Source organism: Streptomyces sp. R35 (assembly GCF_041053035.1).
In the GTDB taxonomy this organism is placed as follows: Bacteria; Actinomycetota; Actinomycetes; order Streptomycetales; family Streptomycetaceae; genus Streptomyces; species Streptomyces lutosisoli.
In genome coordinates this window covers 10,903,581-10,957,719 of sequence record NZ_CP163440.1, presented here as the reverse complement: position 1 = coordinate 10,957,719, position 54,139 = coordinate 10,903,581, and the positions used below count along the sequence as shown (strand labels likewise).

The window sequence follows — 54,139 nt, the reverse complement described above, 5'->3', positions numbered from 1 at the left end:
GGCCCGCGTCGAGCACCTCTACGCCATCGCCGACGGCGAGGTCATACCCGAGGGAGGCGAACCCGAAGTCATCTTCTGCATGGACGAGTTCGGCCCGCTCAAGCTCCAGTCCCACCCCGGGCGGCAGTGGGCCGAGCGCGGCGGCCGACACAAGGACCCCGACCGGGAACCCCGGCCCCGCCGACGGGTCACTTACACCCGCCCGCACGGGGTCCGGCACCTGTTCGCCGCCTACGACCTGGGCAAGGACAAGCTCTACGGCCATATCAAGCCGAGGAAGAACCGGACGAGGTTTCTGGGGTTCTGCCGCTACCTGCGCAGCCTCTACCTGCTCGAGATCCGTATTGCGATCGTGCTCCTGACCTTCGACCAGATCCGGCCCGCCTTGTAGGCGGAGGTGGCCCGCTTGGCGACGATGCCTTCGATGCCGTGCTTGTTTGCGCATTGACATCCTCCCCCTCTTAAAAGAGGGGGATTCCAACCCAGGGGGGTTGAGGTTCACGGGCGCTCGACCGCTGTGTGGGCGGTGTCGTCCCTCCGGCACCGGCTGAGCGCCGGGGGCGGGGAATGCCGCCCTGTCCTGCCGCGACGTTGGTTGATGCGTTGGTGTCCGCGTTGCAGGTGAAGCCACAGGAGGAGCAACAGAATTCGGCTTGGCTCTTGCGCGATTTCTTGTCGATCCATCCGCAGGCGCTGCATCGCAGGCTGGTGTAGGGAGCGGGGACGTCTTCGACACGACCGGGGGCTTTGTGCTCGGTGCGCTGCCGGAGCAGGCCCCAGCCTTGGGCGAGAATGGCCCGGTTCAGTCCGGCTTTCTGCCGCACGTTCTTGCCGGGCTGCTCGACGGTGCCCTTCGCCGAGCGGGTCATGTTCTTGATGTTGAGCTTCTCGAATCGCACCAGGTCGTAGGTGCGGGCGAGCATCGTGCTGGTCTTCTCGCACCAGTCCTTGCGTCGGTCCGATTCCCGGGCCTTGAGCCGTGCAGTCCTGGCGTACTCGGCCGTCTTCTGCACGCTGCCCTTGGGCGCGCGTGCGGCGCGCCGCTGGTGCTTGCGGACCTGTGCCCGTTCCCTGACCGTGAGCTGCGGGCAGTTCAGCTTCCGGCCGTCCGACAGCGCGGCCGTGATCGTCACGCCCCGGTCGATGCCGATGACTTCGCCCGTGCCGGGGGCGCCGAGTGGTTCGGGGATGACCGCGAAGGCGATGTGCCATTGGCCGTTGCGCCAGGTGACGCGGAACGTCTTCGCCTTCGGCAGATCACCTCGGGTGGGTCGAAAGCGGACCCAGCCGCAGCCGGGCACCTTCACCTGCGCCCACCGCCTGTTGAGCTTCTGCACCACCACCGAGCGGCCCATAACCTGCCTGCCGGTCTTCGCGTTGAGCTTCGGCGAGCCGTTCGGCTCAAACTCCGGCACGCGGTCGGTGCCGATGACCCGGAAGCCCTCGTGCACATGCTTCTTGCGCCACGTCGGCTCACCGAACCCGGACGTGAACCGGGCGTTCTTGGCCTGGGCGAAGTCCTTGAGTGCCTGCTGCTGAACATCCGCGCTCCCGGCACCCAGCCATTCGTTGTCGCGCCGGGCCTCGGTGAGCTGGCGGCACTGTTCCGCGAAACCCGGGGCGGCCTTGCGGCCCTTGGACCAGTGCGAGTGCTGCTCGACGGCCAGGTTCCACACGTACCGGGCGTGCGCGCAGTGGCCGAGCATGACGCTCTCCTGCGCGGGCGTCGGGTACAGACGGAATCTGGACATGGCCCCACTCTAGGGCCAGACTTGATGCATGATCAAGCTGAATCTTCGACTTCCGGATGACCTGTACGCCACGGCCAAGGTGCTTGCTTCCACAGACGATCGCTCCCTCAACTCATGGCTGGTGTCGCTCGTGCGACGTGCGGTTGAGGAAAGCGAACGCCGTTCCGCCCCGGGGGCGTAACGGCTGTCCCTGCCCTGCTCCGCAGGGGCTCGCATTCACCCCCGGCCTGAAGGCCGGGGCACCCTGCGAGGAGACAGGGTGGGTGTGTCCCGCACTGGTCGCGTCTCATTGAGTTGGATCAGCGCGGGATCCAATGTCCGCTGAGGCGGGCGTTCGTGTCGCTCTGCAGGGCTGCTGGAGGCCGCCCCCCTTGGGTGACGTGTCGAACCGGCGTGCTGTCACCTGCAGTTGCAGCTGGATGCGCTGCCTGGCCTTTCCCGGCGGACGCTGACACGCGAATACGGGCACGCGCCAAGGTGGCCCGGCCGGGGTCCGGGCCACCGTGGACCGATGGGATCAGGCGAGCTGCGGGGCGGGCGTCGCCGGAGCGGCCGCGACCTTGCGGGTCTCGCGCATCATCAGCAGGCCGTTGACCACCATCAGCGTCGCGGTCAGGCCGTGGACGCCGAGCGCGGTGGCCACGGAGCCGTGGTGGGCCAGCACGGTGGTCATGTCGCCGTACGCGGCGAGGGCCTCCACCAGCAGCACCCAGCCCAGCGCCCGGCGGTGGCCCGTCACCAGCAGGATGCCCAGGACCAGGGCCAAGACGACGTCGCGGATTCCCTTGATGATCAGGAAGCCGCCGCCGTCGCCGGACGGCCAGCTCGGCAGGCCGAAGCCCGGCGCCGTCGTCTCCGGGCTCAGGATGAAGTCCGTCCCGAACCAGAGGATGAAGAGGATGAAGGCGGCGGCCAGGACGGTGTTGATCTTCTTCAGCGACATTGTTCTTCTCCTTGCGAGTCTTGGTGAGCTGGTGAGTCGTATGGGGCGGGGGCGGCCGATGACGTGCCAGATGTCGTGTACCGGCGCGGGGAGGGCGGACAGGAGCGTGGCGCGCTCGGACGGGTTCGCGTCCTCCAGGACGAGGCCGAAGAGGGTGAGCCGGGTGAGCTTGGGCGTGTTGGCCACCAGGTGGTCTCCCAGGGAGGCCCATTCCTTTTCGGTGATGTGCTCGGCTTCGGTGATGTGCTCGGCCGCGAGCGGAAGGAGGGTGGCCTCCTCGTCTTCGAGGTGTTCGAGCAGGACTGCCCGGTGATCGGCGAGGGTCGCCACGAGGGTGTCGCGCTCGTCGGCTCCGGCGGTGGCCGCCCGCGCCGGGACCGCGGCGTCCAGCGTGGCCTCAACGCGCTCGTGCCGGGTCTGCATACGCAGGACGATGTCCGCCTCCGGATCGACCGGGCAGGAGCGGCGGCGTTCAGGCCGCCGCGCACCCGCCCGGACCATGTGCTGGGCGACAAGGGCTACGGCACCCGTGCTGTCCGTTTGCACCTGCGTGCCTGCGGGATCGGGCACACCATTTCCGAGCGGGCCGATCAGGTGGCCAACCGGGCCCGGCGGGGCCGAGCGGGCGGGTGCCGACCGGCTTTTGACTGCGAGCGCTACAAGCAGCGCAACGTGGTCGAGCGGTGCCTTGACCGCCTCAAGCAGTGGCGCGGGACCGCGGCCAGGTTTGACAAGACCGCCCAGTCCTAGCGGGCGGCCGTGCGCCTGGCCTCGCTGTAGATCTGGATCCGCACAGATTGAAGACAGGCCCTAGTAGCCATGATCCGCTGGACCGCCATCGGCCTCACGACCCGGCGCCGCCCGGGTGAGGATTTCCATGAGATGTCCGTCGGGGTCGTGGAAGTAAGTGCCCCTGCAGCCTTTGGTGCGCTTGCTGTGATAGATCTGCCCGATCTCTTGGCATGCGGGATCGCCGTAGTGGGTGATTCCACCGTGCTGGATGCGGGCGAGGGCGGCGTCGAACTCCTGCTCGCTGACCATGAACGCGTAGTGGTGTGGCTCAAAGTCGTCCAGCTGGTCGTAGTCCAGGCTGACCTGGTTGGCCAGTGTGACCGGCGTGAAGTGCGCCACCGGCGGCTCGACACTCAGGCCGAGGATCTCGGCCAGGAACTGCGCCGAGGCTTGCGGGTCACGGGCGGGGACGATGGTGTGATTCAGTTCCACGGCCATAGGGACTCCTTTTCAGGGACGGGGCGACGTGACTGCCCGGGGGGGCAGGTCTGCTCCGGCTGCCCGCCCCCGGCTACAGCTGCCGTGTCATACGTCGATCTGCTCGAAGATGTGCGGGTACGACACGATGTCGTCGGGGAACTCGGCCGCCATGCGCTGGAACTCCGGGTTGCCGAACGCCGTGGCGAGAGCCTCGGTCGACTCCCAGACCGCGACGTTCATCAGAAGCTGGCTGTCCGCCGTTCCCTTGTGCATCTGCAGGGAGACGAATCCCGGCTGAGCCTTCATGAACTCGGCCTGCCTCCGAAAGAGGGCCAGGAACGATTCAGCCCTCTCCTTCGGAACGAAGAAGGTGTTGGCCAGGACGATGGGCCCGGTCTTCTCCTTGAACTGCGCGAACATCGGCGTGTGCGGGTCGAGACTCTGCAGCTTGGCCATTTTCGGTACTTCCTCTCCGCTATCGGTCAGTGGGTGGCTCAGGTGAGGGAGGCGACCAGCAGGGTGAAGGCGGCGATGATGACGGCGACGCGGACGTAGTGGAAGCGGTTCCAGCGGTTCATCTGCTGCTTCCAGTCGGCGGGCCGGTTCTCAGGGGTCCACGTCTTGTTCCGGTTGTTGATCGGGACGAGCAGCAGGATCGACATGACCACGCTGAGGAGCAGCAGCGCGCCGGCGGTGACGACGAGGCCGGTGCCGGGGTGGTGCCGTCCGGCGACGGCCCAGACCGCGACGAGGACGAGCGAGCCGATGTACCAGACCGGCATCACGGCGCCGAGCATCCGGCCCCCGTGGGCGTGGCCGAGTTGGCCGCTGTCCTCGGGGAGCGCGTTGAGGATCGGGTTCATGACGAAGGCGACGGAGAACTCCACCCCCACCATCACGCCGACGACCACGGTGGTGACGACCTCGAGTGCGTTGAGCATGACGACCCCTCTCGGTATCTAGCATCGCTAGGTGATGAGGCAACGCTAGTACTACTGCCGCTTGATTGTCTAGCGGTGCTAGAATCGAATCATGTCGGTACAGGAACGCAAGGAGCGCGAACGGGCGGGCCGCGAACGCCTCATCGTGGCGACGGCCCGCGAACTCGCCGAGCAGCAGGGCTGGGACGCGGTCACCACCCGCCGGCTCGCTGAGCGCATCGAATACAGCCAGCCCGTCCTCTACAGCCACTTCCGCGGCAAACGGGAGATCATCGGCGCCGTCGCCTTGGATGGCGCGGCCGAGCTGGCCGCGGCGGTGCGCGCCGCGACCGCCGCCGCGGACGGCCCGCGCGAGCGGGTGTACGCCCTCGCCCGCGCCTACCTCGACTTCGCCGCACGCAACCCGGCGGTCTACGACGCCATCTTCCAGCTCGACGGCGGCCTCCCGTACGCACAGGAGGACACCCCGGAACCTCTCAAGGACGCTTTCGCCGCGCTGCTGGAGAGCCTCGGCGAGGTCGCCGGGGACGGCGTCGACCCGGGGCTGTTCACCGAGGTGTTCTGGGCGTCCCTGCACGGGGTGGCGACCCTGACCCGGTCGGGACGGCTGCCGCCGGAGGACACCGAGCCGAGGGTAAAGGTGCTGGTGGACCGGCTCGCCGTGGTCTGACGCACCCGTCCCGGCGGGCACGCGGCCGAGCTCCTCGGGCCCCGCCGCCTGCGTGCGGCATCGTTTCCGGTCACTCGCGCCCACACGGCGCGGCCGCAGATCGCCGGGCCCCGTACCCCAGACGGGGCACCCGCCCCGGAAGCTGCGATGCTCATTGATCACGACCCGATACGCGCCCTAACGCCGCGTCATTCGCCGGTGCCCTCGTCCTCCTCGTCGAGGTGGACGGTGGCCGGGTCACGCAATGGGCGCAGGCCCTCGCGTGGCGGGCGGGCGTTCCTCGGTATCCCGCTGATCACCGGGTTCCTGACCCGCAGGCTGGGCGAGAAGGCCCGGGGCCGGACCTGGTACAAGACGGAATTGATCCCCCGTATCGGGCCGTTCGCCCTGTACGGGCTGCTGTTCACGATCGTCGTGCTGTTCGCCCTGCAGGGTGAGGCGATCACCTCTCAGCCACTCGACGTGGTGCGGATCGCACTGCCGCTGCTGGTGTACTTCGCCCTCATGTGGGCCGGGTCCATGGCCCTCGGCAAGGCCGTCGGCGTGGGCAATCCGCGGGCGACCACGCTGGCCTTCACGGCCGCGGGCAACAACTTCGAACTCGCCCATCGCGGTGGCAATCGCCACCTTCGACGTGACCTCCAGTACTCGGCCAGCACCGTGCGGGTCAGCGCGCTCGCATCCCCAGCGAAACCCAATTGATCTAGCCCGCACAGCACCGAGGAATGGCCAAGCAAATCCCGCAGGACCAGGAGCGGTTCGGTCGTCGTCAGGTAGTGCGACAGGGCCGCGTCGGCGTCGCTGCCGGCGGCGGACAGCCGCGCGGCCTGCTCGTAGAACCCGGCCACCAGCCGTTCCATCGTGGCCATCGCGAAGGTGAGCTGGCAGCAGTGCGGATGCACGTGCGGGAAGCGCGGCCCGAACCGTTCGCGGATCCGGCGCGCCGTCCGCTCGAACCCCGTGGACCAGGCGGTGAACGGACCCCCGTCGGACCGCACGGCCAGCAACATCGAACCGCCGTCGGGGGCCACCAGGCGGCGGCGCTCGGCCGGCCGCAGCGTATGCCACTGCACGCGCCGCCCGTTGACCTGGCCTCCGCGGCTGTCCATCTCGCTCACGAAGAGCGGGGCACCCCACCGCTTCGGAGGCCGCCACGCCGAGCCTTCGCAGGCCAGCATGCGTTCCATGGAGAGGTAGGAGTGCACGCGGGCAAGCGCACCGCACGAGGTCCAGGTGACACGAACCTGCTGCCCTTGGTGATCACCTCAGGCAGGGGGAACGCGATCGGCATCAGCCGTGGAGTCGAAGGCAGCGGCGGAATCTCGCAGACCAGCAGGTAGGAGAACTCCTGCAGCCGTGGGCCAGAAGACATCACGAGCTCACCCACCGCGCCGTTGCGCGCCAGATGGCGTCCGCGGTACCGGCCCGGCCCCTCGCCCTCGCTCCCATCTGGCCGCAGCCCCGCCAAGCCGTTGACGAACGTGGCCGCGAAGTCGTCTTCCAGGTACTTGATCGTCACGTGGGCCTTCGGAACCCGACGCCGGGCCTGATTGACCAGGACTTCACGGACGGTCTCGGCGTAGAGCATCACCGCCTGCTGATAGGTGAACGGCACCGCCGTGGCGTACTGCTCGGCCATCGCCCACCGGTAGAACATCCCCAGCACGCTCATGTGCTGGTTCCAGGTGACCGCCCCCAGCCGCTGCTTGGGGTCACCCGTGGCCCGGTCCACCGCGTACGTACTCAGCATCATATTGATCACGGGCTGACCGGTTCACTTCACCCACCGAGATCTGGCACGGCTGTGTAAACAGAGGCCGTCTGTGCCGGCCCGGCGGCACCGGTCGTTCCACGCGAGGTCGGGCCAGGCCGTTGTGACTACTGTTAGTGTCCCGGTTTGACCAACGCAGACATCGGCGGATCCCATACATGGGCGATGGATCTGTCGGGCTCCCAGCCGTAGCGTCGTAGCTCTTCTGCCTCGTCCAGCTGTCCGGCACCTGCCAGCCAGTGTGCCGCCCACCGCAGTGCCCCAGCGTCGCCTGCATCAGCGGCGCGCTCCACCCAGGTCAGGGCTTCGTCCAGCCGGTCAGCCTCCGCCAGCCGTTCGGCCGCCCACTCCAGGGCCTTAATGTCGCCGGCGTCCACGGCGCGCTCCACCCAGGTCAGGGCCTCGTCGAGCCGGTCGGAAGCCGCCAGCCGTTCGGCCGCCCACCGCAGGGCCTCGGTGCCGCCAGCCCGCTCGTACCAGGTCAGAGCCTCGTCCAACCGGTCAGCCTCCGCCAGCCGTTCGGCCGCCCTGGACGCAATCCTCGCCGCCGCCGAAGCAACGGGCTTCGCCATGTCGTGCGAGGAACGCACCGGCTGCCTGCTCGCCACCCTGGCCGCCTCCAAACCCGGCGGGCATCTCGTGGAACTCGGCACAGGAGTCGGCGCAGGCGCGGCCTGGCTCCTGCATGGCATGCAACCGGACGCCCGCCTCCTCAGCATCGAGGGGGACGAAGCCGTCCAGGCCATCGCCACCAATCATCTCGCCACCGACCCCCGCGTCACCTTCGAGACAACCGACGCAGACCAGTGGCTGGACACCTACGACGGCCCACGCCTCGCGCTCGTCCACGTCGACTGCGGCCCGGGCACGTTCCACCGCCTTCAAGACCTGATCGACCTACTGGAGCCCGGCGGGCTCTACATCGTCGACGACCTGCTCCCGCAGACCACCTGGCCCCCCAGCCACCAGCACCGCGTCGACACCCTCCTCGCACACCTGCCCGAAGTCCCCAACTTGCGTGCCACGCCGATGAGATGGGCCTCCGGGCTGCTGCTCGGCGCCCGCACGTAAAGGTCTAAAGTGGGCGGCATGTCCACCCCTGAACTCATCCGCATCGTCTCCCGCGACTCGCCCATGGCTCTCGCCCAGGTGGAGCGCGTGCGCAGCGAACTCGCCGCGCTCCACCCGCACATCCGCACCGAAGTCGTGCCCGTGAAGACGACCGGCGACAAGTGGATGGGGGACCTCGCCCAGGTCGAGGGCAAGGGCGCGTTCACCAAGGAAGTCGACGCCGCCCTCCTCGCCGGCGATGCAGACCTTGCGGTGCACTGCGTCAAGGACGTGCCCGCCGACCGACCCCTGCCGGCCGGAACCATCTTCGCCGCGTTCCTCGAGCGCGACGACATCCGCGACGCCCTCGTCCATCCCGCAGGACTCACCCTCGACGACCTGCCCCAGGGCACACGGATCGGCACCTCCTCCGTACGCCGCATCGCCCAACTCGCCGCCTCACACCCGCACCTGGACTGCGTCCCCATCCGCGGCAACGCCAACCGCCGTCTGGACAAGCTCGCCGCGGGCGACGCCGATGCCCTGCTCCTGGCCGTCTCCGGCCTGCAACGCATCAACCGCCCGGACGTGATCACGGAGATCCTGCCGGCAGAGGTGATGATGCCGCCCATCGGCGCCGGCATCCTCGCCCTCCAGTGCCGCGAGAACGACACCGACCTGATCGACACCGTCAGCGGACTCGGCCACCCCGACACCTACCGCGAAGCCACCGCCGAACGCATGTTCCTCCACGTCCTCCAAGGCCACTGCAACTCACCCATCGCCGGATACGCCAAGGCCGAACGCAATGGCGAACTGTCCCTGCGCGCCTGCGTGTTCACCCCCGACGGCAAGACCGTCCTCAACGCCCACGAATGGGCGGGCCCCCTCGACCCCCCGACCCTGGGCACCTCCGTCGCCGTCGCCCTCCTCCGTCAGGGCGCCCGCACACTGATCGACTCCATCGCCCACTAGTTGTGATTGCGTGACGGACGTGGCGGCCGCAGTGCCGCGGCGACCGCTCAGAGGTGGCCGTCCAGGAACTCCCGCACCTCGGTGATGGTCATAGGCCCCGTGCCGTGCGCCATCACCTTTCCCTCCTTCAGCAGGACGTAGGACGGGGCTCCGGTGATTCCGTATCGCTTGGTTGCGGACGGACAGCGCGTGATGTCGGTGCGGACGGCCGTCAGGCGGCCGGTGTACTCGTCTGCGATGTCACCCACGACGAGGTCCATCGCCCGGCAGGGCTCGATTGCCTTGGGCCATGTCCCGGTGAAGTATGCGAGGACCGGGACTCCGCTCATCCCGAGGATGAAATCGAACTCCGCGTCCTCACGGGGTTGGTGAACCTGCTTCGCCATGGAAGCTCCAGACCTCGCGTTCCGTCATTCCATCCCCATCATCCCCCGCGCGGTGCGGCAGGCTGAGTCCGGTCGGTCGTCTGGCTGACCGATGGGCGCGTGAGAGAGTTGCGGTTCTGACCGGCGCGGTTGGGGTGATCGGCCTGTGGGGGGCGTTGTTGTCCATGCGTGTTCATCCTGCGCGGCCTGGTGATCCGGGCCGGATCGGCCCGTACCGGCTCATCGGCCGACTGGGTTCGGGTGGCATGGGAACGGTCCATGCGGCCCTGGATCCCGGCGGGCGGCGGGTGGCGGTCAACGTCGTCCACCCGGCGCAGGCCGGCGACGAGGAGTTCCGGGCCCGGTTCAAGCGGGAAGTCGAGGTGTCCCGGCGGGTCACAGGGCCCTGTCTGGTGGCGCTGCTCGCTGCGGACCCCGCTGCGCCCGTTCCCTGGCTGGCCACCCCGTACGTGCCCGGCCTCACGCTCGGCGAGCACATCGCCGCGCACGGCCCGCTGTCCGGGGCCGGCTGTACGCCCTGGCGGTCGGGACCGCAGCCGCGCTGGCGGCCGTCCACGCAGCGGGGGTGGTGCACCGCGATGTGAAGCCGGGGAACGTCATCCTGGCGCCGGACGGGCCGCGGGTGCTGGACTTCGGCATCGCCCACGCCCTGGACGGCACCTCGGTCACCCGGACCGGCTGATGACCGGCACCGCGGGCTGGATCAGCCCCGAGGGCTACCGCACCGGCGCTGTGGGGCCGGCCGGGGACGTCTTCGCCTGGGGAGCACTGGTCGCCTACGCCGCCACCGGACGGCTGCCCTTCGGCACCGGCGCACCGGACGCGGTCGCGGTTCGGGTGATGTCCGCCGACCCCGACCTTGCCGGGATCCCCGACGACCTCCTGGCCCTGGTGACGTCCGCACTGGCCAAAACCCCGGAAGAGCGGCCCACGGCCGCCGCGCTGGCCGGGCAGTGCACGGGGCTGCTCGCCGCCCAGAACACCCAGGTCCTGCAGCCGGGGGCCGAGGCGCCGACCCTGGTGGGTGACTTGGTGATGGCCGGATGGGAGGGCCTGCCGGCCGCCGAGGACGACCCGGCCTGGACCCTGGCCCGGCGCCGGGTCGCCCGCCGCCGCACCTGGCTCGTTGCCGCGGCCGCCGTCACAGGGTTCGCCGTGGCCGCCGCCAGCGCCTACCTGATCGCAGAACAGAACCAAGACGGGCAGCGGGGCAGCACGCGGGCCGGGGCGGGCACAACGGCCTCCGCCGCGGCCTCCCCCGGCGAACGATCGGGAGCGGTGACCGCCTCTCCGGCAGCAGGCACCCCGGAAGCCGGGCAAGAGGAGAAGACCCCGGCGGCGACCGTGTCCGCCACGTGCCTGCCGGTCACCTACAAAATGCCCGAGGGCCCGGCGGGCTGCGAATCCAAGAAGGACATCTGCGCCGTCGGCTCCGCGTCCTACGTCAAGGACATCGACAGCCTGTGCGGCGGCCCGCCCGCCCTGCAGACGGTCAACATCATCTCCGAGCCGTCCACCGGCGGAGACCCAGGTGTCCTGTACTGCGTGGCCTGGACCGGCAGCGGCAGCGGCACCTCGCGTGACGCCGTGCTGCTGATGAACGCCCCCGGCTACCAGTGCGGCGCCGACCTGGTGAATCCCGCAGGCACGGATGTACTGGGGGACTACGCGGTCGTCTTCTACGACACCGAGCAGGACTGCACACCCCTGTACCCCGGAACCCGCCTGACCTACCCCGCCGTCCTGGACTACAGCAGCCTCGGCGACCAGGAACCCCCGAAGTACGTCTGCCTCACCGAACACGTCGGCGCCTGACCCACAGGCGCTGAGGAAGAACCGTACGAGGTTCCGGGCGTCCCGACTCGGCGAAACATTTTCGAGTCGCTGCGGAGGCTGGCTTCCACCAAGCCATCAAAAACAGATGCTCTTAACGGCAGGGAAAGTCGCGGCGTACTCCAGCACAACCAACCGTCTCTTTGGTGAGTCGTACTGGGCGGCGTGAGGGCGCGTACGCCGGTGCCGTATGGGTGTTCCGCTCTGGGTCCGCCGGTGTCATGGCCAAGGGCTCCATCTCCTTCGGCGCCCGCACTCTCGGCACGGTCGCGAGCGGTGCCTGGCTCGGCGACGCGTTCCCGCGCTGATGCCCCGCCACCCCCCCCACGCGCCTTCTTCTCCGCCTACGTCAGGACAACCATGGCTTCCCGTTCCCTTCCCCGGCGCCGCAGACGGCTCGTCCTCGCCACCGGTATCGCCCTGGTCAGCGGTGCCGTGCTGGCTCCCGTCGTCAGCGCCGCCACCCCGGCCGCGACGACCGCCACCACGCCCAGCACCAAGCGCCTGCACGACGACTTCAACGGCGACGGCTACCCCGACCTGGCGATCGGCGCGCCGGGCACCATGTTGAACGGGCAGGCGAAGGCGGGGGCCGTCAGCGTGCTGTACGGCTCGTCCAGCGGGCTGTCGACCTCGCGCAAGCAGGTGCTGACCTGGTCGAGCCGGTCGACGACGCTGCCACAGACGCGCTACGGCAGCGACCTGCAGAGCGGCGACCTCGACCGGGACGGCTACGCCGACCTGCTGTCGCTCGTGGACATGTCGCCGATCAGCGGCTACGACGGACGTTTCCTGGCCGTCAACTGGGGCGGCCCCAAGGGGCTGTCCGCCACGCCGATCCTGCTGAGGAACGTGCCGGCGAACTCCCGCGGCTCCTTCGTGGTCGCCGACGTCGACGGGGACAAGAAGCCGGACGTGGTGGCGTCGGGCGACGACTACGGCGACGAGAACACGCCGGGCGAGGGCTCGGTGCTGCACGGTCCATTCCAGCGGAACGGCGCCAGCGCGGGGACGACCCGGTTCACCCTCGTCGCCCCCGGCGAGGAGTGGTACGCCATCGCGATGGCCGCCGGTGACGTGACCGGTGACGGCATCGCCGATCTGGCCGTCAGCGCCAGGCAGCAGGACGGCGAGATCGGTACCGGTGGGGTCGCCCTGATGGTGGGCGGTCCTTCCGGGTTCACGTACAAGGGCCTCCTCAAGGACGCCCAGGGCCGGCTCATCCGCGGCGAGGACGTCGAGATCGGCGACCTCGACAAGGACGGTCACGCCGAGATCGTCGTCGGCCACTCCGTCGACGGCACCGACTACGACGTCGGCCTCCCGGTCAAGGGCGGTGCGATCGCCGTCGTCCACGGCGGCCCGAACGGCGTGTCCACCACCCGCAAGCCGGTGTGGATCAACCAGGACACCGCGGGCGTACCGGGCGTCGGGGAGTGGCGTGACGGCATGGGCTCGGGCCTGTCGATCGGCGACACCAACGGCGACGGCTACCCCGACGTGGTGACCGGCCTGCCCGGCGAGGACTTCGACGGCCTCACCGACGCCGGCACCGTGCTCGTGCTGCGCGGCAGCGTGAACGGTCTGACCACCACCGGCATCAAGTCGTTCAGCCAGAACACCGCCGGGATACCCGGCACCGCCGAGAAGCTGGACCGTTTCGGCAGCGAGACCGCCCTCGTCGACGCCAACGGCGACAAGAAGGACGGCCTGGTCGTCGGCGACTGGGCGGAGAACGCGAACAACGGTGCCGCGTGGGTCTTCTCGGCGACCTCCAGCGGCATCACCGCGAGCGGTTCCTTCTCGTTCGGCCCGTCCACCATGGGCCTGCCCGCGACCGGGGCCCTGTTCGGAGCCTCGGTGGCCGACTGACGGCGACCACATCCCCGTACGAGCGCAAGCCTCTACCCACACATCATGGGAGAGCGACATGACGAGCCCGCCGCAACGCGCGGGACTACGAACGCCTCATGACCCACGCCGAAGCACACATCCAGTGGGCCTCTCGTTTTCGCGGTTTCGGCGGGTGAGGCGGCGGGTCATGAGGGTGATGCCCGTCCTGGCCTCCCTCGCGGCAGCCGCCTGACGATCCCTCCGGCTGCCGTTCGGCTCGGCGTCCACCGACGCTCGGCCGAACGGCAAACCCGTTCACCACCCACCATCAGGGCTTCGCGACCTGCGGAAAGAGGATGTGACACAGGCACTCACGGCGATGACGAGGAGCCTCACCCGTAGACCCGAGCCACTGACACCATGCCTCCGACGAATGCAACTGCCCCTCAAAGAAAGGAACTTGACCATCATTCGGCGGGTTCACTTCACCCGAGCGCGGCCAGCACCACCGGCCGTCGGCCGATGTGGTCGGACACGCGTCCGAAGATGAGCAGGGACAGCAGCACGGCGATCGCGTAGGCGCCGAAGACGACGGTTGTGGTGATCGGTGAGAAGCGCCACGCGGCCGCGTACCTCGCGTACAGCGGGTTCGGCGCACTGGAGGCGGCGAGAAGGGATATGACGATCGAGGCCAGCAGCACCAGGCTGCCGACGCCGGGTCTCCGCGCGGGGACGGCGGTCTCGCCGTGTCGCGGCGGGTTTTCGGTGGAGGAACGCACGGCATTCACCATCACCTCGATGGGCGGGGCCAGGCACACCGGCGACTGATCATCAAAGGCCGGCTCGGACGCCGGTTGTGGAACTGATCCGGTCATGCCTCAAGCCTTGCGACATCGTCCAGCCTCCACGAGTGGCGGAAATGCCTCTATTCGTTAGGATGCCGCCATGCCCGTCCACCGAGTGGCTGTGCTGGCGCTGGACGGGATGGCCCCGCTCGACGTGGCCATCCCTTTGCAGATCTTCGGCCCGCGCGCGGAGACCCCCTACCAGGTCTCCGTGTGCGGACCGGCCAGTCCTGTCTCCAGCACGAGCGGCTTCGCGCTGACCGTCACCAGCGGACTGGACGTCCTGCGCGCAGCTGACACGCTGATCGTGCCGGGGTTCGGCCCGGGGTTCGGGCCGTTGCCGCCGGCGGTGCTCGACGCGCTGGCCACGGCCCGCGACCGGGGCCGACGGGTGGTGTCCATTTGTACCGGCGCATTCGCGCTGGCCGCGGCCGGCCTGCTCGACGGGCTGCACGCCACCACACACTGGCAGCACACAGACGAACTCGAACGGGAATACCCCGCCGTGCACGTGGATCGTGACGTGCTCTACGTGGACGAGGGCAACATCCTCACCTCGGCCGGGGTGTGCTGCGGCATCGATCTGTGCCTGCACATCGTGCGCCGCGACCTGGGCGCCGGTGTGGCCAACCAGATCGCCCGGGGAATCGTCGCCGCTCCCCACCGCGAGGGCGGCCAGGCCCAGTACGTACCCGCACCCGTCGCGGTCACCGGCGACACGGCGATGGCCGACACCCGGGCCTGGGCTCTGGAACGCCTCGGGCAGCCGCTCACTGTGACCCAACTCGCCCGCCACGCCGGCATGTCCGAACGCTCCTTCCTGCGCCGGTTCGTCGAGGAGACGGGCACGACGCCCCTGCAGTGGCTGGTGGCCGCCCGGCTCGGCCTGGCGCGCGAACTCCTGGAGACCACCGACCAGTCGATCGACCTGGTGGCACGCGATTGCGGCCTGGGCTCGGCCGCCAACCTGCGACTGCATTTCCGCCGCGCGCTCAACACGACGCCGACCGCTTACCGGCGCGCCTTCACTCGCCACGTCCCGGACCCAGACAAGTGACGTCCCCTCAAGCGGGCGAAGAAGGCTTCCGGCCCCCGTTTCCCGTGCCGTCCTCCCGCCTGTCTCGCGTCGCCGTCCTCGTGCTCGAGGGTGCGAAGCCGCTTGATGTCGGCATCCCCGCGCAGGTGTTCACGACCCGGGCGAGCATGCCGTACGAGGTGCGGGTGTGCGGCGCGGCACCCGGGCTTGTGGCCGGCGGCGATGGCCTGGCCTACCACGTCGCCGACGGTCTCGACGCGCTTGCGTGGGCCGACATTGTCTTCGTCCCCGGCTATCGGTTCCCCGACCGCGACGATCCGCCACAGGCCGTGGTCGATGCGCTGATCGCCGCACACGAGCGAGGTGCACGGCTTGCCGCTATCTCGACGGGCGCCTTCGCGCTCGCCGCCACGGGCCTGCTCGACGGCAAGCGCGCCACGACGCACTGGCACTACACGCGGGCGCTCGCACACAAACATCCGCTCGTCCGGGTCGACGAGAACGTCCTGTTCGTCGACGAGGGCAGCGTGCTGACGTCGGCCGGCGCCGCCTCGGGCATCGACCTGTGCCTGCACGTCCTGCGCGGCGATCTCGGGGTGGCCGCGTCGAACCACGCGGCCCGGCGCCTGGTCGCGGCCCCCTACCGCAGCGGTGGCCAGGCGCAGTACGTGCCGCGCAGCGTGCCCGAGCCGCTCGGTGAACGGTTCGCCGCCACCCGCGAATGGGCCCTGCACCGGCTCGACGAACCCCTCAGCCTCGAATCCCTCGCCCAGCACGCGGCGGTCTCACCGCGCACGTTCTCGCGGCGCTTCGTCGAGGACACCGGGTACACGCCGATGCAGTGGGTCATGCGCGCCCGCATCGACCTGGCCCGTGAGCTGCTCGAGCGTTCAAAGCGCAGCATCGAGCAGATCGCGAACGACGTCGGTCTCGGCACCGGCGCGAATCTGCGGATGCAATTCCAGCGCATCCTCGGCACCACCCCCAGCGAGTACCGGCGCACCTTCACCCGGGGCGAGTAGCCCGCCTCACGGCGTCTGGCGCGATCCTTTCGAACCATGGCGCTCACGCCACGGCCATGGCCAGGTCCCGCACGCGAGGCTGGTGACGAACCGAAGGGACACCACACATGACTCGCATCGCCATCAACGGATTCGGCCGCATCGGACGCAACGTGCTGCGCGCCCTGCTGGAACGCGGCAGCGACCTCGAGATCGTCGCCGTCAACGACCTCACCGAGCCCGCCACCCTCGCCCGGCTCCTCGCCTACGACACCACAGCCGGACGGCTCGGCCGTCCGGTGACCGTCGATGGGAACGCACTCATCGTCGACGGCCGACGCATCACGGTGCTCGCCGAACGCGAGCCGGCGCAACTGCCGTGGGCCGAACTCGGCGTCGACATCGTGCTGGAGGCGACCGGCCGCTTCACCTCCGCCAAGGCCGCCCGCGCCCACCTGGACGCGGGCGCGAACAAGGTCCTCGTCAGTGCGCCGTCGGACGGCGCCGACGTCACGCTCGCGTACGGGGTCAACACCGACGCGTACGACCCGGCCCTGCACACGATCGTCTCGAACGCCTCGTGCACGACCAACGCGCTCGCTCCGCTGGCCGCGGTGCTCGACGAACTCGCCGGCATCGAGCACGGCTTCATGACCACGGTGCACGCCTACACACAGGAGCAGAACCTGCAGGACGGTCCGCACCGCGACGCCCGCCGCGCCCGTGCCGCCGCTGTCAACATCGTGCCGACCACGACGGGCGCCGCCAAGGCGATCGGCCTCGTGCTGCCCAGCCTCGACGGCAAGCTGTCGGGCGACTCGATCCGCGTGCCGGTGCCGGTCGGCTCGATCGTCGAACTCAACACCACCGTCGCCCGCGACGTGACCCGCGACGACGTGCTGGCCGCGTACCGCGCCGCCGCTCAGGGCCCGCTCGCCGGCATCCTCGAGTACGCCGACGACCCGCTCGTGTCGTCCGACATCGTCGGCAACCCCGCCTCGGCGATCTTCGACGCGGCCCTCACCCGCGTCGACGGCCGCCACGTCAAGGTGGTCGCCTGGTACGACAACGAGTGGGGCTTCTCCCACCGCGTCATCGACACCCTCGAACTCCTCGCAACACGCTGACCGCTCCCCCAGCCGCCCTCGAATACCGCTCCCAGCGCGGGTCGAGGGCGGCTCCCCGCACAGGAATTCCGCGGCCCTCGTGTACGTGGCGGGGACCAGCACAACCGAGAGTTCGAATCTCGTTCGACAAGCGACGTTAAGCAACACGCTCAGGCCGGCGCTATGGAGGTCGTTCCGGGCGGTGCCCGGGTCCGCCGCCGCGAGCCGGGCCCGAGCCGCCGGCGTCCGGGGTCAGGCTGAGCGTGGGACTGCGATCTTGGCGGCGAGGGTGAAGCCTGAGCCGGCGAGGGTCACGGCCGTGCCCAGCGCTTCGAGCTGGCCGGGCATCACCAGCAGGACGGCGATGGCTCCCAGGAGTGCGGCGACGGCGATCACCACGGCGGCCACCGCGTTTGCCACGGGAAGCTGCGCCACGGCGGCGGGGCGTTCGTCACGTGCTGGTGCGGCAGGGGGACGGTGTATGTCGGGCAGGCGGGTCCTCATCATGTTTCCTCTCGTGTCAGCCCAGGTGAGACGGTCAGGCAGTCAACCGTGCATGTGCGGTAGCAGCCGCATATGCGTGTTCCCAGAGATGCCCTGCCGACGGCACGTCAGAACGTGGCCGAGAGAGAAGACATGCAGGTGCGGGAGGCGTATCTGCCGCATCCTGCGTGCGGCCTCTACGACAGTGGCCCCGCCGGATCGGGATCCGGCGGGGCCACACACGCCTGTTCGGGGGCTGCTGACACTCCCCCTGCGGGCCTGCTGCTACAGGCCGGCAACCTCTGTTCCACCTGGGCTGACAGGAAAACGGAGGACCAACTCGGGCCAACTTAACCAAGTTGGTAACCAACTCTTACGGATAGTGTCCCCACTCCACCGGGATCCATAAACCTGTCCCGCACGACTCCCCGCCCATGGAACGAAGTCCACGGCCGGCAATCCGCACCCCAGCAAGGGCCGGACCCCGCACCTGGCGGACCGAAACAGCACGGACAGCGCCGCACACGCCCGTCGGCAACGATCCACCACCCGGCCACCGCCCCCAACCCAACACCCCCCAAACAGGAGAAAATACGGACGGATCCCATGGCGTACTCCACCGCCCTCGCGGCGTGACACATCCCGGCAGGACCCGCGCCATGACCCGGCCCGACCGGAAGCCGGCAGGACCACACACTGCGGGGCCGGCCGCCCTCTGTCGCTACGGGCCGGCTGCCACCGGCTGCCGGGCTCCCCTCATGCCCGAACCGGCCGGAAAATGGATGACCACATTCACCCAACCCCACCAACTTGGCAACCAACCCCGAAAGCACCACCCCAACCCCCACCACAACGACCAACACCCCGGAAAACAGCCCGCCACGCAACAGACCCCGAACAGACGAAGACACGGCAGTACGCCCGGTCCCGCCACACACAAGACACCGGGCGCCACCACCCCGCCCATCAACCCATGCCTCACGTTGAGCACGCGTAACTCATGCCGAACAGTCCAAAGGCGCCCGGCCACCCCTTGGCCACCCCGGGCCACCTGCGCCACACCTCGGTAGTTACACATGGCAGTTGTCGGACATCAACAACCCAGTCGCAGGGGGCAACTTCCTGGGCTGCGCTTCAGGGGGTGGGTTGGTCGAGCCAGTCCGCGTAAGTCGGTCCGGCAAGGGTGGCGTGTGGGCCGGGGAGCAGGCCGCCGTTCTCGAACAGGTCCCGGTCGGGGTTGGTCGGGTCACTCACTTCCTCGATGCGGGACGGGCTGCCCTGCCGAGCGGCCAGCAGGCGTGCTGCGTCGGCCAGGTTCTCGGCTCGGGGGCCAGCGATCTCCGGGTACGGCGCGCCTGTGGGCGCCGGATCCGCATCGGTGGCGACCTCGACCAGTTTCTCGGCGACGGTGCGGGCGGCGACGAGTTGGGTGCGCATGTTGGGTACATAGGCGACCTCGCCCTGGGTACCCCAGCCGACCAGTTGTTCAACGAACTCGTGGAACTGCGCGGCCCGCACGATCCGGGTGGGGAGCGGGCCGGCCAGCGCTGCTTTCTCGTGGGCCAGTTTGGCCGCGTTGTAGCCGGTGGTGGAGCCGTCGATGCCGATGATCGACACCACCACCATCCGGCGGACGCCTGTCTTGTGTCCGGCCTGGTGCAGGTTACGAGCGGTGGTGGTGAAGAACTCGGTGGCCGACGCCTGCTCGGGCGATGGTGTGCTGGACACGTCAATGATCACTTCGACGCCGTTCAGGGCTTCGGCCAGGCCCTCCCCGGTGACCACGTCCACGCCCGAGGAGCGTGAGATGGGCACGACTTGGTGGTCGCGTTCCTCAAGCACCCGCGCAACGTGCCTGCCGACACGGCCTGTCGCTCCGACGACTGCGATCCTGGTGGACTTCTGCATGATGGCTACCTTCCTTGGACAGTTCTGATGGTGGGCTTTCAACTCGATGACGGAGCGCGGCTCGAGAATGTGACCAGCTCCGTCGGAGATGCTCGGCGACTTCCTCCCTTCCGACGCCGGGGCACCGGACTACTGGGTCGACAGCTTCATCCCGCCCCACACACGCCAAGGCTGCGCGATCGAACGCGGCCCCACCGTGCAGGGCACGGAGGAAATCTGTGCCCTGATCAGCACCGATGAGATCGTCAACCTGTCCCCCGACCGCACGCTCCGGTACTGGGCCCGGCCCGACATCGCCTACCTGCCCCGGACTGACTTGCGGTCATTGGGCTGGAGGGGGCGCGTAGCGGGGGTCGCGGTCGCCGGAGTAGGTGACGGCCATGGTCAGCCGGGCGGGACCGGGGCCGGCGTTGCGGTAGACGTGGTCGCGATCGCCGCGCATGCGCAGGGCGTCGCCTGCTTCGAGGGTGAAGTCGGCACCGCCGACCTCGACCTCGAGCCGCCCCTCGTAGAGGTGGAGCAGTTCCCGTGTTCCTGGCGGATGCGCGGGGGAGCCCATCTCGTCGTGCTCGGCGATGAGAAAGTCCCAGAACTCGATGAACGGGGCCTGGCCGTCGTTGACGAGCAGCCGCCCCACACTGTGCTGTCCAGCGCGGTGAACCTCGGCGTCGGCCGCGCGCACCACCTGGCCGAGTTCCTCGGGCGGCTCGACGAGACGGCCCATCGAGGTGCCCAGAGTGGCGCTGATCCGGGCGAGCGTGGCGACGCTGGGGTTGGTGCGGCAGGTCTCGATCTGCTGCAACATCCCCCGGCTGACCCCCGACCGTGAAGCCAGGTCATCCAGCCGCCAGCCCCGCAACCGTCGCATCGCCCGCAGGTTCGCGGCCAGTGTCCGGCCCACGATCTCCGCTGGATCCTCCATTGACATCACCTCTTCCCCACGACCAATATATCGGATCAGAAGAAAGTATATTGGCTCTGATTCTCGCAAGGAAGGCCCACGATGAAGACGATCTCCCACTCGATCGAGATCAACGCTCCGGCCGCGGCAGTCTGGGAGGTGCTCACTGACCTGACCGCCTACTCGGACTGGAATCCGTTCATCCGCGAGGCGTCCGGCCAGGTCACAGTCGGTCAGCGGCTCACGCTGAGGATGTTCCCCGCCGGCGGGAAGCCGATGACGTTCCGCCCGCGCGTCCTGGCTGCCGACCCCGGCGTGGAGCTGCGCTGGATCGGCCACTTCGTCCTGCCCGGCATCTTCGACGGCGAGCACCGTTTCACGCTCACCACCACCGCGACCGGCGGCACCGAGCTCCTGCAAGCCGAGAAGTTCTCCGGCCTGCTCGTCCCCTTCACCGCCAAGACCATCTCCGCCACCCGGCAGAACTTCGCCGCCCTCAACCAGGCCCTCAAGACCCGCGCCGAAAGCCGCTCGCAGCCAAACCCCGCACCCGCGCCCACCGCGACCGACCAACCTCGGTAGTGTGAAGTTTTCCCATGACGACACTCGACGCCTGCGCCGCGAGGGCGTGTCCTTGTGCGTGTCGCTGCCGCATCTCCAACGAGGTGAGATAGCCCCGGCTGGGTTGCTTCCGTAGACGCCTGCGGTCGCGGAAGGTCTCGATGCAGGCGAAGAGCTCGGTGAGCGTCACCGACCCGACCGTGCCGGCGGCGCTCACCGATCCGGAGGAGACGCTGAACGGAGCCAGTTGATGGCGTCGGGCCTCGACCCTCAGCAGGTCCAGATCATCGGACAGCATTGGTTCATCGGCGAGGCCGTACGCGGGCGCCGTTACCGCGCGACCAGGCGCGGAGACCCAGGACCACCCCGGGCCGGGGCGGACCGGCAGGAAACGGTCAACTGGCCTGGGCGGTCGGCATGATGGTGACCTGCTGGAGGTTGGCCCGCGGCGGGAGGGACGCGACGAACCCGACGGTCTGCGCGATGTCCTCGGGCGCGAGCCACTCCATGGCTTCCTTCGATCCCTCCAGCCACGCACGAGCGCCTTCGTCGGTGACGTGGCTCTGCAGCTCGGTACCGACGATGCCGGGCTCGATCGCCGAGACACGCACCTTCTTCGCACCCAGCTCGACCCGCAGGTGCCGGGAGAGGTGGGTGACGTATGCCTTCGTCGCGGAGTAGACAGCGAAGTTCGGGAAGATGTTCTGCGCCGCGATCGACGACGTGTTGATCAGGTCCGCGACACCGCGCTCCTCAGCGGCCTTCACCAGCTGCGGCGTGAACGCGCCGATGACGTTCATCATGCCGGTGATGTTGAGGTCGATCTGGTGCTGCCACTGCTCGGTGGCCAGCTCCTCGATCGGGGCGGGAAGCATGACGCCCGCGTTGTTGAGCAGCAGGTCGGCACCGCCGAACTCTGCCGCGACCCGGTCCGCCGCCGCCCGTACCGCCGCCGCGTCGGTCACGTCGGCAGCCAGGGCCAGGGCCTGACCGCCGTTCTTCCCGATCCGGACCACCAACTGCTCCAGCCGGTCCGCACGTCGGGCCAGGACGACGACACGAGCACCGAGTCCGGCCAGGTGCTCGGCCGACGCCTCGCCGATACCACTGGAGGCACCGGTGACGACCGCGACGCGGCCATTGAGGGGAAGGGCGGAAGTCTGCGTGGTCATGAGACACACCTTTCAAGGTGAATGAGATGAGGGGCTTGGGGCCGCGGCCTGTCGCTATCGGCTCCTCCACAAGGACACCACCCACGGACGCCTCACGGGGCGCCGGGAAGGGCCCTGACCAGGCAGGTATCCACAAGGAAGGTACTGGCAGTACCACCCGGCCCGGGACATCTCCCGCTCTCGCCCGCCACACTTGGGGATATGAATGACCGTAGTAACGAGCTCGCCGACTTCCTGCGCACCCGCCGTGCCCGGGTCACCCCCGACCAAGCAGGGCTGCCCGAGGACGGCCGGCCCCGCCGCGTGCCCGGCTTGCGCCGCGACGAGGTCGCCAGACTGGCCGGAGTCAGTACCGAGTACTACACCCGCATCGAGCAGGGCCGGGCACAGAACCCCTCCCCCGAAGTCCTCGAAGCCCTCGCCGGCACCCTGAGGCTGGACCCCTCCGAGCGCGAGCACCTCACCGACCTCCTGGCGCGTCCTGCACCGGCCCGCCGAGCTCCGACCAGCCCCCAGCGCGTGCGCCCCGGACTGCACCTGATGCTGCAGACCCTCGACCACGTGCCCGCGTTCATCCTCGGCCGGCGCACCGACGTCCTGGCCTCCAACCGCCTTGCCCGCGAGGTCCTCACCGACTTCGACGCCCTGCCCGCACCCCGCCGAAACCTGGCCCGCTACTACCTCCTGGACCCCGACGCCCGTGAACGGGTCGGCGACTGGGAACAGATCGCCGCCGAAACCGTCGCCATCCTCCGGCTGGAAGCCGGCCGAAGCCCCCATGACCGCCAGCTCGCCGACCTCGTCGGCGAACTCACGCTGAAGTCACCGGAGTTCTCCACATGGTGGAACGATCACAGGGTGCTGCGCCGGACCCACGGCGCCAAGCACTACCACCACCCCCTGGTCGGCGAACTGCACTTCTCCTACGAGTCCTTCCAAGTGCCTGGTGACACAGACCAGACGCTGTGCGTCTACAACGTCGAACCCGCCTCCGACACCACCCGAGCCCTGCAACTCCTCACCAGCTGGACAGCCCCACAGCCGACGGGGACGCCGGAACGAGGTGCGTAGAGGGCCGGGCTGCTTCAGCTCGCCGTTCCGGCCGAGCTCAGCTCCTCGCCTCCCTGCTGACAGGACGGCAGTGACGCCACTCCCGACGGCCACCGTCAGCGCGTCCACGACGAGCGAGGCGCGATGGTGGTCGGCCATCGAATAACCGACGATCTCGAGGGGCTTCAACGCGCGCCAGCGTTCTTTCAGCTCGGCGGCGGTGTGCTCGCCGAGTGCGCGTCCGCCGCCGTCCCGAAGAAGCCAGCAACGTCACGGGGGTGGCGTGGGCGGGCAGTTGGGGTGCATGGGGGAAATCGAGCGAAGCGGGAGCCCCCGGATCACGCAACCGGGCCCCTGTCCGGCCACACACACCTGCCGTCTGGATACTGGTCGGCTTCTCACGTCACGGGCCGTGCCGGAGTGGGGGCAGTAAGGTGATCACCGTTTGGAATGAACTGAACGGGGGACACCCATGCGAAACTCCCAAATACCTCTGTCCTCAAGGAGTTTGATGCTCGCGGCCGTGGCGCTCGTCGGCAGCGTGCTGACGGCCTGCGGTTCGGGCGAGGACTCCCAGGCGGCCGGCGACGCCCCGTCGGCCGCCGCACGCACGTCGCGGCCCGTCCACGATCCGCCGGCGACGTTCGCGACGACGGGCGCCCAAATGCCCGACGGGCTGCTCGTGGACATCCTGGACCTCGACAACAGACTCGTCGGACCGCTCCCGGTCACTCTGCATGGAAGCACGGCGTACGTAGGCGCGTTCGATCACGTGCAGGCCATCGACACCACCAACGGACACGTCACGGCAACCATTGAGCCCGCAGGCGAAGGGCTGCCCGAGGGCGACGGCACCGAGCACAAGGCCGGGGCGCCCGCGATCGTCACCATCAGCGGCACACCGGCCCTGCTGACACCGTTCCTGGTCAAACAGTCCGGTACGGGAACCCAGGCCTCCCATAAGGCAGTTGAGATCACCGTCAGCGACCCCGACGCCGCCAAGGTGCGGTGGCAGGTGACCCTGCGGCTGCCGGAGTGGGCCGCCGAACCGAGCACCGAGCTGACCGCGACAGCAGTCGGCGCCAACGAGAACACCGGCGTGGTGGCGGTGTCCGACAACAACTCCCACGCCGTCACCTACGGAATCGACCTGACAACCCACCGCCAGATCTGGGTCCAGGACGGATTCGCGGCCACAGGAATCGCCGAGGGCACCGCAGTCGGCTGGAACACGGAGAATTACGAAGCGCACGCCGCCGGACACGACGCAGCCACCGGCGCGCCCCGCTGGCAGGGCCAATCCATGGTCAGCCAGACCGTGTCCGCGCTGGGCCCGCATTTCGTCCTCCTCCAGGGCGGCGACTGGGGCAGCGAGAAGCCCTACGTCCAGCTCCTCGACCCCGCCACCGGCAAGACCAAACAGCAACTGCCCATTCAACTCTCCAAGGGCACCTGCGTGTACGACGAGAAGAGCACCCTCGTCTGCCACGGCACTGGCGCCGGCACGGACGACGACGCCGCCTTCGGCCTGGACGCCACCACCGGCAAGACGCTGTGGCAACTGCCCGACAAACAGGCCGACCGCATCGCCCCCGAGATCACCACCGCCTGGCACGGCCGGGCCTACGGCAAGACCGAGAACGGTCCGGTCGCCCTGGACGCACGCACGGGCCAAGACCTGCCCACCAGCCCCCACATCGCCCCGGTCCTGGTGAACGGCTCGGCGGGCCTCGCCCTGGCGAAGGTGGACGGCTGGAAGACCAAGCTGTTCGTATACCCCGCCACCGGCTGAACGGGCCGCCACCGCTGTCCCGTCTCAAATGATCTGGTCAGTGCACGAGCTTGTGACGTGCGGCGACCAGGTCTCTGAGACGGTCAGTTGCCGGAGACCTCAGCCGATCTGGTCCCCGGGCTACGGATGGCAGCCGCTGTCTCGGTGAACGCATGGGCGCCTTCCGCTGCGGCGGCGGTGGCGAACACGGGGGTACTGAGGGGGTCCTGGACGGTGTAGGCGGTGTGGTCGTCGAAGCCGCGGGTGTCCTGGACGATCTGCTTCGTGACGAGGACGGCGTCGCGGGAGTGGGCCTGGACACTGTCGGCCAGGGCGAGGGCCGCCTGAAGGGCTTCGCCTTCGCAGGTGAGCTGGTTGACGAGTCCGTACCGGGCCGCGTCCGGGGCGGGCAGCGGAGCCGCGGTCAGGAGCATCTCCATGGCCACGTGGTAGGGGAGACGGATGGCTCCGCCTTCCGCGGCGACGAGTCCGCGGGCGACTTCGGGCAGGGCGAAGAACGCGGTGTAGGCGGCGGTGATGAGGTCGCAGGCGAGGGCGAGTTCGAAGCCGCCGGCGACGGCCGCGCCCTCGATGGCCGCGATGAGCCGCTTGCGGAGGCGAGCGCGGGTCAGCCCGGCGAGCCGCGGTCGGCGACAACGGGGACGCCGTCGGTGGGGAAGGCTTTGAGGTCCATGCCCGAGCAGAAGTGGCCGCCCGTGCCGGCAAGGATGCCGACGGCCAGGCGGGGGTCGGTCTCCAGTCGGGTCAGGGCCACGTCCGTCGCCTGGGCCAGGGACCGGTCGATGGCGTTGCGGACGTGCGGCCTGTTCAGGGTGATGAGCAGGACGCCGGTGTGTGGCTCGGTCACCACCACGAACCCCGGTCCACAGACGACGAGTTCACCGCAGACAGCCCCGTTGATCGGCGTAAACAGGTCAACGGGGCTTCTTCAAGTCCGCATTCGGGCGGCGGGAAAACGGGCGGAAACGGGGTTCGTGAGCTGTGCCGGTTTCCTTAGCCGGGCAGCCCTCGAACGAACCCGGCGACCAGCGTCGCCACCGCTTCTGGAGTCTCCAGGTTCATGAGGTGGGTGGCGTCAATCCGGTTGATGCCGATGGCCGGCTGGGTGTGGGAGAGCGCGGCCAGCTCCTCGGAGACCCCTTGTGCGAACCGGGTGCTGAATTCGCCGAACCACTCCATGCCGGGCGCAGGCGGGAGATGTCGGCCGGCCTGTACCAGCAGCAGCGGGCAGTCGGCCCCGTCCAGCCATGCGGTGACACCGAGCGCGAAGATCCTGTGCAGTTCGTCGAAGATCTCCAGCGCCTCCGCCCGCTCCGGCAGCGTCTGCCACGTGCCGTCGGGGAACGGGCGTGCGGCCGCGCGGGCAGCGGCCTCCGCACGGCCGGCGGGAATCCCGAACCGGGCGGAGTTGATGACCTTCTCCTCGATGTACCCGGGTGGCGCGATGGTCCCGGCCGACGCCAGCAGCGCCTCACTCACCCGGTCAGCGCCGGGGTACTCACGTCCCCACCAGAAGCCGTCGAGATTCACGGCGGCACGGGCACGGCCCGGGTTCGCCCGCGCGTACTCGACCGCGACCACTCCCCCGAGGGAATGGCCCACCACAACAGCCTCCGGCACGCCATGCGCGTCGAGCGTGTCCGCGATGTGCCGCACCACGGCGGGGATGGTCCAGGGGGAGATACCGGGAGAGCGGCCGTGCCCGGGAAAGTCGACGGCCAGGACACGGTGCCCGGCGGTGAGCAGGGCGGCCGAGGCGTCCCAGTCGGCGAGCGACCGTCCGTAACCGTGCAGTAGAACCAGTTGAGGGCCATCGCCCCCATAGTCATGAGCATGTAGGAATGTCATTGGACGTCACTGTGGGGAGCACACAGCATTCCGCACACCGATTAAAAATCTCCGCCGAACGCAAACTGCGCACCTGCGATGCAACTCGAGCAAGGGCGTGCGGATGCTGAAGGAGGTGGCCGGCGATGCCGGGACCGGCACCGAAGAGAAGCGACCACAGGCGGCGTCCGAAGAAGTCGGACGGCCCGGAGCGGGCCAAGGCGCCGGTCATTCCCCGACCATCCCCCGGACGGATGCCGCACGACATCCGGTCGCCAAGCGCTGCTGTGAGTCGCCAAGAGCTCGTAACACGATCTTGTTGAACGGCCCTGTTCGGTCGTGTCCGGTGTGACGATTCGACCGTTCGGGATGGTGTGCCTACCCGGCCGTGGATGGTGGACGATGACCTGTGGGCGCTGATCGCGTCGCTGCTGCCGCCCCGGCCCGAGAAGGCTCCTGGCCCGCGGCCGGTGCCGGACAGGCTGTGCCTGCAGGGCATCGGGTACGTGCTGCACAACGACATCGCCTGGCAACTGCTGCCCCTGGAGCTGGGGTTCGGCTCGGGCCAGACCAGCTGGCAGCGGCTGGAGCGGTGGCCGACGCGGCCGCGCGAGCCATCATTGGGGCCCCGGTCACGGAAACGCCGTGACCGGGGCCCCAGGATCAGCTACCGCGGAAGGTTCCGACCGCCGCTAGTTCCGGTACCGGAACACGATCCGCCCGCGCGTCAGGTCGTACGGCGGGAGCTCCACCAGCACCCGGTCTTCCAGCATGATCTTGATGTAGTTCTTGCGGATCTTCCCGCTGATGTGCGCGAGCACCTGGTGGCCGTTCTCGAGCTCCACGGTGAACATGGCGCTGCGCAGGCACTCGACGACCTTGCCCTCGACTTCGATGACGTTCTTGTTCTTCGTCATCGCACCAGCTCCAGGTTGCTGCTCATCGGCCGGGCGCCGATGCCCTCGAACAGCGCCGAGGCTGCTTGGTTGGACTCGTGGACTTCGGTCCAGGCCGCAGCGAACCCGGAGCGGTGCAGCGTCCCCAGCGCGTGGGCCAGCAGCGCCCGCGCGATGCCGCGGCGCTGCTCGCCGGCCAGGACCGCGACCAGCCCGATGCGCGGCCGGTTCACCGTCACTACCCGGATCAGACCCAGGTAGCGGTCGGGCGCCGCGGCCACCGCGTACTTCGACGGGTCGACGATGGTGTCGCCTTCGGGGCGGGGAATTACCTCCGCGGGCATCGACTGCCACCCGACGGTCGCCTCGACTTCGTCACGGATCGCGCGGTCCAACGCCCGCAGCAGACTCTCGTCCGCCTGACCGGCGGGCACGATCGACACGCCCGAAGGCGGCAGGACTGCTTCGAGCCCTGTGACCCTCGGGTCGGTCGGCACGACGTACTCCCACTCGCGGCGCCGGATCGTGAAACCGGCCCGCTGCCAGCCGGCCGTCAGCTCGATGTCGGATTCGTCGACCACCGTGTACAGCGGCGCTGGCAGTTCCGCCAGCATCGCCTCGGCGAGCCGGTCGAAGGCGGCGTCGTGCCAGGCGTCGATGCTGACGAACAAGCGTCCGTCGGGCCGGTGCTCCGCATGCCCGCGGCCGACCACCAGGTCGTCATCCAGTGCATGCCATTGCCTGTCCGCGACGCGCGTGATCATCACCGCGTTCTCGCTCAGGCCAGATGTGAAAGGCTTCGTGTTCATCGGAGTCCCCTTCCAGGAGTGCCTCGATCTCAGGCGCTCCTGGCGACACCGAACGTCAGCCGCCGGACCGTGACGGATTGAGGGAGCACCCACGGGTAACTGTGTTCACGGGGCTCACCTCCATACGACGACTTAACGGTCCACCACGAAAGTAGCAGCGGGGCGCCGCCTCGCTCAAACCCTTTCCCATGAGCTCGGAACGCAATCATGATGCCGTCTTCTTGAGGCGTCTCCAGCAGATGAGGCTGCAAGCCAACGAGAGGAAGAAGTCGTGGAGTTCGATACGCCGTTCCCAGCGGACGGCGAGGCGTTTGAACTGGTGGAGCAGGGCGAAGGTCTGCTGCACCAGTTCAAACGCCTCGCCGTGCGGTGGGAGCGACGCCTCGACCTCCACACTGCCTTCGTCTCGCTGGGCTGCGGCCTCATCTGCTGGCGACGGCTCAAGAAGGCTGCCGGCCATGATCGCAGAAGCCCCCGTGGCGGCAAGTTCCCTTGTAGAGGGCGGCGAGTACGCCGGGGCACCCGCCACGCGCTCGCTCGCTCGCTACTCACCTGTCTCGTGCTCCGAACGATCCGTGGCCAGCGGCTCGTTGTAGGTGATCACGACCGGCGCGTTTGCCTCCGCCCGTACGCGGTCCGACGCCGTCGCGATCTCCTCGTAGGTCCATTCCCTGTGCAGGCGCTCCCCGTGGGCATCGGTGATGTCGATGACCAGGCCGGTCCACTCCTCGGCGGGCTGTTCGGGGACGAGTCCCAGCTCGTATCTAGCGTCCTGGAGGAGGGATTCGGTGACGCGTATGCCGGTGAGTCTCTCGGCCAGAGCGAGGACCGCCGCCTTCCGGTCGACGTCCGGGGCGCTCTCGTCGTGCTCTCCCTCGGAGGTCAGAGGGAAGCCGACTTCCCGCAGCAGGGGGACCAGTTCATCGGGGGTGTTGCCGTCGCGCGACGAGGGGCCCTCGAACGTCGTACGGAGCTCACCGTCCTCGAACCAGCGGAAGAAGTGGATGGGCTTGCCGCCATTGGTCGAGTGCGCCACGACCCGGCCGCCCCTCGACAGCGTCTCCACGCAGGGCGCCGCGATCCCCAGGCCACCGTCGAAGCCGAGGACGAGTGTCCAGTCGCCGTTCTCGCCCGGAGCGCTGAAGGCGCCCGCGACGTAGGACTCGTCCCAGTAGTCGTAATCCACCTCGGCGCGGTGAGCGTCGTCCGCCTCGATCAGCCCGGCCGTTCCCTCCCCAGTGCCGCGCGGTTCCGCCTCCATCGCGCGCAGCACCTCGCGCGGGGTCCGCCCCCGTATCAGTGTCAGGGTGTATCCGCTCTCCATCATGTGGCGGAAAAGCGGCGAGGTGCGGATCCAGGCGTAGTCGTGCGCGGTCACCAAGTTCATACGGCGCAGTGTGCCTGATGCCTCTGACAACGCCCGGTGCAAGCCGGTTCTTACAGCTGGAGCTGGTCCTCGGGTCGCGCCGCCGAGCCCCTGTCGGCAATATGATCTTAATATGAGCCCTTAGGGTCCTCATGGCACGGTGGGTGGATCCGCGATACCTCCACGAATGTTTGTTGAAAGCGCGGTCATTGTGTGAACTGGTACATCCACGCCGAGGTCTGCGGCGATATTGTCTCGCTGCCGGACCTTGGGGCCGGGCTAGCCTCGCGCTTTCATGAGCGGGCTCGCCCATGCCTTGATCAAATAAGCGGAGAGCGCTTCTGACCTGCAACGATGGGACTTGTCTAGGGTTCTGTTGGCTGCATGCAAGGAAGCACTCTCCAGGTGAGTAAGCGTATCGGGTTGTACCCGTATGTCCGTGTCGAGGGCGGCGGTCGTGGAGCGGTCTCGCAGGCCGGGGCGGTGTTGCTGGTCGACACGATCCGCAAGTCCGGCCTGGACACCGCGATATCGGCGGCAAGGCGCCGTGGCGCAAGCCGCGGACGGTGCACGATCCGGGCGAGGTTAGGGCCTGTCTGGCAATTCCCGTCTGCTCGACGGCGTACGGGGCCACCTCCCGCGCGGCCTGGGAGGTGGATCCTCAACGAATTCCGTGGAAACTCCTCCTACTTCACGTGCCGATGGCAGCATTCGGGCTGATGTTCCGTTTGTTGTCGAACGGGGAGCGGGATGAGGAAGAGACGTAGGGTCGCAGGAGTGTTGGCGGCGGCCGCCATGGCCGTGCTGGCGTGGGGAACACCGGCGCAAGCCGCGACCCCGGTGCCCACACCCGGGGCGCTGCTCCCGAACGGGACCAGCGAAGCGATGAGCAAGCTGGAGCTGACCGAGCACCGTGTGTCCGCCACGACGATCAGCACGCTGGACGGTCATCTGCCCAATGTCGGGGTGGACACGGTCCTGCAGTCCGCCAACCACCCCATGTACAACAGCTCCAGTTCCGGGTGCACGAGCACCGAGTTGGCCGCGCGGCCGATCAACCCTTCGGCGTCATCGGCCTACTGCTGGGACACCGGGGACGCCCTCACCCAACAATTCGTACCCCAGGGACTGACCTCGTCCGGCGACGCCGACGACGACGGCATGTGGGGCACGAACAAGGTGATCCTCTCGGGGTGGACCAACAACAACGACCTCGCGAGCTCCACCGCCGATGACGACGGCCTGGCGCGGGTGGCGTTCATCGACGCCAACACCCCCGGCGCCTTCAAGTACCGGTGGGTGCTGCTGGTCGTGCCCACCGAAGGTGGAGACGACTTCGACAAACTGGGCTCGCACCTCGGCGGCATGGTCTGGTACGGCAACAAGCTCCTAGTCACCGCGTCCCGCGGCGACGACAGCGACAACGCGCTGTTCGTCTTCGACTTCACGCACATCCTGCAAGCGACCGTGAACTCCCACGAGATCGGCCAGGTCAGCGGCGGCTACTCGGCGCGCGGCTACCAATACATCATGCCCGCGATCGGTTCCTACAGCCTGGGCGGCGGGTGCAGCGGCACATCTATCACCGGCTACCCCTGCTTCGACGGGCTCACCATGGACCGCAGCACCAGCCCGTACAGCATCGTCGCCAACGAATGGCGCACCACCGGCGGTGACGCCCAGCCCGCCCGGATCTTCCGCTACGCCCTCGCCGCTCCCGGCAGTGCCATGCCGCTCGTCACCAGCGGGGGGAAGGCCTATGCCGACCCGACCAAGAGCTACGTGACCAACAACGCGGCGGGGTTGCAGGCGGTGCTCGCGAACAACGACAAGTACTACGCCGCCGACGCCCTGTGGGGGCCAGGGGTGCACGGCATCATGTGGAAGATGAGCAACACCGGCGTCGCCACGTCGCACACCTGTAGCGGACAAGTCCAGGCGAACGCATGCTGGGCCCAGCACAGCGAGGGCATGTCGCTGTGGTGGAGCACCCAGCAGCTGTGGTCGCAGACCGAATGGGCCGCGAACTCCGCCGGAGGGTGGAGTCAACCGGCGGTTCCCGAAAGGGTGTTGTTCTCCGTGCCGTTCTCCAACATGTGACGGCGGCGCCGGGCGGGCGAGGTGGCCCGCAGCGCCGCGGGCCGCCTCCTCACTGTCGGGTCAGGACTGCGGGCACTGCCGCCACGCCATGTGCACCGCCCGAGCAGTTCTACGTGGCGAGGAGGGTGGGCAGAAGCGGCTCGTACGCCCGACAGAGTGAGTGTGAGTACGCTGAACTACAGGTCTCAGCGCAACACTACATACGGTCCTGACATGTAGTCAGATCTGAAAATATGGCGCCGTTATTGAGAACGGACAGGACGCTCAGGCCGCGAACCCGACGTTGGTCACATACTCGTACTCGCCCCACTGGGAACCCAAGTCGATGACCGCGTCGTTGACCCAGGCATCGTCGAGTGCTTCGTCGTCGTCCTCGACCCAGGCCCGCACAATGCGGTCCCAGTGACGGACATTGAGCGTGCGGTACTCGATCACCCGCTGACGCGGCCTCGGAACCCGGGACTGGTTCAGCGGGTGCAATTCCACACGGGTGCCACGACCCTCACGATTGAGGCGGGCAAGCAAGTACCGGGCCACGTTGTGGCGTCGCACAGTACGGTACGCGGCCTCGATCCTGTCGAGGTTCTTCTTCGACGGACTGCGCCTGCCATCCAGCCACGCCTTGATCGTACGGTCGGTGACGGTCAGACCGGCATCGCGGGCAGCAGCGCGGGCATGGTCGCTGCGGGTGAGGTAGTGCAGCCGGGCCAGCAGACCACGCCGCACCGTGACCGGAGTGGCGACAAAGCCGGCGAGTGCGTCGAGCCGACGGGCGACCACCTCATGCCCTTTAAGGCCACGAGCCCCATACTTCCCGAACTCGACATTCCTCTCCGGCATTCGATACTCCCTCCCGCAGCTGCTGACGGTTCATTTTCTCTACAGATGCCAGAATACCCTAATTCCCGCTCGCTCGTGGCGAGTTCGGTGTTCCGGCCTGGTGTGGCGGAACACGGAAATTCCACCATGCGCCGGTCCGCATGGACTATTCACTGCTATTGCGCCGGCGGTGATGCCCCGCCGTATTACGTTCCCGCGCCTGACTGCAATGGCGCGTATTCCGGCTGTGGTTACTGAACTTGATTGAGTGATGTCGGAGCCGTTTGCCTGACAGCGGCACCACGGCTCCGGGGGCCGTTTGAGCGTGAGATATGCGCAGGGCGGTGGGTTGACCAATGCAGGGAGGCCGCGCGGGAGCGGATCCGGTTGCAGACCGTGCAACGCTTCTAGGACGGGGACAAGATCCGGGAGATCGCTACTGCGCTGCGGGTCAGCGAGCGATCGGTGGAGCGGTGGCTTCGTCAGTGGCGCGAGCACGGCGAGGCCGGAGTCCTGTCGAAGGGATCGCCGGGGCGACCGAGGCTCGGCGAGAAGCAAATCGTCGGACTTGAGCGGGAGTTGGAACGCGGCCCGCTGGTCCACGGTTGGACCCACCAGCGGTGGACGCTGGCCCGGGTGAAGAGGCCGATCGGCCGCTTGTTCCACGTGAGCTACACGGTGGAGGGCACGTGGCGGCTGCTGAAGCGGCACGGCTGTTCGTGGCAACAGCCGATCCGCCGAGCCATCGAACGCGACGATGCGGCCTTGGAGTTGCGGAAGAAGGAGGTCTGGCACCTCACCAAGCAGCTGCGGGAGTTCATCGACGCGAACGCCACCTGGCTCACCGTGTTCCAGCTGCCCACCTACGCGCCGGACCTGAACCCGCAGGATGGCATCTGGTCGCTGGTCAAACGCGACGTCGGCAACGTTGCCGCAGCCGACCTGGGCGAGATCACGCGGGTCGCGAAGCGTCGGCTCAAGCAGATCCAGTACCGCCCGGACCTGGTCGACGGCTGCCTGACCGGCACCGGCCTGATCATGGACGGCTGACCGATATATCACGAGTCGAGTTCAGCGGCTCGGTACGGCACGGCTCCCGGCTTCCCGAGGGTGCGACCGTTGACGCCACGCCGCGCCACCCGCCGCTGCCTGGTGGGGCGTTCAGCATCGTCTGAAAACCCCTTGCTTCCCGGTCGCCCGCTTGGTGGGATGCAGGGGCTTCGACGGCGTGAGGGGACGGCTTGGCGGTGTTCGGGTGCGCCGGCTGCGGTGCAGTACTCACGGCGGCAGTGTCAGAGGTGACACTGCCGGTTCATCTCAGCGGCACCTACTGGGAGACCCTGCACCCGCCGCTCCTGGAGGCGGGGACCTACGCCGTTGATCCCGAGCCGTACGGGCCGCCCTGGCGGCCATGGGGAGAGATCGGAGCGCAGGAGGCGGCCGCGCGGGGGGTCTTCGCGCCAATCGGCACTCTGTCCGATGGGCCGTCAGACACCGTCCTGCTCGCACCCGGCGACATGCGCGACACGGGGCTGATCGCGGAGCGGCCCGAGGGCTACTGCATGGGGATCAACGGGAGCGGCGGGCCGAACCTCGCCTGCCTGAGCTGCGGACTGCCAGTCGGATCGCGGATCGACGACTGCGGGCAGTGGCAGGTGGTCCGGCTCCTGCCACAGGCGGTGGTGCGGCTGCCCGGCCCGCCGGAGCGGCCGGTCATGGACTGGGCGGAGCTGCCGGCCGACGGTGTGCTGTGGCAGGGGCTGAGCGAGTACCGGGACATCCCGGCGGGCGTGGCCCTCGCCCACGTGGTGGTGGCAGCCGGGGGCGGGCCGGTCGAGGTGGCGCCCGGTCCTGTCGCCGAGCTCCTTGGCCGAGCACTCGCCGCGCTGCTGCCGTCCGGGGAGGGGGCGAAGTGGCTGGACCTGGCGGGGCCGGGGCTCGGCGAACCGTCCGCCGCGCTGGTGTTGGTGCCGGTCCATCCGCAGACCGGAGAGGTGTGGCGGCCCAGCGGCGGCGCGATAGCCGTGCCCGTCGAGGCCCCGCTCTGGGCCGAGCTGGCCTTCCCGCCCTATCGGACGCGACTGCCGGTGGCAGGCGGGCTGCCTGCGGGTGTGGAGCGGGACGATCCGCTGCCACCACACCCGCAGTTGCCGTTCCGACCGTCCTGCGATGCGTTCCGGTACACGCTCGCGCGCATGCCCGCCGTCAGGGAACCGTGGCTTCGGGCGATCTACGACCGAGGGTGCTGACCCTTCGGAGGTCGTGCGGACCCAGACGTTGGGTTCAACATAGACGGCGTAGTCGAGTCATGGACTTGGTCGCAGCCGGGACAGAGACAAGGGCGCCGGGGACGGCAACCGGGCCAGCGGTGTCGAAGGGCAGGCCGGTCCCCTTGCGGGCCATCACGCAAGCAGGCCCGAAAAAGACATTGGGTCCGGGGCGACCCGTTCGACAGGCGCCCGCGCGGACATGGATACACCTAGAACGACTTGATCTTGGTGCTTTGGCTGCCCTGGCACTTCACTACCGGGGGCGGCCGCTTGTTACTCTTTCCGATCATGCGAGCCCTCTTCCCAGGATCCTTCGACCCGGTCACTCAAGGGCACCAGGACGTACTCCGGCGCGCCGCCCTCCTGTTCGACGAGGTCGTCGTGTGCGTGATGTTCAATTCGAACAAGACCGGCCGCTTCCCCATCACGGAACGGCTGGACCGGCTCCGCGCGGCAGCAACTGACTTGAGCAACGTCACGGTCGACTCCCACACCGGCGGCCTGCTGGTCGACTACTGCCGCCGAGTCGGAATCGACGTCGTCATCCGCGGAGTCCGCGGCGTTCCCGACCTGGACTACGAAATGCCGATGGCCCGCATGAACCGCGAACTGGCCGGAGTCGAAACGTTCTTCATCGCTGCAGACCCCGCCCTGGCCCACATCTCCTCCACCCTCGTCACCGCGATGAGTCAACAGGACCGTGTCCCCGAATGATGACTTGAGCGAGTCTTCCAGCAGCTGGGGGCGGCAGCGAGACCGAGGAGGGCCAGGTAGTTGCGGGAATGGCGTTCGTAGCGGTGGTTGAGCCGGCGATAGCCGGTCAGCCAGGACGTTGGGTCGGCCGCGCGGCGAGGTGTCTGCCGTGGCAGGTCCTGTTCCGCGCGGCCTCCCGCCGAACCGGACGTGACGGTTTCCCGGTCATCCGGCTCTCCGATGATCACGACGTGAATGGTCTGGCCGTCTGTGTCTCGTGGATGCGGTCATGGCAGGCGTCGCAGGCCACGACGGTCTTGCGGCGCCGATCCAGCATGACCCGTGCCCCGTCGGACGTCGGCCATCCGGCACGGGCGAGGTCGGCGAGGGCACGGATGTGATGCACCTGGGCATCGCCAATGGCTCCGCAGATCTCGCAGGTGTCCGCCAGGAGTCGCGTAATCAACTCCTTGTGCGGATAGTCCACCCAGACCGGCCGTCGATCGGTGATCTTCGCCGACCGCTGCCGGTGGAGAGGTATTCCACCGAACCGGGCCACCAGTGGCTTCCTGTTCTTCCGCTCGATGCGGGCCTCAAACAGACGCGGCGCACAACGTCCTCTCGATCACCCACCGGCGCCGTCCGAGCCGTTGCGATGACTCGACGCCCTTGCGGGCGATGCGGACACCGATCCGTTTGCCGCGTAACCATTTCCCCAGGTGGGGGATGTCGTAGGGCTTGTCGGCGTGGACGAGGCCAGCGTCGTCGAGCCGGTGCAGGATCTCCTCGTGGAGCCGGCCCCAGACTCCGGCCCTCGACCAGATCAGGAAGCGCCGATGGGCCGTCGACTTCGATATCCCGAAGCAGGGTGGTAGAGCCCGCCAAGCGCACCCGCTGACCAGGACGTAGATGATGGCCGCGAACAGCGTCTCATCAGGAGTGTCCTGCGTCCCGCCGCCTCGCAGGCGTCGCCGGCCTCACGCCCGTCCCTCGCGCCTCTGGCAAGGTCAGCGGCAACCTGCGCCGCCCGCGCCGCTACAGCCGACGCTTGTTGCGGATGTTCTACCTCTCCGCCCAGGTCGCAGCCACACGCTGCCCCGAGTCCAAGGCGTTATACCGGCGGAAGGGAGCTGAAGGGAACACCCACAAGCAGGCCGTGCTCGCGCTTGCCCGCCGACGCCTGAACGTCCTGTGGGCCCTGCTACACGTCCGTCTTCCTCACCGAACTGCTGGCGCCAGCACAGGAAGTCGAGGCTCTTCTGCCTCACCCTGCGTTCGATCTGCTCAGGGGACAGCCCTGCCTCCCGGGCCAGGTCCTCTGTGCTGCTCATCGACTCGGGCTGGCTCAGTTCAGCAGCGCCGAGATGCGCTCGACTACCTTCTGACCTGCGCGCTGCTTGATCAGCCCCTCCTTGGCAATCGCCCGCACATGCAGGGTGGTGGTCCGCTCGCCGCTGCGAGTCGCATCGACGGTGACCACCACCGGGTTCATGTTGAGGGCTCCGCCTCCGGTGAGCACGCGGAGCGTCACTCGGTCCGTTGCTGCCTCCACCAGTTCTGGGTTCGCGCCAGGGGACAGCTCGACAAGCACAGCGCGGACGCGTTCAAGAGCAAGGTCGAAACCCAGCGGCAGTTCGCGGTCGAACTCACTGATGTCATTCTTGAGGAACCGGGAGGCGATCTTCCCGCCGCGGTTGATGCGGCCGAGGGCTTCCGCCAAGAGCTCGTCCTCTGGCTGCTGCATCCGGCGCCCCCTTCTTACCTGCACGATCGAAACGGCTCCGCCAAGACTGCGCTACCCCACCGGTGTTTTCAACGGCAACGGTCCGTTGCCGCGCCTGTCCAACGCCTGCGAAGCGCCGTTGAGTCTCTCCGCACACGAGTTCAAAAGCTCAAGGAGCGCTTCAGTTGGCGGGTTTCGCCAAGTACCGCACCAGGGACGTGCCCGGTGCACCAACAACTCGTTGACGTCGAAATCCAAGAGCCATTCGGTCACGGCCCAGGCAGGATGCCCTCTGTGAACCATGTCCTGTGCGGGCTCGCCGCCAATACCGCCTTGCCGCCCGAGCTGATCGACCGGCTGATCGCGGTCGCGGACGCCGACGTGGCCGTGGACCTCGCCGGCCGCGCGGACCTCAGCCATGCGCAGGCGGTTGCGTTGAGCTCACGCGTTGAGGAGAGCGCTGTACGGCTTGTCTACGAGGGCCGGCTGACCGCCGCTGACGTCGATCCCGCAGCACAGCCGCACGCCGCCCTCGCCTTGCTCTACGAGCGTGCCGGCAGCCCGGAGTGGGCGCGCCTCCTCGCGGCAGATCCGGGCTTTGAGCGTCGGGAGAAGCTGGCTGCCTGCTCCGGCCTCCCTGCCGATGTGGTGGAGACGCTCGCCGCGGACTCGAACGTGCGAGTTGTCTCGGAGCTTGCGTTGTGGACCACGCCGGAAGTGGCAGCCAGGCTTGCAGGGCATCCGCACGCCGAGGTCCGCCGCGCGGTCGCGGCCAACGAGGCGACACCCCCGGGCGTACTCGCGGCGCTGATCACCGGTGAAGGGCTGCCTCCCGCACAGCGGTGCCTGGTCTGCGACCGCGAAGCGACGCCGTTCGTGCACGATCCGCAGTGCCCGCGGCCCGACTGCGATCTACTGCCGGGCGCCTCCTGCGACGGGTCCCACGAGTCCACCGTGCACGACATGCAGGAGGCTGCACTGCGGAACCCGGCGACACCCACCGAGGCCGCCGTCGGCTTCGTGGACCATCCTTCAATGCTGCTGCGCTGGGCGCTCGCAGCCAGGCCCGACCTGCCTTCGGAGGCGTGCGGACAGCTCGCCGTAGATCCCATCCCCCGCGTCCGATCCAGCCTCGCCGAAAATCCCTCGATCGACGATGCCCTGATGCGCGCGCTGGCCAATGACCGTGGCCACGATGTGCAGCACAGGCTCGCACACAACACGCACGTGCCGCTGGATGTGCTCATTCACCTGGCCGGCGCTACCAAAATCGGCGCCACCCTGCTGCCGCGTGTCGCTGCCGCCTCTCCTGCCGAACTTCAGGAGCTGGCCCAGTCGCCGAACCCGGCCGCGCGGATGCTCCTGGCCCAACGACGCGATCTGCCGACCGAGATCCGCGACGCGCTGGCCACCGACCCCGACGCGAAAGTGGTCAAGTCCATCGCTCCGCACCCGGGCCTCTCCGAAGCACAGCTGCGCGCCATGGTCCACCGGCACGGGGTCCGGGTCGCTGCCAAGGTGGCGGCCAACCCGGACGCGACTCCGGCGCTGCTGGAACAGCTGACCCGGCACGAACCATCGGTACAGAAAGCGTTCCGCGAAGTCGCCCGGCACCGCAATGCGACGGCCCCGGCGCTGCTCGCCTGCTTGGCGGACAGACAGGCGAGGCCCATAGCCGCCGGCCATCCGGCACTCCCGCCGCCGATCATCGTAGAGCTGCTCACCGACGCCGACTGGCAGGTAGTGGAAGCGGCAGCCACCAACCCGTCACTGCCGCTTGCTGTCATGTCGGACCTCGTGCCCTACCCGTAATTGCCCTGCCAACTGAAGCCCTCAGCCCCGCCAGCACAAGCGCCAACCCGTCAAATGAGGCGCACAGTCAGCCAGTCCACACGGTGTAGACGGCGTCGACGGCCTCGCTCAGAGACGGGCATCCGTGCACGTGCCCGACCACGCCCGTACGCCGGTGGTGACCTGGGCGAGCTCCGGAACGCCGTGACGGCTCGCGCAACAGTTGGCGCAACCGATAACCGCAGCAGTTGGCGCAGCCCGGCGGGCCCCGGCGCTGGAGGGCGGTGTCGATCGAGCAGCACAGGCTGGATGACCGTGTCTTCCTTACGTCCTCTCCCGTTGCTCATGACCAGGGGAGCTATAGCTCTCGGTCTTGGGGAGGAGCGGGCGTTTGCAGCACGATCCGTCACGCGGAGCGTCGGAAGGCAAGGATGTCCATGCCATCGTGATCGGTGCGGGCTTCTCCGGCATCGGTGCCGCGATCCGGCTGCGCCAGGAGGGATTCGGTGACCTCCTGGTGTTGGAGAAGGCTCCGCAGCTCGGGGGTACCTGGCGGGAGAACACCTATCCGGGCTGCGCGTGCGATGTGCCGTCCTCGCTCTACTCCTACTCCTTCAGCCCCAACCCCGGATGGAGCAGACTCTTCGCAGGGCAGCAGGAGATCCACGACTATCTCCGGACGACTGCGGAGCAGTACGGCGTAGGCGAAGCGTTGCGCTGCGGTGTCCGTGTGCTGCGGGCCTGCTGGGATCGGTCTGCGGGGCGTTGGCGGTTGGAGACGACCGACGGCGACTACAGCAGCGAGGTGCTGGTCATGGCTACGGGCCCCTGGCACCGGCCACGGCGTCCTGAGGTGTTGGGGCTCGCCGAATTTCCGGGTCCGGTTGTCCACACCGCGCAGTGGGACCACACCGTGGACCTGGCCGGCCGGCGCGTGGCCGTGGTGGGGAGCGGGGCTTCGGCCGTGCAGGTCGTCCCGGCCATCCAGGAACAGGCGGCAGCGGTGCACGTATTCCAGCGCACCGCCCAATGGATCCTGCCCAAACCCGACTTCCAGGTCCCCCGGGCCCTCGGCTGGTGTCTGCATCACTTGCCCGGCGCGCAACGAGCCATACGCAGCGCCCAGTTCAGGATGCAGGAGGGCTTCGGTTACGCCTTCCGCCACCCACGGCTCGTGCGCCCCCTGCAGGCAGCTGCCCGTGCTCACTTGCACCTCGCGGTCCGTGACCGGCGCCTGCGACAGGCGCTCACGCCGCACTACACCCTGGGCTGCAAGCGCCTGCTGACCTCGAGCACTTACTATCCAGCGCTGGCCAGGCCCCACGTCCACCTTCACCCCACCGCTGTGTCCGCGGCTCGCGGGAACCGCCTCATCGGCGCCGACGGCACTCAGGCCGAGGCCGACGTGGTGATCCTGGCCACCGGCTTCCACATCGGTGAGCTGCCGCTGGCACGACGCGTGCACGGCACGGACGGCCTGACCCTGCACGAGACCTGGGCCGAGGGGCCCGAGGCCTACCTTGGCACCACCGTCAGCGGCTTCCCCAACCTTTTCCTCCTCCTGGGCCCCAACATCCTCAGCGGCTCCACCTCCGCCATCACCGTCCTCGAAGCCCAGCTCACCTACCTGTGCGCGGCCCTGACACACCGACGCCGGGGCGGCTACACCTCCGTGGACGTGAAACCGGCGGTCCAGGCCGCGTACAACACCGCGTTGCAGGACGCGCTGCGGACGACCGTGTACGACGCCGGCCACTGCTCCAGTTACTACCTCAGCCCCAGCGGGCGGAACACCTTCTCCTGGCCCTGGTCCACCGGTCGGCTCATCCGCCGTCTCAGTCGCTTCGACCCAGCGGCATATGCCCTTCAAGGACCCTGTCTGCCCAGTCCCCGGTCCGCGCCCATCACGCCGCATCACACCAGCACCGTCGGTAAGAACGGACCCACCGCGTGACACAGCAGCCGCCATCGCGACGGTAGCCTCACGGCCGCGCCCGAGACGCTCGTCTCCGACAACGGTCACGCCGCGGAGGGGCCGGGCAAAGTCCGTGAGGCGAAATCCTCAGCGGGCCGCGCTCGCGGGGCTGAGCGTGGGATGGGTGTGACGCCGCCAGAGGTGGACGGACAGACCGGGAGTCATGACACGGGGTCTCATCCACGGTGCTGAGCCTTCGGCATGGAAGGCCCAGCACCGCTGCAACACGGCGGTGCGACGCGTCCTCTCAGCCCCCGAAGTGGCGATTCCTGCCCAGGTCACAGGTGTAACGCGCTCATTGGCTCAGTCCCGGGTGGTTACGACCAGTTGTTGGACCACAGGTCGCAGTCGTCGGCGACGACGAAGGCGTTGGACCGCTGCGCGGCGCCGGTGCCGGCCCGGGCGACCGTGACCGCGCCGGGACGCTCAATTCGATGTCACCGACGACGCCTCCGTCGCCACCGCGGCAACCGACGTCTGCACACGAAGGCGCGATCGATGTTCTGATCAACAACGCCGGCGTGCACGGTCCGCACGGCGATCCCAGCAACCTGACCGCCGCGGACGCTCTCAGCGTCTTCGACGTCAACCTCTTCGCTGAACCATCACACGGCGACAAGCTCACCGTCAGGCCCAGAGCCACTGGGCCCCTCGGATCCTACGAATGACCGGCGCGGACCCGCGCTGGAAGGCAGGACACGCTCAAGGCTTGCGGCCGATGAAGGCAAGCAAGCGAGTCTGTACGTCGGCGCTTTCGGGTACCTCGACCCGTGGTCCGTATTGCCCGCTCTTGCGGAGCACGTCGTCGAGCGGCAGCATCCCGTCGAGCAACTGGGCGCACCTGTCGGGGGCGAGGCGCTCCTCCTGGCCGGTGGCCCGCGCCAGGTCCCAGGTGTGCATGAAGACGTCGGCGGTGTAGAACCGGTCGACCGCCTGGTCCAGCGCGACCTCTCCGATGTGCGGGTTCGACAGCATTTTCTGCGCCGTGGCCGGATCGTCGAGGAGAGCCTGCACCCCGTCGCTGTGCACCGTCCAGGCCGCCACCGGGTCGTCGTCCACCGACGGGCCTTTCGGCAGTTCGACTCCGGCGCCGGCCTTCAGGAAGTTGGGGAACCACTCGACAAGGTGGCGCACCACATCCCGGGCGACCCACCCCTCGCACGGCGCCGGGTTGTCCCATGCCCCGGGACGCACTCCGCGCACGCGGTCCGTGAATACTCTTGCGACGGCGCGGTGTTCATCGGCTGCCCTTGTCATGGTCTCAAGCCTTCCTTCTCGGTACGCCGGTCGGCGTTGCCGCTCTGACGGCCGCTGAGCAGCTCGTCAAGCCGCTCGTAGCCTTCGCGGATGCCGCGTTGCATGCCGCTCTTGATCATCGAGTCGCGGGCCTCGACGGAGTCCATGAGGGATTTGGTGGTGACCCGTGTGCGACCGCCGAGGTCCTCGAAGGTGGTTGTCTCCAGGCTGACGCCGTCCGGGAAGCCGTCGTAGGCGAAGGTCTGCACGAGGCGCTCGTTGAGACGTACCTCGTGGAACACGCCGCGGAAGCCGTACTCCGTACCGTCGTCCTCGCGATGCACATAGCGGTACGACCCACCAGTGCGCGCGTCGTACTCGTCGATCCGCATGGTGAGCCGACGCGGGCCGAGCCACTGGACGACCAGGTCAGGATCGATGTACGCCCGGAACACGAGCTCAGGCGAAGCACCGAACTCCCGGGTGATGAGGATCGTGGGCAGAGCCGGGTCGGCCACGATGTGCGTCTCGTGCCGCCGGTTGGTCTCCGCGCCGCTCATGATGCCGCCTCCTTCGTCGAGGTGCCCGTCACCGGATGTTCCTTCATCTGCTCAAGGACGGCATCGAGCCGGCGGAAACGGTCTTCCGCCTCGCGCCGGTAGCGTTCGATCCATTGCGTCATCAGGTCGAAGACCTCGCCCTCGAGGTGGCAGGGCCGCCGCTGGGCGTCCCTGCTGCGACTGATCAGACCGGCGTCTTCCAGAACCCTGATGTGCTTGGACACAGCCTGCACGGTCACGTCGTACGGCGCGGCCAGCTCATTGACCGTGGCATCCCCGACGGCCAGCCTGGCCACGATGTCGCGCCGAGTCGGGTCGGCCAGAGCGGAGAACACCCGGGACAGCCGGTCGTCGGCCATCTCACACCTCACATATTCAACCTATCGGTTGAATAAAGCTACGGCCGAACCCGCGAAGTTGTCAACCGATCGGTTGAATAGCGGTCGACGCAGGAGAGTTACGGCCTCCGTCCAGGAAGTAAGCCGGGCGGCGGCATGACGGCTCCCCAGTCGCCGCCGAAGACGTACGCCGACTCGCCGTCCGGCAGCACGGACAAGAGGAACCGGTCCGCGCCGTCGCTCCACACCTCGAATCCGCGGAACGCATCGAGGACTTCCTCTCCCCCCGCGTACGACCTGATCCTCAGCCGTCCCGATATGGCCGCCTTCGAGGTCAAGGTCATGATCGAAGCCCAGGGCCGGCCCGAACTCCTGCCCCTGGCCCGCGCCCACTACGACGCCTTCCGGGACTTCACGCGGAGCTTCCTCGAAGCGCAGGGCCTCGCCCCGGACGATGCGCTGGTACAGGTACTGATGGCGCTCGGCGACGGCATGGTCCATCAGCGCGTCGTCTTCGGAGAGGACCACCACGCGGACATGGCGCGCCGGATCGAGGGGTTCAGGCGGCTGGTCCGATCGATGACGGGCGACCGGGCCGACTCCGCCTGACGAGCCGTGGTGGCCGCACGCACTCCACGGTGAAAGCAGTGCCGCGCCCACAGGCACATCGCGGACGTGGAACGTCGTGCGTGCAGACCGCACCGCTGGTCGCGACCGTGCCCCGCACACCGCAGGACAGCGGACGAGCCTCGGTCGAGGCACTCGCCGCGCTCGTCGCGCTCGTCGGGAGGGGTCCGGCCACCGTCCACGATCGTGCCGACCCGTGTGCCCGTCCCGTCCTCGACACTCCCCCGAGGTGGCGTGCTGCCTGTCGGCGATGACCGACCAGGGCGTGTCGTCTCTGATCAAAAATGTGTCGTGCTGAGTCAAGAAGGGCGGCCGTCCGCCCCCTAGCGTGATGGCCATGGACTTCAGCCCTTCCCCGCGCGCCGCCGAACTCACCGGTGCTGTGCGGTCGTTCATTCGCGACGAGATCGCCCCCGTCGAGCACGCATTGCAGCTGCGCCAGGCCGAGGCGCGCCGCGCCGGCGGCGAAGTGGACCCGTGGCAGGTGCCGCGGGAGATGCACGAGCTGCGGCGTAAGGCACGGGATCAGGGGCTGTGGAATCTGTTCCTGCCCGCAGGGCACGAGGGGCCGTACGCGGAGCGGTTCGGAACGCGCGGCGGCACGGGACTGTCGAACGTGGACTACGCCCCGATCGCCGAGGCGACCGGATGGTCGTTCCTGGCTCCGTATGTGTTCAACTGCAACGCGCCGGACACCGGCAACGCCGAAGTGCTGTTGCGCTATGGGTCCCAGGAACAGAAGGACCGCTGGCTCGACCCGCTGCTGGAGGGGCGGATCCGTTCGGCGTTCGCCATGACCGAGCCGGGCGTGGCGTCCTCGGACGCGACCAACATGCAGCTCACGGCCGTGGTCGAGGGCGACGACGTCGTCCTGAACGGCCGCAAGTGGTGGACCACCGGCATCGGGCACCCGGACTGCGAGGTCCTCCTCGTCATGGGGCTCACCGATCCGGAAGCGCCCAAGTACGCCCGGCACTCGATGGTCCTGGTCCCACGGGACACTCCCGGTGTGAAGGTCGAGCGGATGCTGGACACGATGGGTTTCCTCGACGAGCCCTTCGGCCACGGCGAGGTCTCCTTCACCGACGTCCGCGTCCCCGTGTCGAACATCGTCGCCGGCCCGGGACGGGCCTTCGAGATCGCCCAGGGCCGCCTCGGCCCCGGCCGGGTGCATCACGCGATGCGCATGATCGGCCTGGCGGAACGGGCTCTGCACCTGGCCTGCGAGCGTGGCCTGGCCCGCACCGCGTTCGGAAAGCCGCTGGCCGACCTCGGCGGCAACCGGGAGCGCATCGCCGAGGCGCGCATCGCGATCGACTCCGCGCGTCTGCTCATCCTCAACGCGGCCTGGAAGCTCGACACCGTCGGCGCCGCGGGCGCGCTCAGCGAGGTCAGCGCCATCAAGGTCGCGGCGCCCCAAGTCGCCCAGCAGGTCATCGACTTCGCGATGCAGATCCACGGCGGTGCCGGCCTGTCCAGCGACTTCCCGCTGGCCGGTGCCTGGACCGCGGCGCGGGCCGTCCGCCTGGCCGACGGGCCCGACGAGGTGCACAAGGGCGTCGTCGCCCGTATCGAGCTCGGCAGGCACGGGGCGGCCCGATGAGCCGCGGGCCCGGCGGCCGCCGGGTGCTGATCACCGGTGGCGCCTCCGGCCTCGGCGCCGCGCTCGCCTCCCGCTACGCCGAGCGCGGAGACCGCGTCCTCGTCACCGACCTGGCGGGCGAGGCCGAGGTACCAACGGGCGCGCTGTACCAGCGTCTCGACATCACCTCGCCGTCGGAGTGGGCCGGCGCTCTGGAACGCGTCCGCCTCGACCTCGGCGGGCTCGACGTGCTGATCAACAACGCCGGCATCGCCGCCGGCGGGCGCGTGGACCGCCTCGATGACGCGCACTGGCGGCGGGTCCTCGACGTCAACGTGCTCGGCACCGTGAACGGGTGCCGGACCTTCGCCCCGCTGCTCAAGGCCCAGGGACACGGCCAAGTGGTCAACGTGGCCTCCCTGGCGGGGCTGGTCCACCCGGCGGCGATGAGTTCCTACGACGCGAGCAAGGCGGCCGTCGTCGCTCTCTCGGAGAGCCTGCGCCACGAACTCGGCCCGTGGGGCGTCGATGTCACCGTGGTGTGCCCATCATTCTTCCGTACGAACCTGGCCTCCTCCCTGGGAGGCGAGGACCCGTTGATGGACGAGGTCGCCGCCAAGCTGATCTCCCGCGCGCCGCTCGGGGCCGAAGAGATCGCCGCGCGGGTTCTGAAGGGCGTCGACGCCCGCCGCTTCCTGGTCCTGCCCGACCGGTCGGCGCGGCTCGCCTACTGGACGAAGCGCCTGGCACGTCCCCTGTACGACCGTCGGATGCTCGCCTCGGGAGCGAAGATCCGGCGGGCCGAACTGCGCGAGAAGGCACTCGTATGACCCGTATAACCCGTATGAACAGTCCGATCAGCAAGAAGGGTGTCGTCCTCATCACCGGGGCGAGTTCGGGCCTGGGCGAGGAGATGGCCCGCCAGTTCGCCGCCCTCGGCTACGACCTGGCCCTGTGCGCGCGGCGTACCGACCGCCTCGACGCCCTCGCCGACGAGATCCGTCTCTCCACCGGACGCAGGGTCGAGACCGCCGCCCTCGACGTCACCGACAGCGTCGCCGTCGCGTCGGTTTTCCACGAGTTCGCGCAGCGGTACGGAACCATCAACCGGGTCGTCGTCAACGCAGGCATCGGCAAAGGCGCTCCCCTCGGAACGGGAAGGGCCGATGCCAACCTTGCGACGGCGATGACGAACTTCGTCGGCGCGCTCGCCCAGGCCGAAGCCGCCCTGGAGATCTTCCGCCGGCAGGGACGCGGTCACCTCGTGCTCATCTCCTCCATGTCCGCGCTGCGCGGCATGCGCAGGTCCATGACGACCTACGCGGCGACCAAGGCCGGGCTGGCCTCCCTCGCCGAGGGCCTGCGCTCGGAGAACATCAAGGGCCTCGACGTCTCCGTCGTCCACCCGGGATACATCCGCTCGGAGATGAACGCCCACGTCGAACAGAAGACCCGGTTCATGGTCGACACCGAGACCGGAGTGCGCGCGATGGTCGAGGCCATCGAGAGACGTCGCGCCAAGGCATACGTACCGGCGTGGCCGTGGGTGCCCATCGGGATCGCCATGAAGGTACTGCCGCTGCGGATCGTCCGGAGGCTCACATGAACGCCCGTACGGACAAGGGAAGTACCGACATCGCCGGGGCGCGCCCGGTCCGTGACGAGGACGCCTTCGACGTCGCCGCCATGGCCGCCTGGCTCGCCGAGAATGCCACGCCGGGCAGCACGGACCTCGACCTGTCCGCCGTCCCGGAGGTGCGGCAGTTCTCCGGAGGCGTGTCGAACCTGACCTATCTGCTGCGTTACCCGGACGGCGACCTCATCCTGCGCCGCCCTCCGAACGGCATTCACCGCAAGGGCGCCCACGACATGGGCCGCGAGCACCGCGTCCAGACCCAGCTCGGGCGGCTGCTGCCCCACGTGCCGCGCACCGTCGCGCTGTGCGAGGACCCGGCGGTCATCGGCACGCCGTTCTACGTGATGCGGCGCCTCCTCGGCCCGATCCCGCGCAAGGACCTGCCCCGCGGGGTGGTACTCGACCGGGAGCAGACCGCGGCGCTGTGCCGCAACGTCATCGACCTGCTCGTCGACCTGCACGCCGTCGACCTCACGGCCACGGGACTCGGTGACCTCGGCAAGGGCGACGGATACGTACGCCGGCAGGTCGAGGGCTGGTCGGAGCGCTACCGCACGGCGCGCACCTGGAACGTCGGCAGCTTCGAGCGGGTGATGCGGTGGCTGGCCGACAACCAGCCCGCCGACCGCCCGCACACCCTGGTGCACAACGACTTCCGCTTCGACAATGTCGTACTCGAACCCGAGGACCCCACGCGGCCTGTCGGTCTGCTCGACTGGGAACTCGCCACCGTCGGCGACCCGCTCATGGACCTCGCGAACAGCCTCGGGTACTGGGTGCAGGCCGACGACGGGAGGTACATGCAGGCCTTCCGGCGCCAGCCCACCCACCTGCCCGGGATGATGACCCGAGAGGAGGTCGTGGCGTACTACTGCGCGCGCACCGGCACCGGTATGACCCACCGGGAGTGGGCCTGGTACCAGGTGTTCGGCCTGTTCCGTGTCGCCGTCATCGCCCAGCAGGTCTATCAGCGGTACCTCACCAGGCAGACCACGAACAAACAGTTCCGCCTCTTCGGCGTCGCGGTCGTGCTGCTCGAACTGCGGTGCCGCCGCATCATCGCCACCGCCCGACGGACGTCCCCCGACATCGCCGACACCCAGGTAGGGAAGCAGCCATGACCTCGTACAGGGAGCCCAACGCCGTGCCCCCGACCCGCCGCCTCCTCTCGACCCGCCGCTGGACCCCGCCCCCGGCTCCCGCCGACGAAGGCCGCACACGCACCACGCGCCGCCTCGCCGTCGCCCGCCGGATCGCGAGCGGCGGGCACGGCCCAGAGGATGTGATCTTCGACGGACAGGGCGGCCTGCTCACCGGTCTCGCCGACGGCAGGATCGTGCGCGTCGACCCGGCCACCGGTGCGTGCACGGTGGTGGGCGACACCGGAGGCCGCCCGCTGGGACTCGAACCCTCCGCCGACGGCAGCGTCCTGGTCTGCGACCACGACCGGGGGCTGCTGCGGATGTCCGCCGACGGCTCGGTCGAAGTGCTGGTCGACACCGTGGCGGGCCGGCCGCTCACCTTCGCCAGCAACGTGGTCGAGGGCCCGGACGGGACCATCTGGTTCACGGTGTCCACGCGACGCTGGGACCTGGAGCACTACCTCGGCGACGTCATCGAGCACTCCTGCACCGGCCTGCTCGTCCGCCGTGACCCCGACGGCACCGTCACCGTGCTGCGCGACGACCTGAAGTTCGCCAACGGCCTCGTCCTCGCCCCGGACGCCTCGCACCTGCTGGTCGCCGAGACCACCGGGTACCGGGTGAGCCGCCACTGGCTCACCGGCCCGAAGGCCGGGACCGGCGAGCCGTTCGTGGAGAACCTCGCCGGCATGCCTGACAACATGAGCCTCGGCAGCGACGGCCTGCTGTGGGTGGCGATCGCAGCGCCCCGCAATGCCCTGCTCGACCGGCTACTCCCGTTGCCGGGCTTCCTGCGGACCGTGGTGTGGAATCTGCCCGAGGCCATACGTCCCAAGGCCACACCCATCGCCTGGGCCATGGCCTTCGACCTCGACGGCCGCCTCGTGCACGACCTGCGCACAAGCGACGGCTCATACGGCTTCGTGACCAGCGTCGCCGAGTACGAAGGGATCGTGGTGGCGGGCAGCCTGCACGAGGACGACCTCGTCGTGCTCAGCCTCTGACCCGTGCCTCGCGGCGCAGGGCGGTCGGTGTCCGGCCCCACCAGCGTCGGGCGCAGCGGGTGAGGACCGCCTGTTCGGCGAAACCGACGAGATTGCTGACCTGGGCCAGCGGCATGTCCGTCGTGGTCAGGTAGGTGCGGGCCCGGGCCCGGCGCACACCGTCGAGGATCGAGGCGAACGACTCGCCCTCCGTGGCGAGTTGACGCTGCAGGGTCCGCGGGTGCACGGCGAGGACCCGGGCGACGTCGACGAGGTCGGTGGAACCGGTCCCCAGAGACTGGTCGAGCACGGCGCGCACCTTCGCGGCCACCACCGGCCCGGCCTCGGGAGAGTGCCGGGACAGGAACGCCAGCGCGAGCCGGCGCAATGTCTCGTCGACCCCGTCGAGCGGGCGCGCCAGCAGGCTCGACGGTACCCGCAGCAGTGCGCTGTCCCGTCCGAAGCGGACCCGGGCGCCGAAGGCGTCCTCGTACCGCGTCCGTGGCGCCACGGGCTGATGAGGCAGATCGACCGACCGCAGGCCGTAGCCGCCACCGACGAGGAACATGACGGCGCGGTGGACGAACAGCGTGGTCATGTCGGTGGCCTGTGGCAGCGGCCGTACGCCCGCGCCGAAGGAGTAACGCAGCCCGACCACCCCGCGCGCCCCGTCGGGGTCGTCCACCAACGAGACACTGAGGTCGCGCGCGTGGACGAACAGATAGCGGGAGGTGCACTCCAGCGCGTCGGCGACCGAAGCGGAGTGCTGGATCGCCACCGCCAGCGGGCCCAGCATGCCGAAGTCCTGCGCCTCGGCCACCCGCAGACCCAGGTCAGGACAGCCGAGGTCGGCTGCGGCGATCTCCAGGACCGCGGCAAGAGCGGTGTCCTCCACGAGCAGCTCATCAGTGTCGAGCGCCCCGTCCGGCAGCCCGGCCCTCCGGGCGTACACGTTCGCGTCTCCGCCGAGGCTCTCCACGACCTGCCGGAACTTCTGCAGACCTGCCGACCGGACCAAGGACACCCGCACAGCATGACGTTCGTGTCACCGGGGATCAAGGCGACTCCATCGCCAGCGGACGGTTCCTGGTGCTGGAGCGAGGTCATCGCGCAGGTGGCGGCTGCCGGCCGCCCGCTCTCGCGGTTGGGGCCGACGCTCTCGGCGCCGACGCGTTGGAGCTCCATGGTGAGGACGGCGTAGGACCAGTTGTTGAAGTGGACGACCGTGACGTCGAGCTCTTAGCGCGCCAGCGTCCGCAGCGACTGGATCGTGTACATCACCGAGCCGTCCGCCTGGAGCGGGTCTGCGCCTCGTCGGAGATGATCGCCCCCTCCGGGAGGACGGCTCCGATGGCTTGGCAGACCTTGTCGGCGGTGAGTTCACCGCTCGGCGGCTCCGGCCGGGACAGCTGCTGTACTGCAGCAGTCCTGACCGAGCCCGTCGTAAAGGGGCACCGCACCACGCGAATTGCCTGAGCGACCCGTCAGCTCATCCAACTCCATGCGTGCCGCGATGGCCTCCGGATGGGTGGGCCCGTGCTGGATCCGCAGCTCACGAACGCGCCGCCCGGTCTGTCGAATACGGCCCAGAAACCGGTATTCACGTGGGGCAAGGCGGCCCCCGCCACGATCTGGTGCTCCGCGCAGACTGCTCCTTCATCGCTACGGAGCCCGGCTGCTCAGCGGCCTGCTGTCCCGGCCCGCGGCTTGGCGGTGCTGGACGGCCTGGTCTCCGCCACCATGCTCACGATGGTCCGGCTTCTGCCGGGCCGGCACCTGACCGCCCCGCGTTCCGCACCGCTTTGCGCTCGTCGAGCTCCATCGCCCCCGGGGCGCGCATCATCGAAGGAGGGGAGACCGTCGACAAGGAGTAGCGATGAGGTTGTCGTTCCTTGAACCCCTCTACGCGGAGCCGGGGCCGTTCGCCTCCGTGTACCTGGACACCTCCCGAAACGTCGAGCATCCCGAGCGGGCGATCGCGCTGCGCTGGCGGCGGCTGCGCGACAGTCTGTCCCGTCAGGGCTCGGACCGGACGCTGCTGAACGTGCTGGAGGAGGTGGTCGGAGCCGACACAGAGGTGCCGGGGGTGCACGGTCAGGCCATCTTCGCCGCCCACGGCACGCTCGTCCTGGACGGGGAGCTGCCCAGGCCGCCCGAGCACGACTCCGCGCGCTACAGCACCCTGCCGGACGCGATGCCCCTGGTCACCCAGCACGTTCCGGAGATCCCCTACATGGCCGTAGTCGTCCACTACGGCGGCCTTCCGACCGCCGAGACCCACGGCTGGGTAACTCTGGAGGCGGAGACCGGCACCTGGCCCGCGTCCACCGTCACCCCGGGTGAGCGGCTGCACCACAGGGTCGCGGTGGCGACCTGGCACCGCACCTCCCTCCGGCTCGGCCACCGGCTGGACGAACGGGCGCGGCGCGCCCATGCCGACGCCGTCGTCGTGGGCGGGGACGAGTGGGCGTGCAACGTACTGATCCGCCGCCTGCCGCACACCCTGCGGGACAAGGTCGTACGCGTGGGCGGCCGGACCCCCACCGACACCGGACGCGCCCTGTTGGAGCCGCAGCTCGACGGCGTCTTCCGCGGCCGCATGGCCGCGCACGACCGGGAACTCGTGGACATCTTCATCGGCCGGCGCGCCCTGCACGGACCCATGACGGAGGGGCTGGCCGCCACCGTCGCCGCCCTCCAGCGCGGCCAGGTCGCGGCACTGCTGCTGAACCGGCCGCCAGGGTCTTCGCTTCGGCTTTGGGCGGGCTCCCAGCCCACTCAGCTCGCCCTGACCGAGGCGGAGCTGATGTCCTTCGGCGTGCGGGCCCCGCGCGAGGAACGCGCCGACGAGGCCCTCGTCCGGGCCCTCGTCGGCACCGCTGCGGAGCTGGTCGTCGTACCGGAGAGCGAGCTGAGGTTGTACGAGGGCGTGGGCGCCCTGCTGCGGTACACCGACCCGGGGACCCCGTCCTGACGCCGGCGCGCTGCGCCTCCCGGATCACGGGTCGCCCCTTGCGCCCGCCCCGGATCGCGCCGCGCGCGGAACGTGCCGACACTGGGCTGAAGCGGCAGCGCGGCGGATGAGCGGCGGATGGGGCACATGGACAGGAGCAGAAGCGGCGCGGAGGAGACGGACGTCTCGATCACCCCGCCCAAGACTTGGGCGGTAGGCGTGCCGGCGGTGGCCAACGCGCTGCGGTACTCCCTGGAGCAGACGACGGTCCGCCGTACGGCGCTGACGCTGCTCAACCTCAACCAGACCAAGGGCTTCGACTGCCCGGGCTGCGCCTGGCCGGAACCGGACCCCGCTCACCGGCACCGCAACGAGTACTGCGACAACGGTGCCAAGCACGCGAGCGACGAGGCGACGTCGGGCAGCGGGCAGGATCACGCCGCGCGGCTTCTGGAACGCACCACGACTGGGGCCACCGGGGCCGCCGACGCCACCGCCACGGCCCCGCGGTCCGATGGCCCATGAAGGGACCCCGGAGGACCTGGTCCGCGCGGCCCACGCCGTGGGCGTGACCGACGACCGTCTCCTGGAGGCCGTACGGAGCATCCCCCGGGCGGAATTCGTCCCCGCGGACGAGGTGGCATCCGCGTACCGGGACACGCCCGTACCGCTCCCCCACGGGCAGGTGACCACCCAGCCCTCGCTGATCGCCATGATGGTCGCCGCTCTCGGCCTCACCGGAGACGAACAGGTCCTGGAGGTCGGGACCGGATACGGCTGGCAGACCGCGCTGCTGGCCCGCTTGGCCGCGCACGTCGTCAGCGTCGAGCGCTGGCCCGACCTGGTCGACGAGGCCCGCCTGCGGCTGGCCGGGCAGGGCGTCGGCAATGCCGAGGTCGTACTCGGCGACGGGACCCTCGGGATGCCGACCCGTGCCCCGTACGACGCCGTCATCGTCTGCGCGGCCTTCCCGCGAGTGCCTGAGCCGCTCGTGGATCAGCTCCGCACCGGTGGCCGGCTCGTCCAGCCGATCGGGCAGGGCGGGCAGGAGCGCGTCGAGCTGTACGAACGGCGGGCCCGCGGCCTGGTGCACCGCAGGACGGTCACCGCGGCCCGGTTCGTCCGGCTGTACGGCGCCCATGGCTACGACCAGCGGTGACGCGCTCAGCGCTGATAGGTCCCGACCAGGGTGCCGGAGGCCAGCTCCCTGCCCTTCAGGGCACGGTGCACGTCCTCGGCGCCCGGGTGGTCGTGCAGCGGCAGCGGCTCGGACAGGGCGTACAGGCGGAAGAAGTAGCGGTGCGGCCCGTGCCCCGGTGGAGGCATCGGCCCTCCCCAGCCCACGTGGCCGAAGCCGTTGGGCCACGGCAGGCCCCCTTGGGGCTTCTGCCCCTCCGCCGCCCCGCTGATCCCCGGATCGATGCCGGTCACCAGCCAGTGCAGGAAGGTCGTCCCCGGCGCGTCCGGGTCCTCGCACAGGAGCACCAGCTCCGTGGCCTCGTGGGGCACCCCCGACCAGGTCAGGGGCGGTGAAATGTTCTCACCCTCCCCGCTGTAACGACGGGGGATCACCGTTTTGTCGTCGAACGCGTT

General features: G+C 69.0%; 56 protein-coding genes and 10 pseudogenes (2 of these 66 only partly in view). 35 read left to right on the top strand and 31 right to left on the bottom strand.

Translation table 11 applies throughout. From position 1 onward, the window contains the following. Positions 1–355: pseudogene (locus AB5J50_RS49455) on the top strand (IS630 family transposase) (its annotated part extends 137 nt beyond the left edge of the window); the annotation flags it as partial. Positions 356–461: 106 nt separating this feature from the next. On the opposite strand, the gene AB5J50_RS49450 reads toward AB5J50_RS49455, so the two are convergent. Together AB5J50_RS49450 and AB5J50_RS49445 are read right to left on the bottom strand one after the other, a co-directional pair. Then, positions 462–1,751, bottom strand: a complete 1,290-nt coding sequence (locus AB5J50_RS49450) for an RNA-guided endonuclease InsQ/TnpB family protein (RefSeq protein WP_369254329.1) — start codon at positions 1,749–1,751, stop codon at positions 462–464. Positions 1,752–2,268: 517 nt separating this feature from the next. Continuing rightward, complete coding sequence (locus AB5J50_RS49445) at positions 2,269–2,694, bottom strand: DUF4267 domain-containing protein (RefSeq protein ID WP_369265732.1); 426 nt, start codon at positions 2,692–2,694, stop codon at positions 2,269–2,271. Between the two features lie 480 nt (positions 2,695–3,174). On the opposite strand from AB5J50_RS49445, the pseudogene AB5J50_RS49440 reads away from it, so the two are divergent. Beyond that, positions 3,175–3,441, top strand: a pseudogene (locus AB5J50_RS49440) (transposase); the annotation flags it as partial. Positions 3,442–3,504: 63 nt separating this feature from the next. On the opposite strand, the gene AB5J50_RS49435 reads toward AB5J50_RS49440, so the two are convergent. The 3 genes from AB5J50_RS49435 to AB5J50_RS49425 form a co-directional block, all read right to left on the bottom strand. After that, the gene (locus AB5J50_RS49435; RefSeq protein ID WP_369265049.1) at positions 3,505–3,924 is read right to left on the bottom strand and encodes a VOC family protein; all 420 of its coding nucleotides are present in this window, start codon (positions 3,922–3,924) and stop codon (positions 3,505–3,507) included. Between the two features lie 87 nt (positions 3,925–4,011). Further along, on the bottom strand, positions 4,012–4,362 hold the full coding sequence (locus tag AB5J50_RS49430) for an antibiotic biosynthesis monooxygenase (RefSeq protein ID WP_369265048.1): 351 nt from the start codon (positions 4,360–4,362) through the stop codon (positions 4,012–4,014). Positions 4,363–4,400: 38 nt separating this feature from the next. Beyond that, positions 4,401–4,847: an anthrone oxygenase family protein gene (locus tag AB5J50_RS49425; RefSeq protein ID WP_369265047.1), complete on the bottom strand. Its 447-nt coding sequence runs from the start codon at positions 4,845–4,847 to the stop codon at positions 4,401–4,403. A gap of 91 nt (positions 4,848–4,938) precedes the next feature. On the opposite strand from AB5J50_RS49425, the gene AB5J50_RS49420 reads away from it, so the two are divergent. After that, the gene (locus tag AB5J50_RS49420) at positions 4,939–5,517 is read left to right on the top strand and encodes a TetR/AcrR family transcriptional regulator (protein ID WP_369265046.1); all 579 of its coding nucleotides are present in this window, start codon (positions 4,939–4,941) and stop codon (positions 5,515–5,517) included. 188 nt (positions 5,518–5,705) lie between these two features. On the opposite strand, the gene AB5J50_RS49415 is transcribed toward AB5J50_RS49420, so the two are convergent. Continuing rightward, positions 5,706–5,870, bottom strand: coding sequence for a hypothetical protein (locus AB5J50_RS49415; RefSeq protein ID WP_369265773.1), 165 nt, complete (start codon positions 5,868–5,870; stop codon positions 5,706–5,708). On the opposite strand from AB5J50_RS49415, the pseudogene AB5J50_RS49410 reads away from it, so the two are divergent. After that, positions 5,794–6,148 (top strand): annotated as a pseudogene (locus AB5J50_RS49410) (arsenic resistance protein); the annotation flags it as partial. The gene AB5J50_RS49415 and the pseudogene AB5J50_RS49410 sit on opposite strands and share 77 nt — an antisense overlap. Before the next feature lie 483 nt (positions 6,149–6,631). Here the strand turns inward: AB5J50_RS49410 and AB5J50_RS49405 are convergent. Next, positions 6,632–7,279, bottom strand: coding sequence for a hypothetical protein (locus AB5J50_RS49405; protein ID WP_369265045.1), 648 nt, complete (start codon positions 7,277–7,279; stop codon positions 6,632–6,634). Positions 7,280–7,401: 122 nt separating this feature from the next. Continuing rightward, positions 7,402–7,785 carry a hypothetical protein gene (locus AB5J50_RS49400; RefSeq protein ID WP_369265044.1) on the bottom strand — a complete coding sequence of 128 codons (384 nt, stop codon included), beginning with the start codon at positions 7,783–7,785 and terminating at the stop codon, positions 7,402–7,404. A gap of 73 nt (positions 7,786–7,858) precedes the next feature. Here AB5J50_RS49400 and AB5J50_RS49395 point away from each other — a divergent pair, with 73 nt between their 5' ends. Further along, complete coding sequence (locus AB5J50_RS49395; protein ID WP_369265043.1) at positions 7,859–8,359, top strand: O-methyltransferase; 501 nt, start codon at positions 7,859–7,861, stop codon at positions 8,357–8,359. A gap of 18 nt (positions 8,360–8,377) precedes the next feature. Then, positions 8,378–9,313 carry a hydroxymethylbilane synthase gene (gene hemC, locus AB5J50_RS49390; protein ID WP_327434599.1) on the top strand — a complete coding sequence of 312 codons (936 nt, stop codon included), beginning with the start codon at positions 8,378–8,380 and terminating at the stop codon, positions 9,311–9,313. A gap of 47 nt (positions 9,314–9,360) precedes the next feature. On the opposite strand, the gene AB5J50_RS49385 is transcribed toward hemC, so the two are convergent. Next, entirely contained in the window at positions 9,361–9,699 is a 339-nt protein-coding gene (locus AB5J50_RS49385; protein ID WP_369265042.1) for a thioredoxin family protein, read from the bottom strand. Between the two features lie 385 nt (positions 9,700–10,084). On the opposite strand from AB5J50_RS49385, the gene AB5J50_RS49380 reads away from it, so the two are divergent. The 4 genes from AB5J50_RS49380 to AB5J50_RS49365 all read left to right on the top strand — a co-directional run bounded on the left by AB5J50_RS49380 (position 10,085) and on the right by AB5J50_RS49365 (position 13,404). Further along, positions 10,085–10,381, top strand: coding sequence for a phosphotransferase (locus AB5J50_RS49380; protein WP_369265731.1), 297 nt, complete (start codon positions 10,085–10,087; stop codon positions 10,379–10,381). After that, a complete protein-coding gene (locus AB5J50_RS49375) occupies positions 10,381–11,514 on the top strand; it encodes a hypothetical protein (protein WP_369265041.1) in 1,134 nt (377 codons plus the stop codon). Before AB5J50_RS49380 ends, AB5J50_RS49375 begins: the two co-directional genes overlap by 1 nt. A 164-nt stretch (positions 11,515–11,678) precedes the next feature. Then, positions 11,679–11,840: a hypothetical protein gene (locus tag AB5J50_RS49370; protein ID WP_369265040.1), complete on the top strand. Its 162-nt coding sequence runs from the start codon at positions 11,679–11,681 to the stop codon at positions 11,838–11,840. A 52-nt stretch (positions 11,841–11,892) separates the two neighbouring features. After that, positions 11,893–13,404, top strand: coding sequence for an FG-GAP-like repeat-containing protein (locus tag AB5J50_RS49365; RefSeq protein ID WP_369265039.1), 1,512 nt, complete (start codon positions 11,893–11,895; stop codon positions 13,402–13,404). A 446-nt stretch (positions 13,405–13,850) separates the two neighbouring features. Here the strand turns inward: AB5J50_RS49365 and AB5J50_RS49360 are convergent, their stop codons facing one another. Further along, positions 13,851–14,240, bottom strand: coding sequence for a hypothetical protein (locus AB5J50_RS49360; protein ID WP_369265038.1), 390 nt, complete (start codon positions 14,238–14,240; stop codon positions 13,851–13,853). Between the two features lie 70 nt (positions 14,241–14,310). On the opposite strand from AB5J50_RS49360, the gene AB5J50_RS49355 reads away from it, so the two are divergent. From AB5J50_RS49355 to gap, 3 genes are all read left to right on the top strand, one after another. Further along, positions 14,311–15,267: a GlxA family transcriptional regulator gene (locus AB5J50_RS49355; RefSeq protein WP_369265037.1), complete on the top strand. Its 957-nt coding sequence runs from the start codon at positions 14,311–14,313 to the stop codon at positions 15,265–15,267. Between the two features lie 44 nt (positions 15,268–15,311). Next, entirely contained in the window at positions 15,312–16,268 is a 957-nt protein-coding gene (locus tag AB5J50_RS49350; RefSeq protein WP_369265036.1) for a GlxA family transcriptional regulator, read from the top strand. 107 nt (positions 16,269–16,375) lie between these two features. Then, positions 16,376–17,374 (top strand): type I glyceraldehyde-3-phosphate dehydrogenase, encoded by a 999-nt coding sequence (gene gap / locus AB5J50_RS49345; RefSeq protein ID WP_369265034.1) that lies wholly within the window; start codon positions 16,376–16,378, stop codon positions 17,372–17,374. 231 nt (positions 17,375–17,605) lie between these two features. On the opposite strand, the gene AB5J50_RS49340 is transcribed toward gap, so the two are convergent. From AB5J50_RS49340 to AB5J50_RS49330, 3 genes are all read right to left on the bottom strand, one after another. After that, entirely contained in the window at positions 17,606–17,773 is a 168-nt protein-coding gene (locus AB5J50_RS49340; RefSeq protein ID WP_369254421.1) for a hypothetical protein, read from the bottom strand. Between the two features lie 1,197 nt (positions 17,774–18,970). After that, a complete protein-coding gene (locus AB5J50_RS49335; protein WP_369265033.1) occupies positions 18,971–19,744 on the bottom strand; it encodes an SDR family oxidoreductase in 774 nt (257 codons plus the stop codon). A gap of 322 nt (positions 19,745–20,066) precedes the next feature. Beyond that, on the bottom strand, positions 20,067–20,666 hold the full coding sequence (locus AB5J50_RS49330) for a helix-turn-helix domain-containing protein (RefSeq protein WP_369265032.1): 600 nt from the start codon (positions 20,664–20,666) through the stop codon (positions 20,067–20,069). Positions 20,667–20,747: 81 nt separating this feature from the next. Between AB5J50_RS49330 and AB5J50_RS49325 the strand changes: the two genes are divergently transcribed. Beyond that, on the top strand, positions 20,748–21,227 hold the full coding sequence (locus AB5J50_RS49325; protein WP_369265031.1) for an SRPBCC family protein: 480 nt from the start codon (positions 20,748–20,750) through the stop codon (positions 21,225–21,227). Between the two features lie 374 nt (positions 21,228–21,601). On the opposite strand, the gene AB5J50_RS49320 is transcribed toward AB5J50_RS49325, so the two are convergent. Next, a complete protein-coding gene (locus AB5J50_RS49320; RefSeq protein WP_369265030.1) occupies positions 21,602–22,378 on the bottom strand; it encodes an SDR family oxidoreductase in 777 nt (258 codons plus the stop codon). 201 nt (positions 22,379–22,579) lie between these two features. Here AB5J50_RS49320 and AB5J50_RS49315 point away from each other — a divergent pair, with 201 nt between their 5' ends. Both AB5J50_RS49315 and AB5J50_RS49310 read left to right on the top strand, forming a co-directional pair. Continuing rightward, a complete protein-coding gene (locus AB5J50_RS49315; RefSeq protein ID WP_369265029.1) occupies positions 22,580–23,449 on the top strand; it encodes a helix-turn-helix transcriptional regulator in 870 nt (289 codons plus the stop codon). A 490-nt stretch (positions 23,450–23,939) separates the two neighbouring features. After that, the gene (locus AB5J50_RS49310; protein ID WP_369265028.1) at positions 23,940–25,220 is read left to right on the top strand and encodes a hypothetical protein; all 1,281 of its coding nucleotides are present in this window, start codon (positions 23,940–23,942) and stop codon (positions 25,218–25,220) included. Positions 25,221–25,303: 83 nt separating this feature from the next. On the opposite strand, the gene AB5J50_RS49305 is transcribed toward AB5J50_RS49310, so the two are convergent. The 3 genes from AB5J50_RS49305 to AB5J50_RS49295 form a co-directional block, all read right to left on the bottom strand. After that, positions 25,304–25,792: an enoyl-CoA hydratase-related protein gene (locus AB5J50_RS49305; RefSeq protein ID WP_369265730.1), complete on the bottom strand. Its 489-nt coding sequence runs from the start codon at positions 25,790–25,792 to the stop codon at positions 25,304–25,306. A gap of 35 nt (positions 25,793–25,827) precedes the next feature. Beyond that, a complete protein-coding gene (locus tag AB5J50_RS49300) occupies positions 25,828–26,067 on the bottom strand; it encodes an enoyl-CoA hydratase-related protein (protein WP_369265027.1) in 240 nt (79 codons plus the stop codon). Positions 26,068–26,213: 146 nt separating this feature from the next. Then, on the bottom strand, positions 26,214–27,068 hold the full coding sequence (locus AB5J50_RS49295) for an alpha/beta fold hydrolase (RefSeq protein WP_369265026.1): 855 nt from the start codon (positions 27,066–27,068) through the stop codon (positions 26,214–26,216). A gap of 371 nt (positions 27,069–27,439) precedes the next feature. Between AB5J50_RS49295 and AB5J50_RS49290 the strand changes: the two are divergent. Continuing rightward, a pseudogene (locus AB5J50_RS49290) lies at positions 27,440–27,634 on the top strand (transposase); the annotation flags it as partial. 105 nt (positions 27,635–27,739) lie between these two features. On the opposite strand, the gene infA reads toward AB5J50_RS49290, so the two are convergent. From infA to AB5J50_RS49270, 4 genes and pseudogenes are all read right to left on the bottom strand, one after another. Then, positions 27,740–27,964, bottom strand: a complete 225-nt coding sequence (infA, locus tag AB5J50_RS49285; protein ID WP_010981942.1) for a translation initiation factor IF-1 — start codon at positions 27,962–27,964, stop codon at positions 27,740–27,742. Beyond that, positions 27,961–28,752, bottom strand: coding sequence for a GNAT family N-acetyltransferase (locus AB5J50_RS49280; protein ID WP_369265025.1), 792 nt, complete (start codon positions 28,750–28,752; stop codon positions 27,961–27,963). The genes infA and AB5J50_RS49280 overlap by 4 nt, the downstream gene beginning before the upstream one ends. 205 nt (positions 28,753–28,957) lie before the next feature. Continuing rightward, positions 28,958–29,101: pseudogene (locus tag AB5J50_RS49275) on the bottom strand (IS5/IS1182 family transposase); the annotation flags it as partial. A gap of 195 nt (positions 29,102–29,296) precedes the next feature. Beyond that, a complete protein-coding gene (locus AB5J50_RS49270; protein WP_369265024.1) occupies positions 29,297–30,139 on the bottom strand; it encodes a DUF6461 domain-containing protein in 843 nt (280 codons plus the stop codon). Between the two features lie 384 nt (positions 30,140–30,523). Here AB5J50_RS49270 and AB5J50_RS49265 point away from each other — a divergent pair. Together AB5J50_RS49265 and AB5J50_RS49260 are read left to right on the top strand one after the other, a co-directional pair. Next, a pseudogene (locus AB5J50_RS49265) lies at positions 30,524–30,729 on the top strand (IS1380 family transposase); the annotation flags it as partial. Positions 30,730–30,868: 139 nt separating this feature from the next. Beyond that, positions 30,869–32,218: a hypothetical protein gene (locus AB5J50_RS49260; RefSeq protein ID WP_369265023.1), complete on the top strand. Its 1,350-nt coding sequence runs from the start codon at positions 30,869–30,871 to the stop codon at positions 32,216–32,218. A gap of 264 nt (positions 32,219–32,482) precedes the next feature. On the opposite strand, the gene AB5J50_RS49255 is transcribed toward AB5J50_RS49260, so the two are convergent. After that, positions 32,483–33,058 (bottom strand): transcriptional regulator, encoded by a 576-nt coding sequence (locus AB5J50_RS49255; protein WP_369265022.1) that lies wholly within the window; start codon positions 33,056–33,058, stop codon positions 32,483–32,485. A 402-nt stretch (positions 33,059–33,460) separates the two neighbouring features. Between AB5J50_RS49255 and AB5J50_RS49250 the strand changes: the two genes are divergently transcribed. From AB5J50_RS49250 to coaD, 3 genes are all read left to right on the top strand, one after another. After that, entirely contained in the window at positions 33,461–34,087 is a 627-nt protein-coding gene (locus AB5J50_RS49250) for a winged helix-turn-helix domain-containing protein (RefSeq protein ID WP_369265729.1), read from the top strand. 191 nt (positions 34,088–34,278) lie between these two features. Continuing rightward, a complete protein-coding gene (locus AB5J50_RS49245; RefSeq protein ID WP_369265021.1) occupies positions 34,279–35,286 on the top strand; it encodes a hypothetical protein in 1,008 nt (335 codons plus the stop codon). A gap of 309 nt (positions 35,287–35,595) precedes the next feature. Beyond that, positions 35,596–36,021 (top strand): pantetheine-phosphate adenylyltransferase, encoded by a 426-nt coding sequence (gene coaD, locus AB5J50_RS49240; protein WP_369265020.1) that lies wholly within the window; start codon positions 35,596–35,598, stop codon positions 36,019–36,021. Positions 36,022–36,244: 223 nt separating this feature from the next. On the opposite strand, the gene AB5J50_RS49235 is transcribed toward coaD, so the two are convergent. Both AB5J50_RS49235 and AB5J50_RS49230 read right to left on the bottom strand, forming a co-directional pair. Continuing rightward, positions 36,245–36,559, bottom strand: a complete 315-nt coding sequence (locus AB5J50_RS49235; protein WP_369265019.1) for a hypothetical protein — start codon at positions 36,557–36,559, stop codon at positions 36,245–36,247. 52 nt (positions 36,560–36,611) lie between these two features. After that, positions 36,612–36,962, bottom strand: a pseudogene (locus AB5J50_RS49230) (transposase); the annotation flags it as partial. Between AB5J50_RS49230 and AB5J50_RS49225 the strand changes: the two are divergent. Beyond that, positions 36,947–37,204 (top strand): annotated as a pseudogene (locus AB5J50_RS49225) (transposase); the annotation flags it as partial. The pseudogenes AB5J50_RS49230 and AB5J50_RS49225 sit on opposite strands and share 16 nt — an antisense overlap. A gap of 141 nt (positions 37,205–37,345) precedes the next feature. Here AB5J50_RS49225 and AB5J50_RS49220 read toward each other — a convergent pair. Further along, on the bottom strand, positions 37,346–37,744 hold the full coding sequence (locus AB5J50_RS49220; RefSeq protein WP_369265018.1) for a hypothetical protein: 399 nt from the start codon (positions 37,742–37,744) through the stop codon (positions 37,346–37,348). 273 nt (positions 37,745–38,017) lie between these two features. On the opposite strand from AB5J50_RS49220, the gene AB5J50_RS49215 reads away from it, so the two are divergent. From AB5J50_RS49215 to AB5J50_RS49205, 3 genes and pseudogenes are all read left to right on the top strand, one after another. Further along, positions 38,018–39,535 (top strand): hypothetical protein, encoded by a 1,518-nt coding sequence (locus AB5J50_RS49215; protein ID WP_369265017.1) that lies wholly within the window; start codon positions 38,018–38,020, stop codon positions 39,533–39,535. Positions 39,536–39,905: 370 nt separating this feature from the next. Next, entirely contained in the window at positions 39,906–41,468 is a 1,563-nt protein-coding gene (locus AB5J50_RS49210; protein WP_369265016.1) for a flavin-containing monooxygenase, read from the top strand. Positions 41,469–41,916: 448 nt separating this feature from the next. Further along, positions 41,917–42,082 (top strand): annotated as a pseudogene (locus AB5J50_RS49205) (SDR family NAD(P)-dependent oxidoreductase); the annotation flags it as partial. A 109-nt stretch (positions 42,083–42,191) separates the two neighbouring features. Here the strand turns inward: AB5J50_RS49205 and AB5J50_RS49200 are convergent. The 4 genes from AB5J50_RS49200 to AB5J50_RS49185 all read right to left on the bottom strand — a co-directional run bounded on the left by AB5J50_RS49200 (position 42,192) and on the right by AB5J50_RS49185 (position 43,967). Further along, on the bottom strand, positions 42,192–42,692 hold the full coding sequence (locus AB5J50_RS49200; protein WP_369265015.1) for a TIGR03086 family metal-binding protein: 501 nt from the start codon (positions 42,690–42,692) through the stop codon (positions 42,192–42,194). A 50-nt stretch (positions 42,693–42,742) separates the two neighbouring features. Further along, positions 42,743–43,285 carry an SRPBCC family protein gene (locus AB5J50_RS49195; protein WP_369265014.1) on the bottom strand — a complete coding sequence of 181 codons (543 nt, stop codon included), beginning with the start codon at positions 43,283–43,285 and terminating at the stop codon, positions 42,743–42,745. Beyond that, complete coding sequence (locus tag AB5J50_RS49190) at positions 43,282–43,644, bottom strand: ArsR/SmtB family transcription factor (protein ID WP_369265013.1); 363 nt, start codon at positions 43,642–43,644, stop codon at positions 43,282–43,284. The genes AB5J50_RS49195 and AB5J50_RS49190 overlap by 4 nt, the downstream gene beginning before the upstream one ends. Positions 43,645–43,742: 98 nt before the next feature. Next, positions 43,743–43,967, bottom strand: a complete 225-nt coding sequence (locus tag AB5J50_RS49185; RefSeq protein WP_369265012.1) for a hypothetical protein — start codon at positions 43,965–43,967, stop codon at positions 43,743–43,745. Between AB5J50_RS49185 and AB5J50_RS49180 the strand changes: the two genes are divergently transcribed. From AB5J50_RS49180 to AB5J50_RS49155, 6 genes are all read left to right on the top strand, one after another. After that, the gene (locus AB5J50_RS49180) at positions 43,966–44,232 is read left to right on the top strand and encodes a hypothetical protein (protein WP_369265011.1); all 267 of its coding nucleotides are present in this window, start codon (positions 43,966–43,968) and stop codon (positions 44,230–44,232) included. The genes AB5J50_RS49185 and AB5J50_RS49180 overlap by 2 nt on opposite strands. Positions 44,233–44,587: 355 nt before the next feature. Further along, on the top strand, positions 44,588–45,853 hold the full coding sequence (locus tag AB5J50_RS49175; protein WP_369265010.1) for an acyl-CoA dehydrogenase family protein: 1,266 nt from the start codon (positions 44,588–44,590) through the stop codon (positions 45,851–45,853). After that, the gene (locus AB5J50_RS49170; RefSeq protein ID WP_369265009.1) at positions 45,850–46,662 is read left to right on the top strand and encodes an SDR family NAD(P)-dependent oxidoreductase; all 813 of its coding nucleotides are present in this window, start codon (positions 45,850–45,852) and stop codon (positions 46,660–46,662) included. The genes AB5J50_RS49175 and AB5J50_RS49170 overlap by 4 nt, the downstream gene beginning before the upstream one ends. Beyond that, positions 46,659–47,438: an SDR family oxidoreductase gene (locus tag AB5J50_RS49165; RefSeq protein WP_369265008.1), complete on the top strand. Its 780-nt coding sequence runs from the start codon at positions 46,659–46,661 to the stop codon at positions 47,436–47,438. The genes AB5J50_RS49170 and AB5J50_RS49165 overlap by 4 nt, the downstream gene beginning before the upstream one ends. Then, complete coding sequence (locus AB5J50_RS49160) at positions 47,435–48,589, top strand: phosphotransferase family protein (RefSeq protein ID WP_369265007.1); 1,155 nt, start codon at positions 47,435–47,437, stop codon at positions 48,587–48,589. Before AB5J50_RS49165 ends, AB5J50_RS49160 begins: the two co-directional genes overlap by 4 nt. Further along, the gene (locus AB5J50_RS49155; protein ID WP_369265006.1) at positions 48,586–49,614 is read left to right on the top strand and encodes an SMP-30/gluconolactonase/LRE family protein; all 1,029 of its coding nucleotides are present in this window, start codon (positions 48,586–48,588) and stop codon (positions 49,612–49,614) included. The genes AB5J50_RS49160 and AB5J50_RS49155 overlap by 4 nt, the downstream gene beginning before the upstream one ends. Here the strand turns inward: AB5J50_RS49155 and AB5J50_RS49150 are convergent. After that, a complete protein-coding gene (locus tag AB5J50_RS49150) occupies positions 49,604–50,617 on the bottom strand; it encodes an AraC family transcriptional regulator (RefSeq protein ID WP_369265005.1) in 1,014 nt (337 codons plus the stop codon). The genes AB5J50_RS49155 and AB5J50_RS49150 overlap by 11 nt on opposite strands. 852 nt (positions 50,618–51,469) lie before the next feature. Between AB5J50_RS49150 and AB5J50_RS49145 the strand changes: the two genes are divergently transcribed. The 3 genes and pseudogenes from AB5J50_RS49145 (at position 51,470) to AB5J50_RS49135 (ending at position 53,705) form a co-directional block, all read left to right on the top strand. Next, entirely contained in the window at positions 51,470–52,567 is a 1,098-nt protein-coding gene (locus AB5J50_RS49145; RefSeq protein WP_369265004.1) for a hypothetical protein, read from the top strand. A 126-nt stretch (positions 52,568–52,693) separates the two neighbouring features. Continuing rightward, positions 52,694–52,966 (top strand): annotated as a pseudogene (locus AB5J50_RS49140) (hypothetical protein); the annotation flags it as partial. Between the two features lie 94 nt (positions 52,967–53,060). Beyond that, positions 53,061–53,705, top strand: coding sequence for a protein-L-isoaspartate(D-aspartate) O-methyltransferase (locus tag AB5J50_RS49135; RefSeq protein ID WP_369265003.1), 645 nt, complete (start codon positions 53,061–53,063; stop codon positions 53,703–53,705). A 5-nt stretch (positions 53,706–53,710) separates the two neighbouring features. On the opposite strand, the gene AB5J50_RS49130 is transcribed toward AB5J50_RS49135, so the two are convergent. Further along, positions 53,711–54,139, bottom strand: partial view of a YbhB/YbcL family Raf kinase inhibitor-like protein gene (locus tag AB5J50_RS49130; protein ID WP_369265002.1) — the 3' portion only. Its footprint extends 24 nt past the window's final position; only the last 429 of its 453 coding nucleotides appear in the window; its start codon lies off the right edge, out of view; it ends in the stop codon at positions 53,711–53,713.

What these genes read in the sequence shown, in the direction of transcription:
- AB5J50_RS49195 (WP_369265014.1), bottom strand. Translation starts at nt 43,285, where the DNA reads ATGAGCGGCGCGGAGACCAACCGGCGGCACGAGACGCACATCGTGGCC.
- AB5J50_RS49385 (WP_369265042.1), bottom strand. Translation starts at nt 9,699, where the DNA reads ATGGCGAAGCAGGTTCACCAACCCCGTGAGGACGCGGAGTTCGATTTC.
- AB5J50_RS49360 (WP_369265038.1), bottom strand. Translation starts at nt 14,240, where the DNA reads ATGACCGGATCAGTTCCACAACCGGCGTCCGAGCCGGCCTTTGATGAT.
- AB5J50_RS49445 (WP_369265732.1), bottom strand. Translation starts at nt 2,694, where the DNA reads ATGTCGCTGAAGAAGATCAACACCGTCCTGGCCGCCGCCTTCATCCTC.
- AB5J50_RS49260 (WP_369265023.1), top strand. Translation starts at nt 30,869, where the DNA reads ATGAGGAAGAGACGTAGGGTCGCAGGAGTGTTGGCGGCGGCCGCCATG.
- AB5J50_RS49280 (WP_369265025.1), bottom strand. Translation starts at nt 28,752, where the DNA reads ATGAACACGAAGCCTTTCACATCTGGCCTGAGCGAGAACGCGGTGATG.
- AB5J50_RS49335 (WP_369265033.1), bottom strand. Translation starts at nt 19,744, where the DNA reads ATGCAGAAGTCCACCAGGATCGCAGTCGTCGGAGCGACAGGCCGTGTC.
- coaD (WP_369265020.1), top strand. Translation starts at nt 35,596, where the DNA reads ATGCGAGCCCTCTTCCCAGGATCCTTCGACCCGGTCACTCAAGGGCAC.
- infA (WP_010981942.1), bottom strand. Translation starts at nt 27,964, where the DNA reads ATGACGAAGAACAAGAACGTCATCGAAGTCGAGGGCAAGGTCGTCGAG.
- AB5J50_RS49420 (WP_369265046.1), top strand. Translation starts at nt 4,939, where the DNA reads ATGTCGGTACAGGAACGCAAGGAGCGCGAACGGGCGGGCCGCGAACGC.
- AB5J50_RS49190 (WP_369265013.1), bottom strand. Translation starts at nt 43,644, where the DNA reads ATGGCCGACGACCGGCTGTCCCGGGTGTTCTCCGCTCTGGCCGACCCG.
- AB5J50_RS49330 (WP_369265032.1), bottom strand. Translation starts at nt 20,666, where the DNA reads ATGGAGGATCCAGCGGAGATCGTGGGCCGGACACTGGCCGCGAACCTG.
- AB5J50_RS49160 (WP_369265007.1), top strand. Translation starts at nt 47,435, where the DNA reads ATGAACGCCCGTACGGACAAGGGAAGTACCGACATCGCCGGGGCGCGC.
- AB5J50_RS49425 (WP_369265047.1), bottom strand. Translation starts at nt 4,847, where the DNA reads ATGCTCAACGCACTCGAGGTCGTCACCACCGTGGTCGTCGGCGTGATG.
- AB5J50_RS49325 (WP_369265031.1), top strand. Translation starts at nt 20,748, where the DNA reads ATGAAGACGATCTCCCACTCGATCGAGATCAACGCTCCGGCCGCGGCA.
- AB5J50_RS49365 (WP_369265039.1), top strand. Translation starts at nt 11,893, where the DNA reads ATGGCTTCCCGTTCCCTTCCCCGGCGCCGCAGACGGCTCGTCCTCGCC.
- AB5J50_RS49375 (WP_369265041.1), top strand. Translation starts at nt 10,381, where the DNA reads ATGACCGGCACCGCGGGCTGGATCAGCCCCGAGGGCTACCGCACCGGC.
- AB5J50_RS49180 (WP_369265011.1), top strand. Translation starts at nt 43,966, where the DNA reads ATGATCGAAGCCCAGGGCCGGCCCGAACTCCTGCCCCTGGCCCGCGCC.
- AB5J50_RS49355 (WP_369265037.1), top strand. Translation starts at nt 14,311, where the DNA reads ATGCCCGTCCACCGAGTGGCTGTGCTGGCGCTGGACGGGATGGCCCCG.
- AB5J50_RS49270 (WP_369265024.1), bottom strand. Translation starts at nt 30,139, where the DNA reads ATGAACTTGGTGACCGCGCACGACTACGCCTGGATCCGCACCTCGCCG.
- AB5J50_RS49155 (WP_369265006.1), top strand. Translation starts at nt 48,586, where the DNA reads ATGACCTCGTACAGGGAGCCCAACGCCGTGCCCCCGACCCGCCGCCTC.
- AB5J50_RS49185 (WP_369265012.1), bottom strand. Translation starts at nt 43,967, where the DNA reads ATGACCTTGACCTCGAAGGCGGCCATATCGGGACGGCTGAGGATCAGG.
- AB5J50_RS49310 (WP_369265028.1), top strand. Translation starts at nt 23,940, where the DNA reads ATGCTCGCGGCCGTGGCGCTCGTCGGCAGCGTGCTGACGGCCTGCGGT.
- hemC (WP_327434599.1), top strand. Translation starts at nt 8,378, where the DNA reads ATGTCCACCCCTGAACTCATCCGCATCGTCTCCCGCGACTCGCCCATG.
- AB5J50_RS49430 (WP_369265048.1), bottom strand. Translation starts at nt 4,362, where the DNA reads ATGGCCAAGCTGCAGAGTCTCGACCCGCACACGCCGATGTTCGCGCAG.
- AB5J50_RS49255 (WP_369265022.1), bottom strand. Translation starts at nt 33,058, where the DNA reads ATGCCGGAGAGGAATGTCGAGTTCGGGAAGTATGGGGCTCGTGGCCTT.
- AB5J50_RS49165 (WP_369265008.1), top strand. Translation starts at nt 46,659, where the DNA reads ATGACCCGTATAACCCGTATGAACAGTCCGATCAGCAAGAAGGGTGTC.
- AB5J50_RS49175 (WP_369265010.1), top strand. Translation starts at nt 44,588, where the DNA reads ATGGACTTCAGCCCTTCCCCGCGCGCCGCCGAACTCACCGGTGCTGTG.
- AB5J50_RS49320 (WP_369265030.1), bottom strand. Translation starts at nt 22,378, where the DNA reads ATGACCACGCAGACTTCCGCCCTTCCCCTCAATGGCCGCGTCGCGGTC.
- AB5J50_RS49220 (WP_369265018.1), bottom strand. Translation starts at nt 37,744, where the DNA reads ATGCAGCAGCCAGAGGACGAGCTCTTGGCGGAAGCCCTCGGCCGCATC.
- AB5J50_RS49435 (WP_369265049.1), bottom strand. Translation starts at nt 3,924, where the DNA reads ATGGCCGTGGAACTGAATCACACCATCGTCCCCGCCCGTGACCCGCAA.
- AB5J50_RS49135 (WP_369265003.1), top strand. Translation starts at nt 53,061, where the DNA reads ATGGCCCATGAAGGGACCCCGGAGGACCTGGTCCGCGCGGCCCACGCC.
- AB5J50_RS49395 (WP_369265043.1), top strand. Translation starts at nt 7,859, where the DNA reads ATGTCGTGCGAGGAACGCACCGGCTGCCTGCTCGCCACCCTGGCCGCC.
- AB5J50_RS49145 (WP_369265004.1), top strand. Translation starts at nt 51,470, where the DNA reads ATGAGGTTGTCGTTCCTTGAACCCCTCTACGCGGAGCCGGGGCCGTTC.
- AB5J50_RS49315 (WP_369265029.1), top strand. Translation starts at nt 22,580, where the DNA reads ATGAATGACCGTAGTAACGAGCTCGCCGACTTCCTGCGCACCCGCCGT.
- AB5J50_RS49450 (WP_369254329.1), bottom strand. Translation starts at nt 1,751, where the DNA reads ATGTCCAGATTCCGTCTGTACCCGACGCCCGCGCAGGAGAGCGTCATG.
- AB5J50_RS49295 (WP_369265026.1), bottom strand. Translation starts at nt 27,068, where the DNA reads ATGACATTCCTACATGCTCATGACTATGGGGGCGATGGCCCTCAACTG.
- AB5J50_RS49170 (WP_369265009.1), top strand. Translation starts at nt 45,850, where the DNA reads ATGAGCCGCGGGCCCGGCGGCCGCCGGGTGCTGATCACCGGTGGCGCC.
- gap (WP_369265034.1), top strand. Translation starts at nt 16,376, where the DNA reads ATGACTCGCATCGCCATCAACGGATTCGGCCGCATCGGACGCAACGTG.